Below are 57,671 nucleotides of genomic sequence, written 5' to 3' on the forward strand. Positions count from 1 at the left end.
TGGCAGTGGCGTAATGCGCCTTGTCTCTCTTTACGTTGTGAAGGTCGTTACCAGGAAGTCGACAATACGGCGACCTGGCGTTGGGAGAACATGGACATCGCGCGCGTACAGGGCGCAGAACACACGGGGCTGCTTAGCCGTGAAGATCGCGAAGCCACCGAAAAATCGTTCTACCGCGGCAACCAACCGTGGAATATCAACCTGTTGTCGGCAACACCGACGCTGGAGATGGGTATTGACGTTGGCGATCTTTCCACCGTTTTACTCTGTTCTGTCCCACCTGCTCAGGCCAACTACTTGCAGCGTATTGGTCGCGCCGGTCGTAAAGATGGTAACGCGTTAAACATTACCGTGGCAGAAGGGAACCCGCACGATCAGTTTTTCTTTGAAGAACCGCTGGAGATGATGCAGGGCCAGGTGCAGGCTCCTGGCGTCTTCCTCAATGCAACGGCTATTCTCGAACGCCAGCTGGCAGCTTTTTGTATGGATAACTGGGTGAAAACCGGTGTACCAGAATCCGCTATCTGTAAAAACGTCAAACAGATGCTGGATGAGCTGGAGTTCGGGCGTAAATCGGGTTTTCCGTATAACTTACTGCGATATATCGAACAGCATCATGCGGAGATTGCTGCACAATTTACGGCGATCTTCCCCGATCTTGCCGCAGAAACTCGCCAACAGCTGTTGTCTTATCTTCAGGGCGCGCCAGGGCAACGTTCGCTGGTGCAGCGTATCGAAGAAGCGTTAAAACTGCTGGTGGAAGATCGCAAATCTTTGCGCTCACGCATCGATAAACTCAAGCGCAGCATCGATAAACTGGAGAACGCGCCGCGCGATCAAAACTTTGACAGCGATATGCGCGAACTGACTTCAGAACGGCAGGCGCTGATGGCGCTGGTCAATCAAATCAACAATAAGCAAACGCTGAATTTCCTCACGGATGAAGGTCTGCTGCCTAACTACGCCTTCCCGGAAGCCGGTATTACGTTACGTTCTGTGCTCTGGCGGCGTAAAGAAGGCGGGGAAGCGCGTGAATATCAAAACACCACTTTCGAATATGAACGCCCGGCATCAACGGCGCTGGCTGAGCTGGCTCCGCTGAATAATTTCTATGCCGGTGGGCATAAAGTTGAAATTGAGCAGATAGACCTGAAGGTCTCTGAGCCGGAGAACTGGCGTATCTGTAGCCACTGTAACTACAGCGAAAATATCGACCAGACGGGCGACCAGCATAAATATTGCCCGAAATGTGGCACACCGGGGTGGGCCGATGCCGGACAAAAAACCACGCTGCTGAAACTTCGCCAGGTTTATGCCCGCGCCAGCGCACGTGATAGCCAGATCAGCGACGATAGCGACAGCCGTGAACCTGCTTTCTTCCAGCGTCAGCTATTGGTTAGTTTCGAAAAAGAAGATGTATCGGCGGCATACGCGATTGAGGAAGGCGAAGTTCCGTTTGGTTTTGAATTTTTAAGCAAAGTCACCCTGCGGGATATCAACTTCGGCAAAATGGCGGATGATGCCAATGAGTTGATGATTGCCGGAGAAGCGAAGAAGCGAACCGGGTTTAAAGTTTGCCTCGGGTGCGGCATGGTGCAGCGTCCTCGCGATCATGAACCACGTCATGATTTGAGCTGCAAATATCGCACGGAACCGGAAAAGGCGAAGTTCGAAGATTATCTCTATCTCTATCGCCAGCTGGAGTCAGAAGCGTTGCGTATTCTGCTCCCGGTAAGCAGTTACAGTAATGACCGTGTCGTGGAGGCTTCTCTTGGGGCGGCGATCCAGCTCGGCCTTAAACATTACTTCAAGGGGAATGTCGATCACCTGAAAGGCGTTGTGTACCGCGAGCCGGAAAATGAAGGCGAATCCTGGAGGCAGTATCTGGTGATTTACGATACCGTCCCGGGGGGAACTGGTTCTCTTAAAGAGCTGATGCGCACTCCCGACAATTTGCTGAAATTACTTGAACTGGCCTATCAGGCAATAGTGGAATGCAGTTGCAACAATGATACGCATAAAGATGGTTGTTATCGTTGCGTTTACGCTTACCGTGACCGTGGGCGCATGAAGTATGTCTCCCGCGATCAGGCGCGTCTCTTGCTGGCGAAAATTTTGCAGGCAAGAGATTCGATACGGGTAATTGATTCCATCAAAAACATTTCCCTCGAAGCCATGATGGGCAGTGAGCTGGAAAAACGGTTTATTAGCTGCCTGCAAGAAAATAAAAACCTGATTGTCAGTCGCAGTTACGCGCATCAGGGCGCTGGGTGGATTATTAACACCCGCAGCGAACCGATGATGAGCTGGCATCTTAAAGCTCAGGTGGATTTAGGCGCTAAAGAGGCGGTGGGGATCCCTTGTCGCCCGGATTACGTGCTATATCCGCTTATGCAGTCTGATGTCATTAAACCGGTGGCTATTTTCCTTGATGGCTTTGCGTTCCACAAAAATAGCGTCGCAGAGGATGTGCAAAAACGCCAGGCGATTCGGGATAGCGGTAATTTCTGGGTGTGGACAGTCACGTGGGCCGATCTCAAAGAGCCTGGGCTTAAACATGTTCAGGATGTCCTGGGACTTGGGCATAACCCGGATATGAAACAGCCTAAGTTTTATAACCTGTTTCACGATACCAACTTTGCGGCCCTTGAAGCGTCGTTCCGGGAACGCAACAGTTTTGCACTGCTGCTGGATTATCTCGCCGATCCGGGCGGAAGAACGCAGTTATGGCAGAGAATGGCTGCTGCACATGCCTGGGTGTGGTTGGATGTGAAGAAGTCACAGGACGCGGGAACGAAACAAAAGTATGCCTATGAAATGCAGGAAAACGCGCCAGCCTGGCGGCTAGCAGAGCTTTTGCCAGACGAACCGTTTGTCTTTGGTGGTTTACTCGATAGCTGTAACTCATCGCAGCAATTTATTGAGCTGGCTTCGGTGTTACCACAACAAGCCATTAAACCGACGACCAGCGTCGCACAAATGCGCAGCTGGCTGCGTTTGCATATCTGTTTTGACGATCGCTATACGCAGGATGACGGTTATGAAGCGGGACTCAATGGCTTCTGGCGACTGGTAAACCTGTTACAGTTCCTGCCGGATATGACCTTTACCAGCCGTAAAGCCGTGCATTTACCGCAGGAAAGCGTTGACACTAAAGTTTCGGCAACGCCAGAGGCAGTACCAGAGACTGATGAGAGTTGGGCTGAGATTATTGAGTTTGGCTTATTAAGCGCTGAAGAGATCGCGTTGCTTCAGTCTCATTCTCTCTCTGCGCCGACTCTCGGCTACGAATTGCAAAATGATGAAGGTGAAATTATTGCGGAAGCCGATCTCGCCTGGCCATCACAAAAATGGGCATTGATTATTGATAATCAAGAATTTATTCCATTATTCACAACTAGGGGTTGGCACGTTGCATTCGGGCCAATTGACGAAAATACATTGCAACATCTGTCCGGAGGTGACAAATGACGGTGCAAACGCCCAAGGTGGCACTTTCTGATGGTTTTCTGGGCGCATTCGCGCGGATCCCAAAAGCACAGCAAAAAAAGGTGCAGGAATTCATCTCCAAATTCCGTCAGGACCCGACCAGTAATGGACTTAACTATGAAAAGATCCACGATGCGCGCAGTAAAAATGTTCATTCGGTGCGAATCGATCAAACTTATCGCGGCATTGTTCTGAAACCTGAACAGGGTGCCCTGTATATGCTGATGTGGGTGGATAAACACGACGAAGCATACGACTGGGCGCGGCGGCATGATTGTTCGATTCACCCGGTTACCGGCGCGATTCAGGTCATTGATATTAGCTATATCAAACCGGCAGCGGAAGCGGTGGTAGATAAACCGAAACTCTTTGCGGCTTACAGCGCGGAACAGATTCTGGCCCTGGGCGTGCCGCCTGTCTTTATTGATCAGGTGATGGCGCTTACCGATGAAGCCGGGCTTAATCAACTTGAAAGCATAATGCCAGCAGAAGCCTGGGAACCTCTGCACTGGCTGGCAGAAGGGCTGGATTACCAGGAAGTGCTGGAAGAGTTTAACGATCATCGTGATGAGCCTGTTGATACCAACGACTTTATGGAGGCGATTGAACGAAGTAAACGTCGCTTCCATGTCGTTGAAAATGAACAGGAGCTGTTGCAGATGCTTAATGCGCCTTTAGAAAAATGGCGTGTATTTCTGCATCCGAGCCAGCGAAAACTGGTGGAGTCGCCCGCTAATGGTCCGGTACGAGTACTGGGCGGTGCAGGTACAGGGAAAACGGTTGTTGCGATGCACCGTGCGCGGTGGTTATCTCAGCGTCTGGCAGATAAACCCGGTAAGAAGGTACTTTTCACGACCTTTACGCGTAACCTGGCGGCAGATATTCGCGCTAATCTCCAGCGGTTGTGTACGCGAGAAGAGATGGCGCGTATTGACGTCGTTAACATTGATGCCTGGATGAGCGACCAACTAAAACGCCACGGTTATGATTTCCGCGTGGTATACGACAGCGATGAAGGGCGACGCAAATGCTGGAACTATGCCTTGCAGCAGGCACCTGCCGAACTGGGGCTACCTGACAATTTCTATGCTGAAGAGTGGCAACGCGTTGTCCAGCCAAATGCGGTTTACACCCGGGAGGAATACCTCAAAGTCAGCCGGGTTGGACGTGGTACAGCGTTATCCCGTATTCAACGGGCGAAAATCTGGCCAGTCTTTGAAGAATTCAGAGCACAAATGGCGCGTGCCAAACTGCGCGAAATGGGCGATGCCATGCATGAGGCTATTGTTCTGTTTAAAGAAAAACAGGTTCAACTACCTTATAGCAGTATTGTGGTCGATGAAGCTCAAGATATCGGTGCCCCGGCATTTACTCTTATTCGCAGCCTGGTTCCCGAGTCGCCCAACGATCTGTTTATTGTCGGGGATGGGCATCAGCGTATTTATCGCAATAAGGTCGTTCTTGGTCAGTGTGGTATTAACGTCCGTGGTCGTCGCAGTAAAAAATTGAAGATTAACTATCGGACCACAGAAGAGACGCGTCAATTTGCTGTTGGGCTGTTAACTGGTGTGAAGGTTGATAACCTCGATGGCGAAGCGGATACCAGTAATGATTATTTGTCATTACTGCACGGGGAAAAGCCCATGATTACGCATGCGGCGGATTTCAAAGAAGAGGCTGCGACGCTCGTCAAGCAAATTCAGGCATTGTTGGCGAATCAGGTTCGTTCTCAGGATATCTGCATTACTGCGCGTACTAAACATGCTTGCGACCGCTACGCATCAGCACTCAATGACGCCGGAATTGAGACATTTAATTTAGGCAATGATAGCGGTGACAGCGATGCACGCCCAGGCGTGCGGGTTGCAACGATGCACCGTATTAAAGGGCTTGAGTTCCAGTATGTGTTCCTGGTGGGGATTAACGAAGGTGTGGTGCCGGAAATAAAAGCATTAGCATCCGATGATCCCGTTGAACAGCGTGATGCATTATTTAATGAGCGCGCGTTACTGCATGTGGCTGCAACCCGTGCCGTAAAAGGGCTGTTTGTTTCATCATCTGGTGTCCCTAGTCCGCTATTAGTGGCTGACTGATAATATGTCCGAAACAGACCAGGAGCCGAAACGCTCCTGGTCTATATAACCGTTCTGGCAACTGGCGATATTTATATTTTTTAGCTCCCAACAGCCAGACAATATTAGCTTAGAAATTATATTCGCTTATGCGGTTTGCATATTGCACAGTACAACCTGTTTTCTCTATATCTAACGTAACATCAGGATGTGGATGGTTTTTGGATGGGGTGACACACTGGACAAATATAGCTGGCACGAAAAGGCTGGCATTTTCTGCTGACCAATAGTCTCTGGAACCATGATGAGGAACTTGTATGACGCTTATTGATTTCTTGCGTCTGGGGCCAAAATGGTCAAGCATATCGCAAGCGACATCCTTGGTCAGGTTAATATCACCGGTAAGAAGAGTAGCGTGTTGAGCCATCGAATCAATAATAGAGTTAATTGTTCGTCCAACATACATACATAACGAAATATTATTTTTTGCTTTAGCTGTGTGACCAAAATGTTTTTGATAACAGGCTTTAAGTTTTTTTCTCCAATCAGGTGGAAGAGAACTAATGTCATTTGTAAGTCCTAAGGAATCAATAAGAAGCTCAATCTCCGCTTTTACATCTTTTAACGGGACTTCTGATTTTAATGCGCAAATTTCACCTGATTGAACACGGACCAGCCCTAATCCTTTAAAAGATTTCACAACGTTATAGAACATAAATTCGTAAGCGCTGTCTGTACTGTATAATGGAACTGCGTGGTCTATTGTTCTGATAACCGGACCAGTTTGATTTCCTGAACTTTTAAATTTTAAAAAAGCCCCTTCCTTCCCAAAGAGATCAATCTGCTGTATTGCCTCTCTTTCATTATTTTGAAAGTTAAGATTGTTAAAGTCTGCATTGAGTGGATAACGCGGAGGGCTGTTTGGCTCCTCATGATTATCATCTGGAGGGGCATCTCCCTGCACCAGAGTTAATTGCTCCACACTGCCATTTAGATTATTCATCTGTAGCCACCTGAGTGGGTTCAACTGAAAAAGTGCAACACTGGGAGAGACGCCTTTTTTTCCTAATACTGCGATTTCACGTACACTTTGTGTCCATTCCGTATAAGGGAGAACGAGTTTTTTAACCCGATAAAGCCTTAAAAGCTCTTCTAACCCATTTACGTGGTCATCATCAAAATGAGAAATGACTAACATATCAATCACCCTTGAGCCGGGAGTATTTTTAAACCATTTGGGTAAGCTATGGATCTTATTTATGATTGTCGTTCTGCTGGTGGAACCACAATCATACACTATATTGAATGTGCTGTTACCAGACATGTTTTTTATCTGTCCGGTATAAAGAGTACCTTTACCTACTGCATGGAAACATTGCTTTATACTGTGTGCCATTGGAGTTAATCCCTTTGAAATAACATATCTGATATGACGTCTACACGTTGAATATTAATCGATGAATCTGCAATATTCTTTATGATAAAATAAATGTCTGGCAAGTTAAACATGTAATGATTGAATCTCGTCAGACATTTTATCTGTAGTAAATTGCCATTAATTATTCAGTTCCATTCACAAGCCATATTATTAGAGTAGTCACCGTTGTTATGGTAATAAATCACATTTCTTTTTCGTAATAGTTCAATATTTATTTTTAAATAGGCGACCAGAGGATAGTCTCTGCAGGGGGATTGTGTTTTGGGCAGCTTCAGGACGCTGGTCAGGTAGACGCCGTGGTGGAGTAGGGCTTCACCACTACTTGCGTATAACCCCGCCTGGGTTAACCCGCTGGGCGGCTGTCGTTAAATAATCAGACTCTGGTATGTAAAAATCTTCTTGCGGTGTTTCGGTCACGAGCTAACCAATCGAGACCGCGTGGTGTAGAACAGCACGAGCGCAATCGCCACTACAATTGCCGAGAAACCAATAACGTTTTTAACTCTCCAGGTTAATCCATTGTTATGTTGGACGACACGTTATGTAAATTGGTCAACCATTATTGCGATGAATGTCACATCCCCCGAACGCTAACCGCCGATCCCCTCTTGTTCTCATTTGCAATAACCGGCAAGAGAGTAGATTTCTTGTGATGTGGTTAACCAATTTTAGATTTCAGGTTGACATGTATTACCAAAAGGTAGAACTTATACGCCATCTCATCCGATGCAACGCCACGGCTGCGGTCTGGTCGTTCATTCGGATACCTAAACAACTCCGGGGTTCCGCGTCTCTTCGCTGTTGAACCCACTATGTGAAAGAGGAATAAACATGGAACAGACCTGGCGCTGGTACGGCCCTAACGATCCGGTTTCTTTAGCTGATGTCCGTCAGGCGGGCGCAACTGGCGTGGTTACCGCGCTGCACCATATCCCGAACGGCGAAGTATGGTCCGTTGAAGAGATCCTCAAACGCAAGGCTATCGTTGAAGACGCAGGCTTGGTGTGGTCTGTCGTGGAAAGCGTGCCAATTCACGAAGATATCAAAACCCACACTGGCAACTATGAGCAGTGGATCGCTAACTATCAGCAGACCCTGCGCAACCTGGCGCAGTGCGGTATCCGCACCGTGTGCTATAACTTCATGCCGGTGCTCGACTGGACCCGTACTGACCTCGAATACGTGCTGCCAGACGGCTCCAAAGCTCTGCGCTTCGACCAGATCGAGTTCGCTGCATTCGAAATGCACATCCTGAAGCGTCCAGGCGCGGAAGCGGATTACACCGAAGAAGAAATTGCTCAGGCCGCTGAACGCTTCGCCACCATGAGCGACGAAGACAAAGCGCGTCTGACCCGTAACATCATCGCAGGTCTGCCGGGCGCGGAAGAGGGTTATACCCTCGACCAGTTCCGTAAGCACCTGGAGCTGTACAAAGATATCGACAAAGCGAAGCTGCGCGAAAACTTTGCCGTCTTCCTGAAGGCGATCATTCCAGTTGCCGAAGAAGTTGGCGTGCGTATGGCTGTTCACCCGGACGATCCGCCGCGCCCGATCCTCGGCCTGCCGCGTATCGTTTCCACCATTGAAGATATGCAGTGGATGGTTGATACCGTAAACAGCATGGCGAACGGTTTCACCATGTGCACCGGTTCCTACGGCGTGCGTGCAGACAACGATCTGGTTGATATGATCAAGCAGTTCGGTCCGCGTATTTACTTCACCCATCTGCGCTCCACCATGCGTGAAGATAACCCGAAAACCTTCCACGAAGCGGCGCACCTGAACGGTGACGTTGATATGTACGAAGTGGTGAAAGCGATTGTTGAAGAAGAACACCGTCGTAAAGCGGAAGGCAAAGAAGACCTGATCCCGATGCGTCCGGACCACGGTCACCAGATGCTGGACGACCTGAAGAAGAAAACCAACCCAGGTTACTCCGCAATTGGTCGTCTGAAAGGCCTGGCCGAAGTTCGCGGCGTCGAAATGGCGATCCAGCGCGCTTTCTTTAGCCGTTAATATCCACCGGCATGGCTGCGCGCCGTGCCGGTTCCTTCTTCCTTGCCGTCACTCTCTGAAGACGGATTCTGGAGTTTACGATGACTACTATTGTTGACAGCAATCTGCCGGTTGCCCGCCCGTCATGGGATCATTCTCGTCTGGAATCACGCATTGTGCATCTCGGTTGCGGAGCGTTTCACCGCGCGCACCAGGCGCTGTATACCCATCATCTGCTGGAAAGCACCGACAGCGACTGGGGCATCTGCGAAGTTAACCTGATGCCAGGCAACGACCGCGTGCTGATCGAAAACCTGAAAAAACAGCAACTGCTGTACACCGTAGCGGAAAAAGGCGCAGAAAGCACCGAGCTGAAAATTATCGGTTCGATGAAAGAAGCGCTGCATCCGGAAATCGACGGCTGCGAAGGTATTCTCAACGCGATGGCGCGTCCGCAGACGGCGATTGTCTCCCTGACGGTCACGGAAAAAGGCTACTGCGCCGATGCGGCAAGCGGTCAGCTGGATCTCAATAACCCGCTGATCAAGCACGATCTGGAAAACCCGACTGCGCCGAAGTCCGCGATTGGTTACATCGTAGAAGCCCTGCGTCTGCGTCGTGAAAAAGGGCTGAAAGCGTTTACCGTAATGTCCTGCGACAACGTACGTGAAAACGGTCATGTGGCGAAAGTTGCCGTTCTCGGTCTGGCTCAGGCACGTGATCCGCAGCTGGCGGCATGGATTGAAGAGAACGTCACCTTCCCGTGCACCATGGTTGACCGCATCGTTCCGGCGGCGACGCCAGAAACCTTACAGGAAATTGCTGACCAGCTGGGCGTTTATGACCCGTGCGCCATTGCCTGCGAACCGTTCCGTCAGTGGGTGATTGAAGATAACTTCGTTAATGGTCGCCCGGACTGGGATAAAGTCGGCGCACAGTTCGTTGCAGACGTTGTGCCGTTCGAAATGATGAAGCTGCGTATGCTGAACGGCAGCCACTCTTTCCTGGCGTACCTCGGTTACCTCGGCGGCTATGAAACCATTGCTGACACCATGACTAACCCGGATTATCGCAAAGCGGCCTTTGCCCTGATGATGCAGGAACAAGCGCCAACGCTGTCAATGCCGGAAGGGACTGACCTGAACGCTTATGCGACGCTGCTGATCGAGCGTTTCAGCAACCCGTCTCTGCGTCACCGTACCTGGCAGATTGCGATGGACGGCAGCCAGAAGTTACCGCAGCGTCTGCTGGACCCGGTGCGTTTGCACCTGCAAAACGGCGGTAGCTGGCGTCATCTGGCGCTGGGCGTAGCGGGCTGGATGCGTTACACCCAGGGCGTGGATGAGCAAGGTAACGCTATCGACGTGGTAGACCCGATGCTGGCTGAGTTCCAGAAGATTAACGCGCAGTATCAGGGCGCAGAACGCGTGAAAGCGCTACTGGGCCTGAGCGGTATCTTTGCCGATGATCTGCCACAAAATGCAGACTTTGTTGGTGCGGTGACTGCGGCTTATCAGCAACTGTGCGAGCGCGGCGCGCGTGAGTGTGTGGCTGCACTGTAACTGACTGATTACCCTACAGACTTACTGGTCAATCAAATGAAAATTTGGTTGACCTGTTTTCGTTTATACTGCCCCGCTGTACGTGCCAACCTTTTATGCAAATGATATAGTTTGTGATTGACGGTCAACGTAAAATTGCCCGATGTAGGCCGGATAAGGCGTTCACGCCGCATCCGGCAAAAATTTGATTAATCGCACCTAACGGACACAACACCATGAAACCTGCCACCTCTGTGCAAAGACCTTACCAGGAAGTCGGAGCGATGATCCGCGATCTGATCATCAAGACGCCGTACAGCCCTGGCGAACGGCTGCCGCCGGAGCGTGAAATTGCAGAGATGCTTGATGTCACACGGACCGTGGTGCGTGAAGCGTTGATAATGCTGGAGATCAAAGGGCTGGTAGAAGTACGACGTGGTGCCGGTATTTATGTTCTCGACAGTTTACCCAGCCATCATGCAGAGAGCGCAGAGGCCAACGTCTGCAATGACGCCGGTCCTTTTGAACTGTTACAGGCGCGTCAGTTGCTGGAAAGTAACATCGCCGAGTTTGCCGCTTTGCAGGCCACCCGCGAAGACATCGTTAAAATGCGTCAGGCATTGCAACTGGAAGAGCGTGAACTGGCCTCCAGTGCGCCGGGCAGTAGCGAAAGCGGCGACATGCAGTTCCACCTTGCTATTGCTGAAGCCACGCATAACAGCATGCTGGTAGAGTTGTTCCGTCAGTCCTGGGAGTGGCGCGAAAATAACCCGATGTGGATCCAGTTACATAGCCATCTCGATGACAGCTTATACCGCAAAGAGTGGTTGGACGATCACAAACAGATCCTGGCTGCGTTAATCAAGAAAGATGCCCGCGCGGCAAAACTGGCGATGTGGCAGCATCTGGAGAATGTGAAACAGCGCTTGCTGGAGTTCTCTAACGTTGATGACATCTATTTCGATGGTTATCTGTTTGACTCGTGGCCGTTGGATAAAGTAGACGCCTGATCCCTCATTTCTGGTGCAAAGTTGAACCGCTTTGCACTATGTATATTCCCTGAATCATTAATTATGTTCTGCAGAATATATTATGCGTAATTTAATCATTACGTACGATATATTGTTTTGGAATAATTATATATCAGTTTAACACTGAGAAATTATTCGGAATAATCAGAATATGTTAACGTATTTCCGTTATGTTTAATGACTTTTGTCAAATGACCCCTTTTTAAATAAAAAGTCAGTGGATATTTTTTTCAGTCCAGTGTTTTATCTTTGGCGGATCTTATAAATCCCTTATGAAAGTGTCAGGGACGCAATGAGAACAAAGGAATGATTATGGAATATGAGCATCAACCCAGTGGTGTCCAGCAGCCAGGGCAGGATACAGATGCCACTAAACGTCAGGAGTGCGCAAAATGATGCGCCAATCAGTTCAGACGCTATTACCTGAAAATACAGGGAACAATACGTTATCGCTGCGTGATTCCGTATGCCGGGATCTCTTTCAACTTTTTAGTTCTCCCCATTCACCGCTACCAATATTACTTGTTTCAGGCATGCCTGAGTGGCAAGGGCATAAGCAGAGCGACAAGCTTCTCCAGAGTTGGTATTGCCGCCAGTTACGTTCCGCGCTTTTATTTCATGAACCACGTATAGCGGCATTGCAGGTCAATCTGAAAGAAGTCTATTGCCACGAGTTGGGTATTAGTCTGGAGATGATGCTGTACCACGATGATGAGCCGCTAACGCTTGACCTGGTCTGGCAGAAGGGGCGCTGGCATCGCACGATGCCGCAGTAAATGATGGGAAACGCGATACGCGCAAGACGTATCGCGTTAGGCCCCACTTAGTGGGAAGTTCTGATTGCTGCTTTCATGGCCGGAAGCCGGGATGGACTGGCACTGAGCTTATCAATCCCCATGGTGAGTAGTCGTGCTGTTTGCTGGTTATCTCCAGCCATTTCGCCGCACATACTGACCGGAATTTCATTATTACGTCCGGCCTGACACACCATAGCAATAGCGTTAATCACCGCGTCATTACGCTAATCGACCAGTTCCGCGACGGTACTATTTCCTCTGTCTGCCGCCATAATATATTGCGTCAGATCGTTGGTGCCGATGGAAAAGAAATCGACTTCACTGGGCTAATTTGTCTGCAATCATGACTGCGGCAGGAACCTCAATCATAATTCCTGGCGCCGGAAGATTTTCTGCAGAAAACTTTCAGCCAGGTTCAATCTCCAGCTCGCGCAGTTCACGCCAGAAGCGTTCGGCTACTGGATTCATGCGGGTATTCATTCGGTATGCGTAGGCCTGAATCGGGATAACTAATTCGTCCTGATTCAGCACAACGAGCTGCCTGCTGCGAATTTCTTGTTGGATGGCGTACTCCGGCAGCCAGGCAATCCCACAGCCGTCGAGGGCAACCTGCTTTAATAACTCGCTCATTGAAGACACGAAAAAGGTGCTGAAACTTAACTCGCAGTGGCGCGTCAGGGTGCGGTTAATCAATCGCCCCATGTAGGAGTTACGACTGTAGTTAAGTAGAGGAAAGTGCGGCTGCGCGAGGCTAAAAAGCGCTTCTCCGTGTTCGTTAACGGCACAGACGGGGAACAGACGTGATTCAAACAACCGAATGTGGTCGAACGGCGCTTCCAGTAAGTCTTCGTCGTGAAAAGAAAAAATACAATCACTTTGCCCTTCGCGCAGTTTATCGACCGCTTCATCGACATCAATAGCTTCAATCGCCCAGGTAAAGAGCGGCGGCATCTTGCTGATAATGGACGGTAACAGTCCGAGGGAAAGAGAGTGTGCAGCGGCTATTTTAATTTTGCGTTGCGCGTAATCGCTGCCACCACGGAGTTCTGCAAGGTTGCTCTCTAACTGTTGCAACAGATGACGGATCTGCGAATGGAATATTTTCCCTTGTTCCGAGAGTTGTAGCGGCGTTACCTGGCGATTAAATAACTCAACGCCAATCGCCTGTTCCAGCGCGCGTATCCGGCGGCTGAATGCCGGTTGTGAGACGTTGCGACTGACTGCCGCCTGGGAAAAGTTACGGCATTTTTCCAGGGTCAGAAAATCATAAAGCCATTTGGTTTCAATATTATGCAAAACCGCACCACTGTCATCCATTACGTTTTACTCTGTCAGCCGCCCTTGCGGGCATTCTACGTCCATTCGGGCGGCTGACAACTGCTTATGCAGTTTCAAACGTCCCTTTCACACACGCTTTGCCGTCTTTGACCATCAGTTTGCCGCGAGCGTATACCTGCTCAATACGCAACTGTGGTGTCATCACTAACAGATCCGCGTCGTTGCCCGGCAGAATTTCGCCTTTACCGGTCAGGTTAAGGAAACCAGCGACGCTGCTGGTGAGTGGGCGCAGGGCATCGCTAAGGCTGAAACTATAGTTTTTGACCAGCACTTGAACGGTTTCCAGCAACGTCTCAAAACCCGCAACGCCGATATGCGTTAAATTCCCTTCGTCGTCAAAGAACGGCTGACTGCCGTTGCCGTCGGAGCTAAGGGTAACGCGAGCCAGCGGAATACCCGCCTGAACGGCGCGGGCAATACCTTCGGCAGGGGCGACCGGTTCGTCAATGCTGCTGGTGATATCGATGGTGCCGCCTTTGCGCGCGAATTCCAGCGCCTGCTCAAACAATGGAACATTACGGTTAACGTGGGTCGGCAGCAACTTGCTGATGGGTACGTCGCAGTTCTCAAGAAGGTCATAGATGGGCTGTAACGCCTTTTTGCTGTCGCCCATGTGGAACACGGTGACGCCAGGTTTACCGCCGAGCAAACCTCCAACGCGGGATTCCGCCGCCATATTGGCCAGATGATAAACATCCGGTGCGGCCGAGCGGTGATCTGAGATGGCACATTTCACGCCAATCACGCGATCGATAATCGCCACATCTTTTTCCACCGAGCCTGTAATGGTACGGGAAGGCACATGATAAGCACCGGTCAGCATCCAGGCGCTGATGCCTTCTTCATTGAGCGCACGAGTCTTGGCGAGTAAGGATTCCGGGTGACGAGAGATAGAGTCGGTGCCGAGCAGACCAACCACTGACGTGACGCCCGCTTCTGTCAGACGACTTAATGCCACTTCCGGCGTACGTGTGGTAGGGCCAGCTTCGCCGCCACCGCCAATTAAATGGACGTGTTGATCAATAAAACCTGGGCAGAGGATCTGCCCGCTGAGATCGACAACCGTGCAGTCCGGAACGATGTCAGAAGGGATGTTGCTGGCAACGGCAATAATCTTGCCGTTAGCGACGAGGACATCGCAAATTCCCCTATCTTCAGGTGCATACAAATGTGCTCCCTGCAGCAGGGTAAAACCGGCTGCGGAATAATCAATCATGGTAACTCCTTGTTAAACAATAATCTGCATAACCCAGATCGACAGCAATGCGTTAATTACGCAGACCGTAATGATATGCGGGTAATATTTGGCATTCACTTCGGCTGTTCCCAGGCAGCGACCGACATTTTGCACCGGGTTGCCCATTAAATACATCGCGGGTAGTAATACCGTGACATCGTGGCCGGTTAATGCGCCAGCGGTCGCCAGGCTGGCGGCAACGCCGACCGCGCCACCCATACTCATCAATGCGGCTAAAAGGACAGTTGCCGCTTCGCCGGGCAATCCCCACAACGCCATCACCGGTTCACAGATATGCCCCACCCAGTCGAGCAGACCAGTAATTTTCAGTGCCTGAATGATGACAAATGCCATCACCACGTTCGGCAGCAGGTTAGTGGTGGCGATAGTAAAGCCACGGCGTGCGCCATCGATAAACATATCCATGACATTTTTGCGGACCTGAGTTGTCATGCTTGCGCTCCTTGCGTTGGGTTGCGACGTTCTTCGAAGTTAAGCCAGACACGTAAAATGTTGGCACCGACAAATTTAAACACCAGGATGACAGCTAAAGGTACGATTACGGACGTCCCCAGAAAGGCAAACACGGCGACGCCAGAAGAGAAATAGTTGGTGATGATGGCGCTACCGCTGGTTTGATAAGCGGCGAAAATCACTTTATCACGTTCGGTAATTTCACCTTCCTGTGCCAGCTCTTTGGTCATACCGGCGGCGGCATCAGTGTTTTGCAGGTTGGCGATTAGCGCCAGTGAACAGATGCCTGGAATGCCCAACAACGGTTTTAGCACGGGCGTCATTAACTGCTGCGCGGCGCGTAATCCACCAAGACCATCGGTAATTGAAATAATCCCCAGAGAGAGAATGACTGACGGTGCCAGCTCCAGCGCAAAGAGAAAGCCATCTTTAGCCCCTGTGCCACCTGCGCCGCGAAACGAGGTTGTAGCTCCATTCGCACCAGGCAGTTGCCCAAACGATCCGTTCAGAACGGAAAAGTCAAAAACCCGCCACCAGCTGTCTGTCCCGGAAAAAACTCCGGAAAAAAAGATAATCGTGAGAAAAAAGGCCAGATACCCTTTAACGCCCACTTTTTCTGTCGCCAGCTCCCCAGCTACAGCATCCCCTTGTTGTGTCATAACAATCCCCATTGTTTTTTTGTGTATGTGTGTTGCGACTACCAGGAAAATTCCTGGAGCTGAAAAACCTTATCAGTCATGTGGGTATGGGGAAAATGCAAGTATGTTTCTGGCTATGCGTTTTTTGCATAGTGGAAAAATTACGCTGCGCGGAGAACCTTCCTGTAAGGATTGTGTTGCAGAAAATTAGTAAACACGGTGACAATAACGACTGGTGAGTAAAGGCGGCGAATACAAGGACGAATGCAAAATGGCAAAATACAACGAAAAAGAGCTGGCGGAAACGAGCAAGTTTTTAAGTTTTGTCCTCCGACATAAACCGGAGGCGATTGGCATCGTGCTGGACCGTGAGGGATGGGCGGATATCGATAAGCTCATACTCTGTGCACAAAAAGCGGGCAAGCGGTTAACCCGCGCATTACTGGATAGCGTGGTCGCCACCAGCGATAAAAAGCGCTTTAGTTATTCCAGTGATGGTAAGTGTATTCGCGCTGTTCAGGGGCATTCGACTTCGCAGGTCGCCATTGCCTTCACCGAAAAAACACCGCCACAATTTCTCTACCACGGTACGGCAAGCCGTTTTCTTGAGGCGATAAAAAAACAGGGGCTGATTGCAGGGGAGCGTCATCATGTGCATCTCTCTGCTGATGAAGCTACGGCCCGCAAAGTCGGAGAAAGGCACGGTTCGCCGGTTATCTTAACCGTCAAAGCACAGGAAATGGCGAAACGAGGGCTCCCTTTCTGGCAAGCGGAAAACGGGGTCTGGCTGACATCAACGGTTGCGGTTGAATTTCTTGAGTGGTAAGGGAGACTTCCCTTATGAAGCGACCACTTGCAGCTTGAATAATTGCACTGTGCTTATTAGCGCGGCAATAAACAACGCCGCCGCGCCGCAGAGAGTGGCGCTGGCAAGTGCCGATGTTCCATTGCCGAGCATGCTGGTTAGCGCTGGGCCAAGAATTTGCCCAATGCCATAAATGAGCGTCACAAAGCCTAAAAGATTGAGATTTCCCGGTACGCTCAGTTGACGGGCGATGGTCATCACCAGAGAGGTCGTGCCCATAAAGGTGCCGCCAAAACCAATACTACTGATGATAAGCAAGAGAGGCGAGTCGCTGGCGAGAGTAAGCAGCACACAGATAGCCTGCACCAGCAAATTCGCCGTCAGGCAGGGCAAAGCCCCCCAACGTTTTGCCGCCCATAGCCAGCCAAAGCAGCCTGGTACAATTGAGATGCCGACTAACGTCCAGAGATGGGCGGTTAACAATGGTGAGCCTGCATCTTTCGCCATGAGCGGCAGGTAAGTCGCGACGATGATATAACCAAATCCCGCCAGGCCGTACAGAATAGCCAGTAACCACCAGCTCATTATCTGTTGCTCCGTTTTTGCCAATGGAGCTGGCGCGATGGTGTGTTTTTTCGAGGGCATTAAAAGTGCCAGTGCAATCAGCATCATGCCAGAAAGCGCCCCGGCGCCTTGCCATAACGTTTGCGAGGAGAGGGCAAAATGTAGACCTGCCAGAACATATTCATTGCCCAGCGCGATGCCAATGCCAACGCCAGAAAACAGAGCTGCCAGCACAAAAGGGTGGCGCGTGTGCTGCATAATCAGCGTCGAACCAAAAATCAGCATTCCGGCGCTGGCGACACCCGCCAGGAAGCGAATCAATAACACCAGAATAAATGGCGGCAACCATGCCATTGCGAGGATCAACAATCCGCTCGCCAGGGCAGAAGCCAACAGAAATGGGCGCAGACGCGACGGCTGGTGAAATGTGCCAAACGAAAATAGCAGACTGCCAGCCAGATACCCCGCATAGTTGCCGCTGGCAATCCACGAGAGCTGACTAAATGAAAACGCCCCTTCCGCCATCATGACGGGCAACATAGGCGTATAAAGGAAGCGACCTAATCCCATACCTAAGGTCAGAACCAGCATCCCGAAAAGCGCGGTGCTGAAAGAAAAGCGTTCTACGGGATGCGAGGACGAGGGCATGTTTAACCTTGTTTGTATTTTTTTGTTGTTAACAAGTTAATAACAAAAAGGTGAAATATGCCAGCCTGTTAATGCGATGATTTAGGGGTAAAGCGATAAAAACGATTTGGTTCGCTAACGATATAAATATTACCCGAGGCATCCATCGCAACCCCTTCGGCCTGTTTGATGTTATGCGACAAACCTCGACTGCCTTTGGTTAGTGACATTTCACCGATAACCTCGCCGGCCAGCGTTACTTCCTGGAGTGCGCGAGATTCATGAGACAGCACCAGAAGCGTATTTTTTTGTTGGTTAAATTCTGCGCCGGACACATCATCTAAAGTAAATTGCCGTTGTAGTGCTTTATCTTTGCTGATGTGCAATTCATTGCTACTCAACAGCCCGTTAACTTTGTAGACCTCAATCGGATTTTTCTCTTTAAAAAACCAGAAAGTGTGATCCTGGCGAGAATAGGCCAACCCTTCAAAACCGCAATTGGTTGGGGATTCCTGCAGCGGGATTTTTATTTTTTTGAGGATTTTTACTTCCGAGTTTGGGGTCAGTGAAATCACATAAATGGCGTAATCGCGTTCATCGCTAATGACAAACTGATTATCGCCAATGTGTTCGATCGTCTCGAGATCCTTAACAAAATCCAGAGGAATAGTGCGGATCAAATCGCCATGGGTGGTCATTTCAACAATGGCGGCAGGTTTGTTGATAGTGCTAAACAGGGTATTGCTCTGTGCCGACCAGGTCAGCGAAGAAATATTATTCGTTACGCCTGCAATTTCTTTGCCGTCAATGGTGGCGTGGTAATTCTGAAATGATGCTGCATGATTGCTTTTACGGGCGCAAGATTGCACGAAGAAAGTACACACTGCGACAATGGCAAAAAGAATCACAATAACGAAGATGCGTTTACTTAACGAAATACTTTTTGTCACGGTAATCCCTTTAAGGCAAATCAATAAGATATCGAGAAGTATACGTAGCGATCTTAATGAATCCTTAACGCGGAGAAACCCCGTAATGTGCAATGCAGCGCCAGCCACCATCCTGCTGGCAATAAACTGATTCCGTATGACCGGGGATTATCCATTGTGTTTCTTCGCCAGGAAGACAGGTCAGCCAGATGCATAACCCACAGCAGCCGCGTAACTCACGGGGAATATCGGCGACGCGAAAGGTCATACCCGCTGCCTGTAACGCCTTACGCATTTGTACAACGCCGACCGTTGAGTGAAATAAGAACAGATACTCTTTCATGTGCGTTTTCTCTGCCGCTGACCGATCACCGCCGCACCAATTGCACCAGCGAATTGCGCATCAGGGTGAGTTTGTACCGGCATTCCCAGATGGCTTTCCAGCATGTGGGTAAAACTCTGACAGTGACTCACGCCGCCAGTGAACAGAATCGGCGCTTCACAAGAGAGGCGGCCAATGAAATTGGCGCTGCGTCGCGCCATAGCATTAATCACACCAGCGAGAATCGATTCCGCTGGTACACCTGCAGAACGCAGACTGATTACTTCCGATTCGGCAAACACAGTACACATGCTGCTGATGGCGTGCGGTGGTACATTTTCGGTAATGCTGTCGAGTTCCTCGACGCTGGCGCCTAATGTGCGGGAAATGACTTCCAGAAAACGCCCGGTGCCTGCCGCGCATTTGTCATTCATCAGGAAGTCGCACAGGTTACCGTCGGCATCAAGCTGAATGACTTTGCTGTCCTGACCGCCGATGTCGATCACCGCACGTGTTGCTGGCGCAAGAAAGCGGGCGCCCAGCCCGTGGCAGGAGATTTCCGTTACCTGTTTATCGGCAAAATCCACCAGTTGCCGCCCGTAACCGGTCAGCGTCAGAAACGGCACTGTCTCTAACCCTTCACGCAGAGTTTCCCAGGCTTGTGTAATTGCCGTTGCAGGGCGGAATGGCGTAGGAACAAGGAAACGGCGCGTAATCACGCCGTCTGCCAGTAAGATCCCTTTGGTGGCGGTAGAACCGGAATCAATACCAATCGAATATGTCACCACCGCTCCTTACAGCATCTCAATAAAGGCTGCGACGCGGGTACTGAGTTGCCCGATATCCGATGTGGAATAGTCTGTTTCAATAGCGATGTAAGGAACGTTATGCTGCTGACGAACATGGCGTTTAATCGCCAGCGATTCCACCGCGTAGGTATGGCACGCCTGTAAAATTACATCGACCACGCCATCGACCTGATACTCCTCCACCATCTGACTGAGCATTTTCAGGCGCTGATCGTTTGGCGAAATACAGGAGCAGCCAATCGCCAGATATTTATCAGCAAGAGCGTCATACACATTGCCCGTTTCCGCCACGCATTGTTCGGTAGCTTTCGCGCCGGTGCAGTTTTCATAACCGACTACCCAACCGCCGTTCTCTTCAATCGCGCGCACCACTTTCTCTGCCGCACCACCAATCGGGCAACCGGTAATTAAAATGCGTGGACGCGGGGCCAGTCGCTGGCCTTCTTCCCACTGCTGACGAACGCGGGCAGTCATCATGTCCAGTTCAGTGATCAACGCGTCTTTATCGAACCGGAAAGTTGCGCCATAAACGACTTTCAGTATGTCGCCGCCACTAAGTGCCGGAGGGTTTAACTGCCCCAGATGATAAAAATTGGCCAGCGCGCGACGTTCACGGTTTTTCAGAGCAATGGCATCGCGCAACGCATCTTCGGTAATTTCGTGCCCGAAACGTTCTTCCACCGCTTTTTGTAAGCGCAGCATCTCGGCTTTCCATAACGCACGTGAGGCATCATCTTGCACACTGTTTGGTAATTGCATGACATGAACGGGCTTAAACTCCGCCATGTATTCGTACATTTTCTTTTTGCCATCGCAGGTGGTTTCTCCGACCACCAGATCAGAAAAATAGAAGTAGGGGCATTTGTCGGTTTTGCCGAAGCCATAGCTGCTTTTGATCAGCGGGCAAAGATTGCGTGGCAGATCTTTCTCCGCTTCTTCGATGGTTTCATCAGAAGTGGAACAGAGCGAGACAACAACCGCGCCGGCAGCCATCGGGATCTCTTGCGGCATAAACGTACAATAGGTACCAACCAGCGGAATGCCGCGCTCTTTGAGATCCATGACGGTGAGAAAGCCTTTCTGGCGAGCTTCGGAGAACTGATCGAAAATGGCGGGTAAATCGGTGACAAGTGACATGATTTTCCTTCCCCGTAACACGGGAGATAATGAAAAGAGGCCACATTATTACCATTCTTTTAGTGTGGTTTATTTGATCTCCCTCGCGGTTAATCACTTAGTTTTTCATGGATTTCTAAAAATGACCGAGGGGGAACAAGGCCGGAATTTGCGATAAAAGATACAATATCAGCCCAATACAACCGCCGACCAGCGTACCGTTAACGCGGATAAACTGGAGATCTTTGCCGATATTTAACTCGATTTGCCGCGACATATCCCGCGCATCCCAGCTTTTTACCGTATCGCTAATGTGGCGGGTCAGGAATGCTGAAAACTCTGGCGCGACGCGGTGCGCGGCCTGTTCCAGATGACCATTTAACGAGGCGCGCAGGGCATCATCGGCAATTAACGTCTCGCCAAACCACTGTCCCGCCCGCGCGATGCGTTCCTTCACCCGAGAATCGTCGCTGTTGATATCCGCTTTCAACCACTCCCGCAAATCTCCCCACAACTCACCAAGATAGCGGTTAAAAGCTTCATCTTCTTTCAGATAACTTTTCACGGCATCGGCCCGCGCCGCCATTTCCGGATCGTTTTTCAACTTGTCGATCAGGGCAAAAGTGGCGCGATCAAACGCATGGCGGATCTGATGCGCGCGATCGCGACTGATATCATCAAGCAAAGAATTCACCGCGTCAGAAACCAACTCCGCGCTATGTTCGCCCAGCCATTCAGTGGGCAAAATTTTGGCTTTCAGTGGATGCTCGCTCTCCAGCCAGCGAACAATTTGCTGGGCGATAAACTTGCGCGATTTATCGCGCTGGAGAAGGGCGATCAACTGTGCGATCAGCGTATCCAGCAGCACCTGATGACGATCGTTTTTGGTCATACTCTCCAGCATCAACGCACTGGTGCCGGAAAGATCCACTTTATCTATCGCCTTATGCACTGCGCGCTTAAGCAGGCGCTGAATACGCGCATCATCAGTTAATTCGAGAAAACCGCTCATGATCTGCAACAGATGCTGACCCACGCGGCGGGCGTTTTCTGGCTGACTAAACCAGTTGCCAATCAACAACGCCGGTTCGTGACGTCGAATCAATGCCACCAGCGACTGAGTATCGAGAAATTTTTCCTGCACGAACTGACCGAGATTTTCGCCAATCCGGTCTTTATTACGCGGGATAATCGCTGTATGACGAGAAATAATCGGTATCGGCACGCGGCGAAACAGAGCCACCACCGCAAACCAATCCGCCAACGCACCGACCATCGCCGCTTCGGCAATCGCCTTCACGCCACTCACCCAAAAATTGGGCGGCAAAAACAGCGTAACGACAAAGGTAGCGGCGGCGATAAGTAGCAAAGAGAGCGCCAACATTTTGGCGCGTCTGAGTTCAATGAGTTTATTCATAATGTTAAGAATAGAGCCTGGCGGTAAGAAAACGCAAAAAGCGAGATATCTTCCATAAAAATGTATCGCTTGCAGAGGAATAAAAATAGCCTGGAAAGCGCCTCGGGGAACGGGAAATTGCCGGGTGAGAATGGCTTTGTTAGTCGCTAAAGTCGGGCCATCTTTTTCAACAGGTGATGGATCGCCATGACAAACTTCACGACCAGCACGCCGCATGATTCATTATTTAAAACCTTTCTCACGCACCCTGACACTGCGCGGGATTTTATGGAGATCCACTTACCCAAAGATTTACGTGAACTGTGCGATCTCGACACCTTAAAACTGGAATCCGCCAGCTTTGTCGATGAAAAATTGCGGGCGCTACATTCCGATATTCTGTGGTCGGTAAAGACCCGCGAAGGTGATGGCTATATTTATGTGGTGATTGAACATCAGAGCCGTGAGGATATTCATATGGCCTTTCGCCTGATGCGCTATTCCATGGCGGTGATGCAGCGCCATATAGAGCATGATAAACGCCAACCGCTACCGCTGGTCATCCCGATGCTGTTTTATCACGGTAGCCGTAGTCCTTATCCCTGGTCCCTGTGCTGGTTGGACGAATTTGCCGACCCGACTACTGCACGGAAGCTTTATAACGCCGCGTTCCCGCTAGTGGATATCACTGTCGTGCCGGACGACGAGATTGTGCAGCATCGCAGAGTCGCCCTGTTGGAGTTGATCCAAAAGCATATTCGCCAGCGCGATCTGATGGGGCTTATCGACCAACTGGTAGTATTACTGGTTACAGAGTGTGCTAATGACAGCCAGATAACTGCGCTGTTAAATTACATTTTACTGACTGGCGATGAAGCGCGTTTTAAGAAGTTTATCAGTGAACTTACCAGGCGAATGCCACACCACAGGGAGCGAATAATGACAATTGCAGAGCGAATTCATAATGATGGATATATAAAAGGGGAACAGCGCATTCTTCGATTGTTTTTGCAGAATGGGGTAGATCCTGAATGGATACAAAAGATTACCGGACTTTCGGCAGAGCAAATACAGGCATTAGAGCAGCCCTTGCCTGACCGTGAGCACGATTCATGGCTCGAGTACTAATCAGAGACTGATGACAAACGCAAAGCTGCCTGATGCGCTACGCTTATCAGGTCTACATAACCCATTAAATATATTGAACTTTTAATATTTTGTAGACCTGGTAAGGCGTTCACATGGCATCCGGCATGAACGAAGCGCACTTTACTAAGCCATGCCGGAACGTGGCTATGATCCTGCAAAGATAAAACGAGTCACAGGCGATTCGTGAGAGGAAATCAGGGGCCTCGCCACTAATTCGAATTCATTCCATTGCCTGATACACGGCCTCGCCAATTTGCTTCAGCGCTTCGCGATAAGTTTCGCTGAGTGGCAAAGCACAGTTGATGCGCAGGCAGTTACGGTATTTGCCGGAAGCTGAGAAAATCGAGCCTGCCGCCACCTGGATTTTCATGCGGTATAGCTGCCGCGCGACGCAGACCATATCGACCTGTTCAGGCAATTCGATCCACAGTAAAAATCCGCCTTTCGGGCGCGTAATACAGATTTCGCAGGGAAAATATTCCCGTATCCAGCAGGTATAAAGCGCCAAATTGCGCTGATAGATCTGCCGCATCCGCCGGATATGGCGATGATAGTGACCTTCCAGCACAAACGTTGCCGCCGCCATTTGCGTGGACGGTACATTAAAGCTGCTGGTGGCGTATTTCATATGCAGCAGTTTATCGTGATAACGCCCCGGTGCGACCCAACCCACGCGCAGGCCGGGCGCAATGCTTTTACTGAACGAACTGCACAGCAGCACTCGCCCGTCGATATCCCAGGAATGAATGGTCCGCGGGCGCGGATACTCCGTTGCCAACTCGCCGTAGACATCATCTTCAAAAATCACAATATCATGACGCTGGGCGAGAGAGAGAACGGCCCGTTTGCGCGCGTCCGGCATAATAAATCCCAGCGGATTATTACAGTTTGGCACCAGAATGATGCCTTTAATCGGCCACTGTTCCAGCGCCAGTTCCAGCGCTTCAACGCTGATGCCTGTTTCTGGATCGGTTGGGATTTCAATCACTTTCACGCCCATGCCGCGCAGCATCTGCATCGAACCGTAATAACAGGGAGATTCGACCGCGACAATATCGCCCGGTTTACACACCGCCATTAACGCCAGCGACATCGAGTTATGGCAGCCGCTGGTGATGATGATGTCATCGGCGGTGACCACCGAGCCGCTGTCGAGCATCAGGCGGGCAATCTGCTCTCGCAACACTCGCTGACCGGCTAACAAGTCATAACCGAGAACGGTTTGCAGATTATGCTGCACCACCCGGCTTAGCTCACGCCAGAGTGGTTTCAGGCTGGGCGTTTCGACATCCGGCGTGCTTTTGCTTAACGGAACAATGGAACTGTCGCTATGCGCCTCCAGCATATCCAGTACCTGATCCCACTGGGTAATTTCCACCGGGCGCTGCACCGGACGCGTCATCGGCGGCACTGGCGGCTGGGCTTTACGTTGTGCGACAAAATACCCCGAACGCGGCTGCGGAGTGATGAGCTTCATCGTCTCCAGCGTCTGATACGCCTGCTGCACGGTGCTGATGCTGACGCCGTGCTCCTGACTTAAGCTACGCACCGACGGCAATTTCTCCCCGTGACGATACAGCCCTTGCTCAATCCGCTCGGCAAGCAGAGTTGCCAGATGTTGATAACGCGTCATGCTGTATTCCTTATTTGGACCATACAGAAAGAAAAACCGGTACAGATGAGGCTAAAAAACCGGATGCAGATGCTGTTTTAACCTGTCTGTATGTTAAATAAAAGTAATATTTGCATCTGTATTGTGAACTGCCAGAAGGCGGATGATGAAGCCTCTGAAAGATGAGGAGGCAGTCGATGGAATTTCATGAAAACAAAGCTAAAGCGCCGTTTATTGGTTTCGTACAACTCTGGCAGGCGGTGAGGAGCTGGTGGCTGAAAAAGCAGACCTGGCGGGTGTTACAGCAAATGAGTGATGAGCGGTTGAGGGATATTGGGTTACGCAGGGAGGATGTGGAGTGAGGGGGCAGTTCGTCGCGGATAAACCGGATTTCGCTATAACCTTCACAAGGAAGTGGTTATTATTGCGTCATTATTGCTTCACGGAAGGACGCCAGGATGAAAGCCACAGAAGCTCGCCTACTCGATTTTTTAAAACGTTCGCAGCAGTTTGTTATTCCCATTTATCAACGGACTTATTCATGGACAGAACAACAATGTCGGCAACTTTGGGACGACATCATTCGTGCAGGAAAGCGTGACGATATATCAGCGCATTTTATCGGTTCGGTTGTTTATATAGAGCAGGGATTGTATCAGGTTTCTGGTATTTCTCCGTTGCTGGTCATTGATGGTCAGCAGCGGCTGACGACCGCAATGTTGCTGATTGAGGCTTTATCGCGCCATCTTGGCGAAGACGAAGTTTTTGATGGCTTTTCGGCAATGAAATTGCGTAATTATTATTTGCTCAATCCTTATGAGTCCGGCGAGAAAGGTTTTAAATTACTGCTGACCGAGACTGATAAAGACAGTTTACTGGCGTTAATAAAACAAAGACCAATGCCAGAAAACTATTCCCATCGAATAATGGAAAACTTTACTTTCTTTGATGAACAAATTGCCAAACTCGGTGATGACTTGATCCCCTTATGTCGTGGGTTAGCAAAGTTATTAATTGTCGATGTGGCGCTTAATCGTGGTCAGGATAATCCGCAACTGATTTTTGAAAGTATGAACTCCACCGGTAAGGCGTTAAGTCAGGCCGATCTGGTGCGCAATTTTATTCTGATGGGCCTCGAACCAGAGCATCAAACCCGGTTGTATGAAGATCACTGGCGTCCAATGGAAGTCGCTTTTGGTCAGCAAGGTTACAGCGAATATTTTGACAGTTTTATGCGTCATTATCTGACGGTAAAAACGGGGGAGATCCCTCGGACAGATGAAGTCTATGAGGCATTTAAACTCCATGCCCGCAGCCAGCGTGTTGCTGAAAAAGGCGTAGATCGGCTGGTTGAAGATATTCATATCTACGCGGAGTATTACTGTGCAATGGCATTGGGAAAAGAAAGTGACAAATCGCTTGCTACGGCTTTTCAGGATTTGCGCGAGTTAAAGGTCGATGTGGCGTATCCTTTCTTACTGGCGCTTTATCATGATTATAAAAATGGCGTTTTGTCTCACGAAGATTTCCTGAGCATAATTCGTTTAATTGAATCTTATGTTTTCCGCCGTGCAGTATGTGCGATTCCGACAAATTCTCTTAACAAGACGTTTGCTACTTTTTATAAGGTCATTAATAAAGAAAAATATCTGGAAAGTATTCAGGTACATTTTTTGAATCTACCTTCATATCGTCGTTTCCCCAACGATGATGAATTTAAACGGGAATTAAAAGTTCGCGATCTCTATAACTTCCGTAGTCGCAGCTACTGGTTACGACGACTGGAAAACGATAAACGCAGAGAGCGCGTGGAAGAGTTTACGATTGAACATATTATGCCGCAGAACGAAAATTTGTCGGCTAAATGGCGCGAAGAGCTGGGAAGCGACTGGCAACGCATTCATAAAGAACTGTTGCATACGTTGGGGAATCTCACTTTAACGCGCTATAACTCCCGTTACAGTGACAGACCTTTCGCAGAAAAACGCGATATTGAAGACGGCTTTAAGCATAGCCCGCTCTATTTGAATATCGGTCTTGGACAGTGCGAAAAATGGGATGAAGCTGCCATTCACGCCCGAGCCGATCGTCTGGCCGATCTCGCGGTTCAGGTCTGGCAAGCGCTTTCTCTTCCTGAAGAGGTTTTAGCTGTTTATCGGGGACAGCCTGAGAACAAAACCAGTTACAGCCTGAGTGATTATCCTTTTCTTGCTGATGGTTCGCATAGCCGGGTGTTATTCGATCATCTTCGCGATGAAATTATGCGCCTGGACGCAGGGATCACGCAGGAAGTATTGAAGCTATATATTGCGTTTAAAGCGGAAACGAATTTTGTTGATGTTGTGCCGCAAAAAAGCCGACTGCGATTGTCGCTTAATATGCAGTTTCATGAACTGGTCGATCCGAAAGGTATTGCCAAAGATGTGACAAATGTTGGGCGCTGGGGTAATGGTGATGTGGAAATTGGTTTCAGTGACCTCGCACAACTTCCTTACATTATGGGATTAATTCGTCAGGCATTTGAAAAACAGATGGAGAGCGCCTTGGTATAACGCGGCGAATAATACCCGGTAGCACTGGCGCTACCGGGTCAATGTATCAGGCGACTTTCTGTTTACCCGCAATCACCCCAATAAATTCCCGCACCTGCTTTTGTTTACGCGCCGACAGTTTGCACACCTGGCGTAGTGACTGCATCAGTTCGCTCTCTTCGGCGGCGGCGGGTTGGGCGGTGAGGACAATACAGCCTTCCATCACTTTGACATCTACCGCCGTGCCAGTGGCAAAACCGGCGGCTTCCAGCCACTGACCTTTCAGGGTGATGGCGGGAATACGGCTGTAATCCGGGTAGCGGCTCGCATAACTCACGGTTAATTGACGGTTATTTGCCGGGGAGACTTCTGCTTCGAACGGTTGTGCAATAGAATGCGTGTCAGTCATGATTACTATTCCTTAGAAATAGGGATTGTGATTAGCGGTGCGGGTGTGTTGGCGCACATCCGCACCGCGCTAAATACCTGGATATATCATCAGTAAATACAGGGGAAGTCCAGCTAAAAATAGAAAATAATAAAAGCGTTATTGGAAAGATTTGGAAGAAAAATTAACATTAATTCACAATGGCCGGATAACAAAGTGTATCCAGCCTTCATAATTAATTTAAAGCACTCATATGATGTTCTTTAAAATTCTCTGCCTGTGCCAGCACACCCATATAAACATCATCATTCGCTACTGGCGGGAACTTATGCTTGTGTAGAAGCAGAATAAGTTCAACTTTCAGTTTCGCTTTAATATCATCGCGTTTACTCCAGTCAGGATATTTCGATGTGTTGTCAACCACGCTTTTCATCTCTTTTTCCAGTAATTATTTGTAATAACTGAATCTTCGTTGCCGGAAGTTTGATCTTGTTAATTCCAGCGGCTAAAACGCTGGAATTTAACAGCAAAATGGTACGCTTTTATCACCGCAAAGAGGCGAGGGAGATGATGGTGTTTTTGGTGGCGGCTATCATGCGTGACTAATATCTTAGATATGCATTCATAACGCCCGGTACAGCGTTACCGGGCGTTATGGAGATAATTTATCATTTTTACATATATTGTGGGCTTTGCTTATAGGTTCTTAGTAGATGCTCATTTAACGCACCTTCACCGTGCAAGGTTACCAAGAGATTGCAACGTGCTCGGGTAAAACCTACATAGAGTCTCTTTATATCCTCACTCAAATCATCACTATTATCCCGTGTTCTCGCTGCATCAATAATGACAACTGAGTGAAACTCAAGTCCTTTGCTGCTGGGTAATGGCATAACAGAAATACGCTCTTGTTCTGGCGTCCAGGACTTTTTATCTGCAGAGCTTACAATAAGATTAAAGGGGATATTTTTCGATTCAAGTACAGAACTTAGAGAGTTAGAAAGGATGTGAGTTGAAGGACTAAGTATAGCAATTTCAGACCACGGAATCCCTTGTTCATTTTGCTCTGTAATCCATTTGACTGCTCTTGCTATTTCTTCGTCCTGTGTGTCGAAATGTTCAAGCTTGGGATAATCGCCATTCATTCCTCCCGCAGCAGGTTTATGATAGGTTAAAGAACTATCGATATGGCTATTAAGATAATTAAATGCAATGCAACTGGCAAAGTGTAGAATTTGTTGTGTGTTTCTATAATTTATATTAAGAATAGTTGTGCGTCCTGTCGCTTTAATATCCACGCTGGACAGTGTAAAGTCTAATGCTTTCTTTTTTTGATAAATTGACTGAGCATCATCATAAAGGAATAGCAAATTCTCGTCCTGAGAGTCAGTCATTTTTGCCAGGATTTTTAACCATTCGGGCTTAAAATCATGTCCTTCATCAATTAATACAGCGCTGTATTGTTCTGGTTTTATTTTTCCTGTGTTGAAACCATCAGTCAACGCTTGCTCCATATTTTCAAAAATATTATCCCCTTCTGGAATGGTGATCTTGTTTTCTTTAATTTGTTGGAAACACCAAGCATGAAAATTATTAACCTTTATTTTCTCTTCAAAGGGATGATTGATGAACATCGACCGAAGTTTTTTGGCTAAAGTAATATTGTAGCAAATGACAAGTATTGGCTTTTCGCTGTCATTTTTTTTCGCTAATTCCTGACAGCGATGATAGAGGATCAATGTCTTACCTGAACCTGCAACACCATGAATTATTCGGTGGCCGTCTCTCATACTTCTGGCAAGTTGTTCCTGTTGAGTATCCAGGATAGAAATGATGGTTGGTGCATCGACACTAAATTCATCACAGTTTTTACTTCTCTTTTCCCTTTCTATTCTGACATCGGGGTATAAGTGCCATCTAATCCTGTTCAACTGTTCTTGTGTAGCATGACATTTGAAGTCATATTTAATCAACGAATGTATTTTGGATGAAACATCCCCTTTTGACATGAATTCATTTAGTTCGTCTTTGCAGATGATAAGATCTGATGGGAAGATCCCGAGCAGCTCTTCTTGAGTAAATTTATTATTTAATGCTTCTCGTGTAATATTACTAAAGTAGACGCCATATCCATAGGGGAAAAGAAGATTGCCATTGTAACGATCTTCCTGTTGGCACAATAGGGGGTCTTTTTTTAACTGGTTTACAGCTTCGAAAGCATATCGCCTAACTTGTTCTATCGGATTCTTTAAAGATTGAATGCCATTTTGTGTCTCATACAAAACATTAGACTTGTTGGCTTTTTTTATTTTTGTAATAAACCAATCTTTTACCTCGAGAAAAATAATGCCTTTTTCTGGCGAAAGTATCATAAAATCTGGGTGAAGATGCTTATCACCCGTGGGAATGTCATACCAACAGCAGCACTCTTCGCCTAGTCCTCTTTCCAGAATTCTTGCCAGCCTTTTCTCTCCGGCAGTAATTTTATCGTTGCAGCTACTGATTGTTGGGATTATTGTTGCCATGTTAATCTCTTGTATTCGTGTTGATTATAATTCAATTGTTATTAATTTATTTGCTGATTGTCTGGATTGGTAATAATTTTCTTTTTGGGACTGTATCAGAATGTTTGCATATTTGGAAATTAATACATCTATCACGCCCCAATAGGACGACTAGTCATATGGAAGTATGAGAGGTGGCAATGTAATTACATCTGTGTTCAGGAAATTATGGCAGAATTATATTTTTAATTTGAATGGGCATTGGAAAGAAAATAAAATAATGAAGCGAACGGAAAATGAAAGGATTTTATCCTCGTCCGCTTCGTATGAGTAGGTTAAGGTGATTACTTCCTCAACCCCGCAAACGCCGCCCGAATCTCTTCCTCCGGCAACTGAATCCCGATAAACACCATTGTGCTATGCGGTTTTTCATCGCCCCACGGGCGGTCCCAGTCGGCGCTGTAGAGGCGCTGGACGCCCTGGAACAGCAGGCGGTTAGGTTCGCCGTCAATCCACAGCATCCCTTTGTAACGCAGCAGTTTATCTGCCGATTCCAGAAGCAGGTTTTCCATCACCCGGGAAACTTCGCTGATATCTACCGGGTAATCCAGTTCCACCACAATCGACGAAATATCGTTTTGTTTATCCGCGATAAAGTGGAAACGCGGTTTGGTGCTGACGACGTTCTCTTCCAGCATAAAACCGTTGGTGTTGAACAGCAGGCCCAGGTCGATGTCGCCGTGGGTGACGGTGTAGACCGGTGCACGGGCGTTGATGCGCGCCAGGCGTTCACGCAGTTTTTCTGCTTCGCCTGCGACGTCGGTTTTGGTCAGCAGAATACGGTCGGCGTAGCCAACCTGGGACTGGGCGATGGTGAACTGGTTCATCTGCTCGTCGGCATGTACCGCATCCACCAGCGCAATCACACCGTCCAGCAGGTAACGCTGGCATAAAATCTCATGGGAGAAAAAGGTCTGAATAATCGGGCCGGGATCGGCCACGCCGGTGCATTCAATGACCAGACGGTCAAACTGAATATTGCCCTTGTCGAGATTATCCAGCAGGTCGAGTAGTGCGTCTTCCAGCTCGTTGGAGCGCGAACAGCAGATGCAGCCGTTGGTCAGCGTTTTGATCTGCGTGGCGCGGTCGCCAATTAGTTGATCATCAACGGAGACTTCGCCGAATTCGTTTTCAATCACGGCAATCTTGTAGCCGTGTTGTTCGTTAAGAATATGGCGCAGCAGGGTGGTTTTTCCCGCGCCTAAAAAACCGGTGAGTAGGGTAACTGCAATCGGGTTCATGCTCTCTCCATTAACAACAGCGCATACCGCCTTTACCATCGCCGCCGTAGCGCGCGTTCTGGCGTTCGCGGAAGAATTCTTCATAGCTCATGTACGGCTTGTCGGGATGGTTGGTCTTCATATGCTCGACGTAGTTGTCGTAGTCTGGAATGCCAATCAACATCTTTGCCGCCTGGCCGAGATATTTTTTTGCCTGTCCTAAGTTACCAAACATAGTTCACTCTGATAAGAACAAAGCCCCGCCGAAGCGGGGCTAAACACGGTTAGTGGTGCGAAGAGATCTTCACGCCGCCTTCCGGGATTGGAACGTACGGTGTTTCTTTGTCAGTACGTTTGTCGCTGTTACGCACCGCAAGCCAGGTTTTGAAACCGTAGAAGATGATGCTGTACACCACAATCAGGAACAGAATACTCAGGCCTGCGTTGGTGTAGTTGTTCACAACGATGTGGTTCATGTTGGCAATCTGCTGCGCCGTCAGGTCAGTACCGTTAGCAATCTTCTCTTTGTACTGGCTTGCCATGTAGAAGAAGCCTTCCATCTGCGGGTTGGTGCTGAACAGTTTCAGACCCAGCGCCCAGGTGGTGCAGATAAGCAGCCATACAGCCGGAACAACAGTTACCCAGATGTATTGGGTGCGCTTCATCTTAATCAGCACAACGGTGCCCAGTACCAGCGCTACGGCTGCCAGCATCTGGTTGGAGATACCGAACAGCGGCCATAGGCTCTTAACGCCGCCCAGCGGATCGACCACGCCCTGATACAGCAGGTAGCCCCACAGACCCACACAGCCCGCAGTACCGATGATACCGGCAACCAGAGAGTCGGTTTTTTTCAGGAACGGGATGAAGTTACCCAGCAGGTCTTGCAACATAAAGCGGCCAGAACGGGTACCCGCATCCAGCGCGGTCAGGATGAACAGTGCTTCGAACAGAATACCGAAGTGATACCAGAAGCCCATGTCAGCCATCGGCAGCACTTTGTGGAACACGTGAGCGATACCTACCGCCAGCGTCGGCGCACCACCTGCACGGTTCAGGACAGAAGGCTCACCAATGTCTTTCGCGGTTTGCAGGATCTGCTCTGGCGAAATCACGAAGCCCCAGGAGCTGACGGTCGCTGCCGCGTGTGCGGTAACGTCTTTCAGCTGCGCCATGATGATCGGCGCGTTCTCGCCACCCATTTCATGCAGGTTAGGCATGGTGATGCCAAGGCCCGCAGGCGGGGTATTCATCGCGAAGTAAAGACCCGGTTCGATGATGGACGCAGCAACCAGCGCCATAATCGCCACGAAGGACTCCATCAGCATTGCGCCGTAGCCAATGAAACGCGCGTCGGTTTCGTTAGCCAGCAGTTTCGGCGTTGTACCGGAAGAGATCAGCGCGTGGAAGCCAGATACCGCACCACAGGCGATGGTGATGAACAGGAACGGGAACAGAGCGCCTTTCCACAGCGGGCCAGTACCGTCAATGTACTGGGTCATCGCAGGCATTTTCAGTTCCGGGTTCAGCACCACGATACCCAGCGCCAGGCCGACGATAACGCCGATTTTCAGGAAGGTTGCCAGATAGTCGCGCGGTGCGAGGATCAGCCACACCGGCAGCAGCGCGGAAACAAACGCATAGCCAATCAGCGCGAAGGTAATGGTGGTGTCTTTAAAGGTCAGTGCCGGACCCCAGTACGGATCGTGAGCAATCACGCCACCGAAGTAGATAGAGGCAACCAGCAGCACGATACCAATGACAGAGACTTCACCCACACGCCCCGGACGGATAAAGCGCATGTAGATACCCATAAACAGCGCAATTGGTACGGTTGAGCAAACGGTGAAGACACCCCACGGACTTTCGGCCAGGGCTTTAACCACAATCAGCGCCAGAACGGCGAGGATGATGATCATGATTAAGAAACAGCCAAACAGCGCGATAGTCCCCGGTACTGGTCCCATCTCTTCTTTGATCATCTCACCGAGAGATGCGCCGTTACGGCGAGAGGAGATAAACAGCACCATAAAGTCCTGAACCGCACCGGCCAGCACTACCCCCGCCAGCAGCCACAGTGTGCCAGGCAGGTAGCCCATCTGCGCGGCGAGAACCGGACCAACCAGCGGACCAGCACCGGCGATAGCGGCGAAGTGGTGACCAAACAACACGTAACGGTTGGTCGGAACGTAGTTCAGACCGTCGTTGTTAATAACCGCAGGCGTCGCGCGCGTGGGGTCGAGTTTCATCACCTTCTGGGCGATATACAAACTGTAGTAGCGATACGCCACCAGATACACCGACACAGAGGCGACCACGATCCACAGGGCGCTGACGTGCTCCCCCCGACGTAATGCAACTACCGCGAGGCAGAATGCACCGATGATTCCGAGAATCACCCAGGGTATGTGCTTGAATAGTTTTTTCGTATCCATAGTAAAACCTGGCATTTTACTCGTCGTCTTTTGGCTTACAGGTGCGGCAGCTGCGTTCGTTCACCCCTGTCACTTACTGTTGTAAGCTCCCGGGGATTCACTCACTTGCTGCCTTCCTGCAAACCAAAATCCATAGAGTAATTTGTTAATCATAGGCCGAAGCCGTTCTAGGTTTGCGTTGCGTTTGAGGAGGTAAATTGACCGCTATCCTGCAGTGATGTTGCCAGAGATACGCGCGCGTAAAGTAAGGTAAATAACTGAGTGGTTATATTAGGGATGTAAGCGGTCAGGAATGGCGGTGAGCGGTTGGGCAAGAATTATTCATCGGGTTAATATGTGATTGAGATCACGAAATTTTTTTGCCTGGATAGGTTTCCCGTTTGCGCCTCAATAATTGCCAGGTGCGCTACGTTTATCTGGCCTGGATAGATTCTGCAATGTATTGAATTTGTAAGATTTACCAGACCAGATAAGCCCTTAACGCCAAATTATTATCAGGGATTTAATGTGGCGAAGGTGGCTGTTGCGCCAGGGCAATTAACGTTTCGCTGCGAGAGGGGGAAAGGGGTTCTCGCGGTTCCGGTAATGGCCAGCCGTACAACCATCGTGCGGTAGCGGCGCAGGTTCTCCCCTGACAGGCTCCCATCCCGCAGCGGGTTGTTAATTTTGCCTGCTGCCAGCTTTGTGCTTGCTCTGCATCGCCACAGCGAATGTCTTCGCAACGGCAAAGCAGCGTTTCCGGTGTCGCAACGCGCTTGAGACTGTCGGGCAGGGCAAAGGTTTTATGAAGTGCAAGGGCGAAGCGCTGCCACCCGGCGCGTTTTTGTTGCAGAAACTTTGTTTCATGGGCGCGATCAGCCGCACAAAGACCGGCTATCTCACCTTCTATCAACGCCAGTTCGCTACCACCAAATCCAGTACATTCTCCGGCTGCATAGATGTTTTTCACCGAGGTTCGCTGCAGTTCATCCACCTGCACGGCATCGTTGCTTATGGCACAACTGAAGAACAATCCAGGTTCAAGATTAGGCACCAGACCATAGCCAATAGCCAATTTGTCGCATGGCAGTGTGATTTTCCTACCTTTGTGTCGAAGGGTGACAGCACGTAATGTGGCGTCGCCGTGAGCAGCGATAACCTGGCTTGCACTGAGATAACGACGAGGAAATAGTGTGGCCAGTTGGCGCAGCTTAGCCGGCCAACGCCATAGCCCGAGGCCAAAGCGCAATAGCGTTGCGCGAGGGGCTTGTTCCACAATCGCCACCACTTCGCCTCCGGCACGGCGAACGGTGTCAGCAACGGCCAGTAATAGTGGCCCGCTTCCGGCAATAACCACTTTTTGATTTGCCATGGGCAGCCCCTGTTTCACTTGTGCCTGTAGCCCACCTGCGCCACTGACACCGGGAAGCGTCCAGCCTGGAAACGGTAATGCAAGTTCACGTGCGCCGCAGCAGAGAATCAGCTTATTCCAGCTTACTGTGCCGTAGTCTTCTGCGGTTTCGAACAATAGACAGTTTTCGCTGCGGCGGGCGATTAACCTGGCCCCGTTGAGTACACGAATCCGCGATTCGTGGGCAACGGCAGCACGGTAATGGCGGGCCAGTGGAGGAAGCTGACTTTGTGGGCCATCGCGCCAGATTTGACCGCCAGGAAGCGGATTATCATCAAGGATGATGACCTGCTTATCGCACTTTGCTGCGGCCAGAGCAGCTGATAGTCCCGCTGGGCCTGCGCCGAGAATTAAAATGTCACACTGTAAGGTCTGCATATCCGCTCCTTTCAATCTGCATATCTGGCTGGCAAAGGGTCTGACAACCGGGTACCCGACGACCATTAACGCTCACCCGACACTCCTGGCAAACGCCCATGCCGCAGAAGGGTGTACGTGGTTGCCCGCTCACTGAAAGGCGCGTAATGGGGTTATCAGTTAAGGCCAGCGCCGCCGCCACGCTAATCCCTGTCGGGACAAACCAGGGCTGTCCGGCAATAAAAATTCGAATGGTGCCACTCATGCGCTGGCCTCCAGGGAGATAAGTCTGGCGGGTAGCCAGGGGGCAGTAGATACGAGGCTGCGTTCACCCAGCAACTGTGCGGCCAACAGCGACGCGCTGGCGGGGGCAGTGGTCACGCCAAGTCCTTCATGGCCAAGAGCCAGCCAGACGCCAGCACGGGAAGGATGCGGGCCGAGAAGGGGATTGCCATCCTGCGAGGCGGCGCGAAAACCGCTCCAGCAACGAATAATATTGAGCGTAGCCAGAGAAGGCAGAAAGTGTTGCGCTCTGGATAGCATTGCGGCCAGGAGTGGAAGGTCCAGCTCGCGATCCTGGTTATCGAACTGACGTGAAGAGCCAATCAGCAGTTGGCCGGTGGGGCGAGGCTGCACATTAAAGGCCACAGATGTGCCGCCGCTGTGAGCACTGGCGCCGTAACCAAGTTCAACCAGTTGGTGATTGACCAGTGGACCATAGCGATCAGTAATCGCCAGTTGGCCTTTCTTCGCGCGCAGCCATGGCTCCGCCAGTAATGTATTGGCCCCCAGACCACAGGCGACGACGATCGCCTCGGCGCGTACTTGGCGACCGCTCTGTAATGTCACTGTTGGTTCTTCCAGACGAATGGCGGGATCAACCAGATGTGTCAGCTTATCGCCCGCATTGGCAATAAACCAACGGGCAACGTTTGGGGCATAGACGATGCCATCGCCCGGCACCCATAACCCGCCGGATAGCCCCGGGCGTAGCATAACTTCTCGCTCGGCCAATTGTGCGATGCTTTGCATTTCGCTGTTTACTTTCTGCGATGCCAGACGTCGCTGCTTCTCTCGGGCAATTTCCAGTTCTTCTGGTGTTTCCGCCAGCCACAATGTGCCACAGCCGCGCCAGGCACAGCTTTCCGGTAACTGAGGCGTCAACGTGCGCCACAGTTCCAGCGACCAGGCAGAGAGCGTCAGTTCTGCGGGATCATCATCCATACAGACCAGATGCCCCATTCCTGCAGCTGTAGCTCCGGCTCGGCCGTCGTCAATTAACGTGACTCTCACCCCACGTTTTGCCAGTTGCCATGCGCAGGCGGCCCCGATGATGCCTGCGCCGATGACAATGACCTCCGTGCTGTTCACAGGCTAATCCCCCAGCAGAAGGGATCGTCCGGATTAAGGAGCAGGCGATTGTCGCCGCATACCCAGGCTTCTCCACGAATGGTGGGGATAATCTTCTCGCCATGGCGGGTATAGTGAGCCGTAAACTGGCTACCAATAATACTGGCCTGGCGCCAGATATCGCCGGGGGCGAGTTTTCCGTCCTCTGCCAGACAGGCCAACTTGGCGCTGGTGCCTGTGCCACAGGGAGAACGATCCCACGCTTTGCCTGGGCAAAGGACGAAGCTACGGCTATCCGCCTGATCGTCATCGGCAAAAAGTTCGATATGATCGATAATGCCACCATTTTCACCGACGATCCCCGCATTATCGAGTCCTTCCCGTACCGCCCAGGCGTATTCAGTTAACTGCGGGATTTGTTCCGGCACAATATCAAATGGATGATCATTAATAAGAAAAAACCAGTTGCCACCCCAGGCGATATCACCTGTAACTGTACCCACCGCCGTTTCCACACTTACCTGTTTTTGCCAGCGCCAGGCCGGAACGTTTTCAACTGACACACTGCCATCGTCATGCAATGTGGCGTTTACATCTCCAACAGGGGTTTCAATGCGGTGAACGCCTGGTTTAATACGACCTAACCAGGCCAGTGAAGCAACAAGCCCGATAGTGCCGTGCCCACACATATTCAGGTATCCGGCATTATTGAAAAAGATGACACCCGCCGTGGCATGAGGGGAAACCGGCTCACACAGTAGCGCGCCGACCAGCACGTCGTTGCCGCGTGGCTCAAGAATTATGGCTTTGCGCCAACTGTAAAATTCCCGGGCAAAACGTTCGCGCCGTTCGGCCATGCTGCCGCTACCGAGATCGGGAAAGCCATCAATAATCAACCGGGTCGGCTCGCCTCCGGTATGGGAGTCGATAGCCCTGAGTTCAGTGATTTGGTGAGGAACATGCATGCTCTGGCTCCATGTGGTTAACGAAATGTTTCTAAATGCTGGCGTAATTGCAACTTTATCGCTTGAAGGGTTTCTGCAAGGGAAATGACGAAATCAGCACAGTGAATTATTTCGCGACACCAGGAGTTGTCATATTTTTTTAATATTAATCATCTTGTTAGTGATGTGTTAGACCAAGAACAAGCGTTCGTCAGTAGTGAGAGCAACGGAAAGTGGAAATACACGGAAGGATCGCAAAATGCGCTTTCAGTACTTGTCATGTTAACTAAAGGTTAATAAACATTCATCCTCAATCGCTATGAGGAACAGCTATGTCCAGCATATGTCATCAGACTATTGAGTTTTCCCCTTGTGAAGAAACTGCGCTGGCCGTTGATGAACTTAGTCAGATTTGCGAGGGGCTGGCGCGGCAGCGTCCACAAAATATTCAGGCATTGTTAAATGCACTGGCGCTGATTGCGCCACTTCTTAACGCCATTCCTAATGTGGTGTTTTTTATTAAGGATGTGCAGGCTCGTTATCTGTTAGTCAATATGACGTTAGCACGACGCTGCGGGTTTAAAAATGTGACATCGCTACTGGGGAAGACATCGGCAGATGTTTTCCCTTCTGCATTGGGACGAGGATATACCGAACAGGATCTGCGTGTGCTACGCGAAGGGGTTGCGTTACGTGATCAGCTGGAGATGCATCTCTATAACGGTCGCGAACGCGGCTGGTGTCTGACGCAGAAACTGGCACTGCGCGATATGCAGGGGCGTGTGATCGGAATGGCGGGGATCTCACATGATCTCCAGGAAGCACATGCGCGTCATCCAGCCTGGCAACGCCTGGCGATCATCGATGAGCACATTCGCAATCACTACTACCGTGCGATCTCTATGGAAGAGTTGACTGAAATGAGCGGAATGTCTGTGGCGCAAATTGAACGCTACTGTAAGCGGATTTTTCACCTGACGCCTCGTCAGATGATCCACAAAGTTCGACTGGAAAAGGCCACCGAGTTACTTGCCGGAACTACGCCGATTACCGATATCGCTTTGCAGTGCGGTTATACCGACCACAGTGCGTTCAGCCGTCAATTTAAGGCGATGACAGGCTCAACTCCGCGTGATTTTCGGATGACGTTGGTGGGGTAATACGACAAATCACAACTGGGCATTGTGCTAATTTCGTCATCCTGGGGAAAGAAAATCGACAAGCCGCTAGCGCAAGGAGAGGTCAATCTGTTAATGAAAATTCACTTTTAATTCACATTAACGCAACAGGTTGACAATAAGGAAACCAAAGATGAGCAATAAAGCGATTAACTGGAGTGGCGTTTTTCCGGCGGTTAGCACTCAGTTCCGTAGTGATTACTCACTTGATTTGGATGCCACCCATGCGGTGATGAAAAACCTGGTTAAAGATGGGGTTTCTGGCCTGGTAGTGTGCGGCAGCGTAGGAGAAAACACGTCACTTACCACTCAGGAAAAACTGCAAATCATCGAAGTTGCGAAAGATGCTGCTGGCGGAAAAATTCCGGTGATTGCCGGGGTTGCTGAGTTCACCACCGCCTTTGCCCGGACGATGGCAAAAGAGGCCGAGAAGGTCGGTGTTGATGGCGTTATGGTGATGCCTGCTTTGGTTTACTCGTCTAAGCCTCATGAAACTGCAGCGCACTTCCGCAGTGTGGCAATGGCGACCGACCTGCCGATCATGGTCTATAACAACCCACCGATTTATAAAAACGATGTCACCCCTGATATCCTGGAAACACTCGCTGATTGCGAAAATATTGTCTGCTTTAAAGATTCCTCTGGTGATACTCGTCGCTTTATCGATCTTCGCAATGCGGTAGGAGATCGCTTTGTGCTGTTTGCAGGGCTGGATGATGTCGTGGTTGAGAGCATTGCGGTGGGCGCTGAAGGCTGGATTTCCGGGATGTCAAACGCCTTCCCACGCGAAGGTGAGACGTTGTTCCGTTTAGCAAAACAACAGCGTTTTGACGAGGCTATGGCGCTCTATCGCTGGTTTATGCCGCTGCTGCATCTCGATGCGCGTCCTGACCTGGTGCAGTGTATCAAGCTGTGCGAAGCCCTGTTGGGGCGTGGCAGTGAGGTTACTCGCCCGCCGCGTCTGGCGCTGGAAGGTGAAACGCGTGCCCAGGTTGTGGCGATAGTTGAGAAAGCGCTGGCGACTCGCCCTGCGCTGCCGGACGTGGGCCTTTGAGGTGGGGAGAGACTATGACTGAAACTTTCCCTTTCACCGGGCAACAGTTCATCGCCGGGCAACGTGTTGCCAGCGGTGAACCGTCGCTGGTCAGCCTGCGAGCGCAGGATGGCGAACCTACCGGGCAACGTTTTTACCCGGCCTCCGTGGAGGAGGCCGCGCTGGCGGCTATTGCGGCGCAACAGGCTTTTGTGCGCTATTCACAGACCAGTGCCGGGCAACGTGCCGATTTTTTAGAAACCATCGCCGATGAACTTGATGCGGCAGGCGACGAACTGTTCGCTACGGCACATCAGGAGACAGCGTTACCCCTGGCGCGTTTACAGGGAGAGCGGGCAAGAACCAGCGGGCAGATGCGCATGTTTGCCGGGTTATTACGTCGGGGCGATCTGTTTGAGGTAAGAATTGATACTGCGTTGCCGGAGCGTCAGCCTTTGCCTCGACCGGATTTGCGCCAGTATAAAACGGCTCTCGGGCCGGTGGCGGTATTTGGTGCCAGCAACTTTCCACTCGCTTTTTCTACCGCCGGTGGTGATACAGCAGCGGCACTGGCTGCAGGATGCCCGGTAGTCGTAAAAGCGCATCCTGGGCATATGGCAACGGCAGAAATTATCGCATCAGCGATCGCTCGTGCCGTGACTAAATGCGCCATGCCCGCAGGCGTATTCAATATGATTTTCGGTACTGATATCGGTGCTGAACTGGTGAAACATCCCGCAATTCAGGCGGTGGGTTTTACCGGCTCATTACGTGGTGGCATGGCACTCTTTCGTTTGGCCCAACAGCGTCCACAGCCGATACCGGTTTTTGCCGAAATGTCGGCTCTCAATCCCTTTTTCATTCTGCCGCAGGCGCTATCAGTACGTGCCGATACGCTGGCCCGCGATTTAGTCGCGTCGTTCACGCTGGGATGTGGGCAGTTCTGCACTAAACCAGGCTTGGTTGTGTTGCTGAAGGGGGAGAAAAACGCGGACTTTTTGCAGCAACTGGTTGAGAAAGTGAATGCCGCCTCACCGCAACTCATGCTTAACGCCTCCACGCTTGAACACTATCGCCACAGCGTAGAGAAACTGGCAGGACATCCGACAATTCAGTGTTTGGCGGGGGACGATAATCATCAGACCGGACGTGCAGAAGCTCGTCTCTATCAGGCTCAGGTGGCAAGCGTACTTGAAAAAGATCCTCTGTTGCAGGAGGAAGTGTTCGGGCCGCTCGCTATTGTGGTTGAAGCCGCTGATGAAGGGGAGTTGTTGCAGGTGATTAACGCTCTGCAAGGGCAACTTACTGCCACACTTCAGGCGGATGAGGATGACCGGCAACTGGCTGGTCGTTTATTGCCGTTGTTGGCTGATAAAGCCGGACGCGTATTGTTCAATGGCTATCCCACCGGCGTCGAGGTTTGCGATGCCATGGTACACGGTGGTCCGTTCCCGGCAACCACCGACGCGCGCGGCACGTCCGTAGGCACGCTGTCCATTACTCGTTTTCTGCGCCCGGTATGCCTGCAAAATGCACCCGCTGCGCTATTACCGCCTGCGTTGCAGGACAGTAATCCATTAAACCTGCTGCGCCTGGTTAACGGCCAGTGGACCCGGGAAGCCATTTCCTCCTTGTTGACTCATTGAAGGGCATCACTATGACAATTCCTTCTACCCAAAGCACGCAAACCGTCGTTGTTGAGTCGGGGAAGTTTAAAAAGCAGTTAACGCTCACCGACTTGACCTTTATTGGTCTGGGGGCGATTTTTGGTTCTGGCTGGCTGTTTGCTGCCAGCCATGTCGCATCGATCGCTGGCCCAGCCGGGATTGCTTCCTGGGTTATTGGCGGTTTTGCGGTGTTGCTACTGGGGATTATTTACTGCGAACTGGGGGCGGCGCTTCCCCGCGCGGGCGGTATTATTCGTTACCCGGTATTTTCGCACGGCGAATTGATGGGCTATCTGCTGGGTTTTATTACCCTGATTGCCTTCTCCAGCCTGATCTCCATTGAGATTGTAGCCGCACGGCAATATGCTGCCGCCTGGTTTCCGGCGCTGACGCAGACGGGGAGCAGTGACCCGACGCTGTTAGGCTGGGTGGTGCAGTTCTTACTGTTGTGCTTCTTTTTTGCCCTGAACTACTACAGTGTCAAAACGTTCGCCCGCTCGAACAATTTTATTAGTGTGCTGAAGTTTCTGGTGCCGTTGCTGGTGGTAATAACGTTATTTGCCTTCTTCAAACCGGAGAATCTGCATATACAGGGTATGGCTCCATTTGGTATGTCAGGAGTGGAAGCGGCAATTAGCGCGGGTGGGATTATCTTCGCTTACCTTGGGCTGACACCGATTATCTCCGTTGCCAGCGAGGCGCAAAATCCGCAACGTACCATCCCATTTGCGCTGATCCTCTCGGTAATTCTCTCGACCATCATCTACGTTCTGCTGCAGATAGCCTTTTTGGGCAGCATTCCAACTGAATCGCTAAGTGGTGGTTGGGCGGAGATCAGTAAGAACTATTCGCTGCCGTATCGTGATATCGCCATTACCCTTGGGATGGGCTGGCTGGCATTTATGGTGGTATGTGATGCTATTGTGTCTCCCAGCGGCACTGGCAATATTTACATGAATGCGACACCGCGCGTGATCTATGGCTGGGCGAAGGCGGGAACATTCTTTAAAACCTTTACTCATATCGATAAGGAGTCAGGTATTCCACGTCCGGCACTGTGGCTGACGTTTGGTTTATCTATCTTCTGGACGCTGCCGTTCCCGTCGTGGGAGCAATTGATTAGCGTGGTTTCTGCGGCTCTGGTACTGAGCTACGCCATCGCGCCAGTTACAGCTGCCGGGCTGCGTCGTAATGCACCAGATATGCCGCGCCCGTTCCGCGTTCGTGGTTTTGCGGTGCTCGGCCCACTCTCTTTTATGATTTCCGCGCTGATTGTTTTTTGGTCTGGTTGGGGAACGCTTTCCTGGCTGCTGGGGCTACAAATCGTAATGTTTGTGGTTTACGTGGTTTGTAAGTCGAAAGTGCCTGTTCAGCATGTCAGCCTGGCGCAGCAAATTAAATCTTCATTGTGGCTTATTGCCTTCTATGCCCTGATTATGCTGTTTTCCTGGTTGGGTAGTTTTGGCGGTAGCGGCATTATAGGTCACCCGTGGGATACTATCGTCGTCGCGCTGATGTCGTTGGGAATTTATTACTGGGGCGCATACACCTGTCTTCCTCGGGCGAACTTTAACGGGGATGAAGAAGAATAAAGGAGTAGAAAATGGATAGAGTAATCCTCTCATTATCAGAGGCTTACGCACTAGCCTATCATGCGCTCATCAGTAACGGATTTAGTGAGCAACATGCGGTGGTGATTGCGAAAAACGTTACCACCGGGGAGCGCGACGGCTGTGCCTCGCACGGTTTATGGCGACTGCTGGGGATTGTTGACACGCTGCGAAAAGGGAAAGTCTCTGCCGATGCTCTGCCGACAGTGGAATCTCAGGCGCCGGCAATCGTTAAGGCCGATGCCAAAGGTGGCTATTCGCTGTTGGCTTATCAGCAGGCACTACCGTTACTGATCGAGAAAACGCGTCAGTGCGGGATTGCAGCACTGGCGATTAATCATTGTGTTCACTACTCCGCCTTATTTGCGGATGTTGAACCGCTGACTGAAGTCGGACTGGTGGCGCTGGCGACCACGCCAAGCCATGCCTGGGTTGCGCCGAAAGGGGGGCGCAAACCTCTTTTTGGTACTAACCCAATCGCGTTTGGTTGGCCGCGCGACAAACAGCCGCCATTTATTTTTGATATGGCGACCAGTGCGGCGGCACGCGGTGAGATTCAGTTACATCAGCGAGCCGGGAAATCACTTCCTGAAGGTTGGGGGATAGACAGCAATGGCAATGCCACCACCGATCCACAAGCTGTGCTGAACGGTGCAATGTTAACCTTCGGCGGTCATAAAGGTTCGGCACTGGCTGCGATGGTGGAGCTAATCGCGGGGCCACTGATTGGCGATATGACCAGTGCTGAGTCTCTTGCGTGGGATAACGGCGCAGGTGGTTTGCCGTATGGTGGCGAGTTGATCCTGGCACTCGATCCGCAGCGTTTTCTTGGTGAGGATGCCGGGAGGCATCTGGCAAGGGCGGAAACGCTGTTTAGTCAGATGCAGGATCAGGGCGCGCGCCTGCCGGGAGAACGTCGCTACCACGCACGATTGCGCAGTGAGCAACAGGGTGTAGAGATCAGCCAGTCACTCTATGACGATATTCGATCCTTAAGTAGCTGATAGATACTAAATCACTTAATGGCGGGAAGGAGCCCGCCATCTGCGCTATCAAAACAGCGTATCCAGCTCTGCCAGTACGTTGTAGTCGTCATCAGTCAATAACAACGTTTTCCATTTGTCGAAGGTCAGGCACGGATGCGATGTGCCAAACACCAGAATATCTCCCACTTGCACGTCGCTGTTGGCAGCCAGTTGCAACATGCAGTGCTGATCCATAATGCCTGTACTGCGAATCGACTGTGGATCAAATGTCAGTGATTTGCCGTTGCGATAGTGGGCGACTGGTTGCGGCAGTCCGGCGTCGAAGGCGCAATCACGCTTACCAAAATTAACTACCGCCCGATCGGCTTCTGGCACCGATTGCACCATGGCGACCAGTTCCAGTGCAGATGTGAGATCGCCAGCCAGATCGCAAGCCACTGGATCACGAGCGATCAATTGCTGTTGTGCGGTGTCGTAGATCCCGGTGTCGTGAGTGATATAACAGCCAGGGCGAATAACAATGCGGCAGTTATCAGGTTTTTCTGCCGCCAGCCAGATGTTGCATACCACGTCATACCAGACAGTGCCTGCTCCGGTGAGAATAAACTCGCCATCAACCAGACTCGCCATATCACAGGCCAGTTGTGCGGCATCCCGCAGCAGAGCTTCTACCTGCGGTTGTGGATCGTCACCGTGTAAAACGCCTTCATATAACTCAAGCCCCCGCAGGCGTAATCCCGGTAATTGGGCCGCTTGCTTAGCCAGTGCCAGTGCGGTATCCGTTGAGCGGCAACCACAGCGTCCGCCGGGAACACCCAGTTCAATCATCACGTTCAGCGTCTGTTGCTGGCTGGCAAAAAAGGCAGATAAAGCGCGGGCGTTCTCAATGCTGTCAATGCAGCAGATAAAATCGACCGTCGGGTAATGCCGTTGCAACTGGGCGATTAGCTGCATATTCGCCTTGCCGACCAACTGGTTAACCATCAGCACACGCTGGATACCGCTCGCCATTGCTGCACCAGCCTGCCATGCGCTACCCACTCCTATTGCCCAGGCGCCTGCGGCTTGCTGCGCCTGAAAAATCCAGGGCGTCATGGTGGTTTTGCCGTGCGGTGCCAGTGAAACGCCACGCGCGTCTGCATAACGCTGCATCCACGCAATGTTGTTCTCCAGGGCCAGCTTTTTAATGATCGCGGCAGGTAAACAAACATCTTCGGCAAGGATATTTGCGGGCATTTGCATCAGGGCAGATTTATGGGGAACCAGAGGCTCGGAATGGTATTTCATAACATTCACCTTTTGAAGATTTCACCGTGTCGGATTTTGGTATCATTAATAACTGCTTGAAATATATCCATTTAGTTTATTTATCTTATGGTTTATGAATAAAAGTATCATAAACTCATATGAGTTTTGCGTAGTTTTCCACTGTTTTTCATTCTTGTAAATGGTTAACTTGTCACCATTGCAGAAATGGAGTGACGAACATGCAGGTTGACTGGTTATTCAAAAATGTGACGGTTATTGACGGTAGCGGCGGCCCTGAATTTTGCGGTGACGTGGCAATAACAGGCGATCGGATTGTCGATATTGCCCCTGCGCTTAACGTTACGGCGCAGCAGGTTATTGACGGTGAAGGACGGGTGCTGGCACCAGGGTTTATCGACGTTCATACCCATGACGATATCAACGTTATCCGTATCCCGGAGTATCTGCCAAAAATTAGCCAGGGGATCACAACCGTGATTGTTGGCAACTGCGGGATCAGTGCCGCGGCAGCGAAAATGAAAGGCGAAGTCCCTGACCCGATGAATCTGTTGGGGGAAGCGGAGCACTTTATTTATCCCTCCGTTGAAAGCTATGCCCAGGCAGTGAAAGCAGCCAGGCCGTCACTGAACGTTGGCACGCTGATTGGTCATACGGCGCTGCGTAATAACCATATGGACGACCTGTTTCGCCCGGCGACGGCGGATGAAATTGCCGCTATGCGTGCCGACTTACGTCTGGCGTTGAGTCAGGGGGCGCTGGGGTTAAGTTCCGGGCTGGCCTATGCCACGGCATTTCAGGCGACTACCGAAGAAGTCATGGCGCTGGCAGAAGAACTGGCAGGCGAGAGGGGCGTTTATACCACCCATCTGCGTTCTGAATTTGAACCGATTCTCGATGCCCTGGATGAAGCGTTTCGCATTGGGCGTCATGGCAAAGTGCCTGTCGTGGTTTCCCACCATAAGTGCGCCGGGGCGAAAAACTGGGGGCGGACAAAAGAAACATTGGCCTTTTTTGACCAAATGCGTCAACACCAGGAAATTGGCTGCGATGTCTACCCTTACTCAGCCAGTTCTTCAACGCTGGATCTCAAACAAGTCACCGACGAATTCGATATTGTGATCACCTGGTCACAAACGCATCCGCAGCAGGCGGGGAAAACACTGGCACAAATCGCCATCGACTGGCAGATGAGTATGCTGGAGGCCGCGAAGTTGCTGATGCCTGCCGGGGCTATCTATTACAACATGGACGAGCGCGACGTCCGCCGAGTGTTGAGTTATCCGGTCAGCATGATTGGCTCTGACGGCCTGCCCAATGATCCCATGCCGCATCCGCGTTTATGGGGCGCTTTCCCTCGCGTGCTGGGTCACTATTGTCGTGATGAAGGCTTATTCCCGTTGACCACGGCTATCCACAAAATGACCGGGCTTTCTGCCAGCCGTTTTCGTCTGCCCCAGCGTGGGCTGGTGAAAGTCGGCTATTTTGCGGACCTGGTATTGTTCGATCCACAAACCATTCGTGATGTTGCCAGCTTTTCTGATCCCAAACGCCCGGCAGATGGCATTGAGGCGGTGATGGTGAACGGCGTTATGAGCTATGGTCGCGATAAACACATTACAGGCCGTGCGGGACGTTTCCTGCGCCGCCAGACCTCACATTAAGGAGTGAATATGAGCATTAAACGTTACGGTACGGAAGGTGGAACAGGCACTGGCGGGCAGCATTTGCCTTTTGCCAGGGCGGTTGAGGCGGGCGGCTGGCTGTACGTCTCCGGGCAAACGCCCATGAAAAACGGTGAAGTGGTAGAAGGCGGTATCGTTGAACAGTCACGACTGGCGATCCAAAACTGTGTCGACATCATGACTGAAGCCGGTTATAGCCTGGCGGATGTGGTTCACGTGAAAGTGATCCTGACCGACGCCCGCTATTTCCAGTCATTTAATAAAGTATTCAGAGAATTTTTTGGCGAGAATCCGCCTGCACGTATTTGTTGTGTGGCTGATCTGGTTGTCGATTGTAAAGTCGAAGTCGATGTGACCTGTTATAACGCGACCCGCTAATAAATTTAAGAATAAAAAACAGACCGCAATTGAGTGCTGAATACATTCAGCACTCCGGGAACTCTTACATTAATTTCTCTCTACTGGCAGGATGTGAATTATGAACAGTCATATCTTTTTAGTCGGCTTTATTATTTATGCCATCGCCATGATTTGGCTTGGTTGGTTTGTTTCTCGTAATCAGAAAAGCGGAGAAGATTTTCTGCTGGGCGGGCGTTCGCTGCCGCTGTTTCTGACGCTAGGTTCAACCGTTGCCACGATGGTTGGCACGGGCTCCAGTATGGGCGCGGTAGGCTTTGGCTATAGCAATGGCTGGGCCGGAATGCTTTATGGCGTCGGTGGAGCTGTAGGTATATTGCTGGTGGCGTGGCTGTTTGCACCGGTACGTAAATTACGTTTTATGACCATGAGTGAAGAACTCTCTTATTATACTGGCGGTAGTCATTTAATTAAAAATATTGTCGGTCTGATGATATTTATTGCCTCTATTGGCTGGCTGGGAGCGCATATATTAGGTGGCAGTATGTATCTTGCCTGGGCGACGGGTATTGATCTTACTGTGGCAAAATTAATTATCGCCTTAGCCTTTGCGATATACGTTATTATCGGCGGTTATTCGGCGGTAGTGTGGACAGATACCATTCAGGCATTAATTCTGTTCTTTGGCTTTATATTAATGGCTATTCTTGCCGTTGTTCACGTTGGCGGCTGGAGTGCGATTGAACAGGCGATGGACCCAAAAGCGATGAGCCTGTTTGCGATTGATAAAATGGGCGTGCTGCCTGCGCTTTCGCTGGCGCTGGTTATTGGTGTAGGTGTGCTGGCCACACCGTCTTATCGTCAGCGTATTTACTCAGGTAAAGATGTCCCTTCTGTACGCCGTTCGTTTGTCATTACTGGCGTGCTGTATCTGTTCTTCTCGATTCTGCCTGCCATTATCGGCATGGCGGCGTTCACCATGAACCCGAATCTGGAAAACAGCAACTACGCCTTCTTGTTCGCGACCAGTTTCTTACCTGCCATTCTTGGGCTGGTGGTACTTATTGCCGGGCTTTCAGCCACCATGTCTTCCGCCAGCTCTGATGCCATCGCGGCGGTGGCGATTATGATGCGCGACGTCTACACCATGATTACCGGCAGAATGCCGCCGGAGAACAAAGCCATCACTTACTCACGCTGGATGTTGACCTTTGTTATTGGCCTGGCGCTGGTCTTTGCTCTGACCTCTAACGACATCATCAGCTACATTACCAAAATGATCTCGATGCTGATGTCCGGGCTGTTTATCTGCTCGATTCTCGGTCGCTTCTGGCTGCGTTTTAACTGGCAGGGGGCGCTGGCGGCGTTAGTGAGCGGTATGGTGATGTCAATTGTGGTGCTGATGAACGCCGACTGGCTGGCGTACTGGGGTAACCCGTGTATTCCGTCAGTGCTGGGCAGCCTGGTCGCTGGCGTACTGGTGACGCTGGTAACGCCAGCAAGCGAGGTCAGCCGGGAAGAAGCTCTGGCCATCATCACTAATGAGCGTGAAAACCAGAGTGTTGTGATCACCAAACCTGAAGAGGCATAACCGATAGTGCTAATCGCCAAGTGGCTGGCGGTTAGCGCCACCCCGGTGGCTGTCTAATGCCAGTTTTATCCGCCGCAGGCGATCTTTCGCCTGCGCTTTATTTGCCATAGCCAGCTCTGTTGCCAGCACATCGATCATCGCGAGCATTGCGTAACGGGAAGGCGTGGGCTTAAAAATGTAATCACTTTCCTGAACCAGTAACGGCAATACCAGATCCACCTGTTCTGCCAGTGGTGTTTGTGCAGGCGTAATGGCGATAACACGAGCGCCATAATGACGGGCGATTGCGGCGCTTTCGATGATTTCTGGCGTATAGCCACCGAGTGAAAGAACTATCACCACATCCTGCGGCATAACCGCTGAACACATCATTCTCATCATTAGTGAATCGTTCTGACTGACCACTGGCAATCCCAGGCGGAACAGACGGTACTGGATCTCCTGCGAGCAGATGGTCGAACCACCGCCAGTTCCCAATGCAAGAATTTGCCGCGCCTGGCTTAACCAACTGACTGCCTGGCTGATGGCATTCATATCCAGCGAACGACGATGCGTTTCCAGCACGCTGATAATTGATTCGTAGATTCCCTGAACACCGTCAAGATCCGGTACATCGAGAATAAACCGCTGCCCGATGGCCAGTGACTGTGCCAGTTTGACTTTCAGCTCACGAACATCTTTGCAACCCAATGCTCGGGCAAAACGCGTAACCGACGCCTGGCTGGTTTGTGTTAACCGCGCCAGCTCGGCGATAGGCAGTTCCACGGCTGCGGAGACGTCATCAAGGATAAATTGTGCGATACGCTTTTCAGTGGCGGTTAACGCCATAAACCGTTCGGTAATGCAGGAGATGATATCGATGCTATAAGCCATGGGAGTATCACTGATTCAATAAAAACTGGTACTTTGTACCATAAAGAGTCGCGCCAGAGTGTGACCCTCATAAAAAATGTAAGTAAGCAGCGACAAAAAACAGCTCAACACCGCTTCAGATCATAAAGTTTTCTACCACCAGGCCGACAACCTGAGTATCAGGTCTGGAGGAAAGAGAAACCATGTTAAAACGTATTAAGATCGTGACCAGCTTATTGCTGGTTTTGGCCGTTTTTGGCCTTTTACAACTGACATCAGGCGGCTTGTTCTTTAATGCTTTAAAAAATGACAAAGAAAATTTCTCCGTTTTACAAACCATTCGTCAGCAGCAATCCACGCTGAATAGCAGCTGGGTCGCGTTGTTGCAGACACGTAACACTCTCAACCGCGCGGGTATCCGCTACATGATGGATCAGAACAATATTGGCAGCGGTTCAACCGTCACCGAGTTGATGCAGAGTGCCAGTATTTCGCTGAAGCAAGCGGAAAAAAACTGGGCGGACTACGAAGCGTTGCCGCGTGACCCGCGTCAGAGTGAAGCGGCAGCCACTGAGATCAAACGTAATTACGATATTTATCACAATGCGCTGGCGGAGCTGATCCAGCTGTTAGGCGCAGGCAAAATCAATGAGTTTTTTGATCAGCCGACTCAGGGATATCAGGACGGTTTCGAGAAGCAGTATATGGCTTATATGGAGCAAAACGATCGTCTCTACGATATTGCCGTCAGCGATAATAATGCTTCCTACAGCCAGGCGATGTGGGTGCTGGCAGGCGTGTTGATCGTCGTGTTAGCCGTCATTGTGTCCGTCTGGTTTGGTATCAAAGCCTCTCTGGTAGCACCAATGAATCGCCTGATCGAAAGCATTTGTCATATTGCTGACGGGGATTTGGTAAAACCCATTGAGGTGGATGGTTCTAACGAAGTAGGACAACTGGCACAGAGTTTGCGTCATATGCAAAGTGAACTGATGCGTACTGTCGGAGATGTACGTAACGGTGCTAATGCCATTTATAGCGGTGTCAGCGAAATTGCCACGGGGAATAACGATCTCTCATCACGTACTGAGCAACAAGCGGCTTCACTGGAAGAGACTGCGGCCAGTATGGAGCAACTGACTGCAACGGTGAAACAGAACGCCGAGAACGCACGTCAGGCCAGTCATCTGGCGTTAAGTGCTTCTGAAACCGCGCAACGTGGCGGCAAGGTCGTGGATAACGTGGTACAGACGATGCGCGATATCTCCACCAGTTCGCAGAAGATTGCCGATATTATCAGCGTTATCGATGGTATTGCCTTCCAGACCAACATTCTGGCTTTGAACGCGGCGGTTGAAGCGGCGCGCGCGGGTGAGCAAGGGCGTGGTTTTGCGGTAGTTGCGGGGGAAGTGCGTAACCTGGCGCAGCGTAGCGCCCAGGCGGCCCGTGAAATTAAAAGCCTGATTGAAGACTCAGTAAGTAAAGTGGATGTCGGATCTACGCAGGTCGAAAGTGCCGGGGAAACCATGACCGAGATTGTCAGCGCCGTAACACGCGTTACTGACATTATGGGAGAAATCGCTTCAGCCTCTGATGAGCAAAGCCGTGGTATTGATCAGGTTGGTTTAGCTGTTGTTGAAATGGATAGAGTAACGCAACAGAACGCTGCGTTAGTGGAAGAGTCTGCTGCCGCTGCCGCCGCGCTGGAAGAGCAGGCCAGCCGTTTGACCGAAGCCGTGGCGGTGTTCCGTATACAACAAACGCAGCAGCGCCAGCATGAAGCTTTGCCAGTGGTAAAAACCGTCACGCCAGTTGCGTCGCGCAAAGTGGCAGTGGTGGATAACGGAGATAACTGGGAAACGTTTTAATTGCCATGAAAAATGCCCGATAAGCGATGGCTTATCGGGCAAGGGAAAATTACTCTTTATGTGGATCGCTAATTGGCTGATGTACCATGAAGATGTACGCCATCGCACCTGCCGCGGTGACACAACCGCAGATAATCAATGCCAGGCGAAACGAATTGGTGGTATCAACAATAAAACCAGTAACGACTGGCGCGAAAGAGGCGCAAATGAAGCTGGCAAAGTTCTGGATACTACCCACCGTCGCAGCCATGCGAGAAGCTACTGCTACGTGGACCAGCCCCCAGCCGGATGTTCCGGCAAAGTGCAGGAAGAACAGCGCCATGCCAATCAGCAGAACCGCTGTCATGGGCGTTGTCGCTTGTGGTACTACCAGAGTAAAGGCGGCTGAACAGAACATCCCGGTAACAATACATATCTTACGATTCTTAATCGGATCCATCCCCCTTTTGACCAGCCAGTCGGTCGCATATCCGTTGAGCAGCATCCCTGTTCCCCCAAACATAAAAGGTATTGCCGCCATCAAACCGGTGCTTTTTAAATCCAGGTGATAGACTGTTTGCAGGTAACCTGGCAACCAGGCAATGTACAGCCACCCTGCATAGTTCATACCACTGAAACCGAGCATCATTCCCCACATTGTGCGGTTACGAAACAGGCTGCGCCATTCGGCAAAATTGAGTGGATCGCGGCGGGTATTGACGCTACCGCTGTTAAGATAGGTTTGTTCAACGGCGGTCAGTGCTATCTGCTCACGGTTGCGATAGAGCATAAACCAGGCGATGGCGAGAAAAATGCCCAGTGTGCCAATGGAAATAAACATTCCACGCCAGCCGATGGCCAGCATCATCGCTGCCAGAATCGGTGGGCTTAAGGCAATGCCAAGGACGGAGGCCGCGTTGAAAAAGCCCATCGGACGCCCACGCTCTTTGATGTTGAACCAGTCGTTAATGACTTTGACACCACACGGATTCATCGGTGCTTCACCGAGTCCCATGCCAATACGTACCAGCACGAACTGTGTGAAGTTGTGTACCAGGCCAGACATTGACTGGAACAGCGACCAAACGATCATCCCTAGCCCAAGTATCAGTCGGGGGCCTTTACGGTCCAGCAGCACACCGCTGGGCAACTGCCCAATCCCGTAAGAGAGCGAAAACACGGAGAGCAACGCACCGATTTCGGTGGCGTTTAACCCCAGTTCTTGACGAATAGTTAAATTCGCAACTGACAGCGAGCTGCGATCAAGAAAGTTTATTACCGCTGCAACAAATAACAATAACATGGCGATGGTTCTGATGCGTTTAATTCGGGGGCTGCATTGAGCTAATTTCTCTGGCTGCTCGGGTATATTTTCCGATAACGAACTAAACGAAGAGCGTGGTGCGATGGTAATATTTCCTTTTTTCACGCCGGACTCCTGTATTCATATTTAATTATTGCGCAATAATATATTGCGCAAGGTTGATGTTAATGGCAGATGAAAGGTATAAACTTTCACTACCGCTCACAAAAATATTTATAGTCGACTGATTGTGAGAATAAGTAAGCGGGAATTTTTCTGTGTTTATATTTTGATAAAACCGTGCGCAAGATAATGGATTGCTGTTTTTAATCTGTACTTAATGAGAGAACCGTTTGTTCTTATTGATGGAGCGAATCATCGATTGTTTGGCTGAATTTAAATGACTACGTAGTGTGATGATGGCATCCAGGTTACTACGGCATATCAAAGCGCATAGAATGGTCATATGTTCATCTATAGCAATAATCTTGCGCTGCTTGAGATCGCTTTCATCCCATTGCAGATGAAAATGAAAGATAACTGAGATTATTTCAAACGAGTGGTCAAAAAAGATATTATCGGTCGCTGAAAGAAGTAGGGCGTGAAAATCTCTGTCCAGTTGTGAGAACATGCGAAAGCTGCTGCCGATGTTGTCTCGTAGCATCCGGTGACGTTCGAGCATGGTTTTTGCCTCCAACCAGCGTGGATCATTATCAGGCAGGTTGAGAAAATGCTTAATTGAGTGCGTTTCAAGCATTTCACGCAGTTCAAAAAGCTGTTCGGCGTAGGACTGGTCGAATGGCTTCATGCTCCACTGGCCGCGTTTTTCACTTTGAATGAAGTTATAACACCATAATTTTGAAATATATTTCCTTGCTGTCATTGAGCTAACTCCAGCCGCTCGTGCCAGTTGTAGCTCAGAAAAAGTTTCCCCAAGGAGTAACTGACGCTGATTTATCATCGTGAAAAAAAACTTCTCAAATACTTTATTTTGTTCATTCATCAAAGCGGTGGTACAGGCAAATCCGTCATTATGATCAGGTTTACGCGCGATGACGTATTCGTTTCCTGACTGGGCAATGACACCGCATTGATGTAAATGGCTAAGAATATGACGTACCGTAGTTCGACTGACACTGTACATTTCCGCCAGTGCGCTTTGCGAAGGGAGTGGGGAAGGGATATACCCACGAGCCATATCATCAATGAACTGGTTAATCACACTGTGGCGCAAATTTTTCGAACGACTCATATTTTCCTCCTTGTCGCGCCATTAAAACCCGATTTAATACATTTTTATGTGTGTGTTTTCACAAAATGGATTTTACGTTGTGCTGGTGTTTTTTATTTTTATGAATATCTAAGAAAATGAAAAAATGGAGAGCAGAATCATGTCTAAGATAAATATATTAATTTGTCAGAAACCAAAGGAGTTAGTCTGGAAACAACGTGAAATGCCTGTTCCTGGTGACAAAGAAGTATTAATAAGAATAAAGTCTGTTGGGATTTGTGGTACCGATATTCATGCCTGGGGTGGAAATCAACCATTTTTTAGTTATCCACGCGTTTTAGGCCATGAAATATGTGGGGAGATTGTTGGATTGGGAAAAAATATTGCTGATCTTAAAAATGGTCAGCAAGTTGCGGTTATCCCTTATGTTGCCTGTCAGGAATGCCCTGCGTGTAAAAGTGGTCGCACCAATTGCTGTGAGAAAATTTCGGTCATTGGTGTGCATCAGGATGGCGGATTTTGTGAGTATTTGAACGTGCCGGAGGCGAACATTTTGCCTGCTGAAGGCATTGACCCGCAGGCGGCAGCGTTGATTGAACCTTTCGCTATTAGCGCTCATGCGGTTCGTCGCGCAGCAATTGCGCCCGGTGAGCAGGTGCTGGTGGTCGGGGCGGGGCCAATTGGTCTGGGCGCGGCAGCAATCGCTAAAGCCGATGGCGCACAGGTGGTGGTGGCGGATACCAGTCCGGCGCGGCGTGAGCATGTGGCAACGCGTCTGGAGTTGCCCGTGCTGGACCCGTCAGCCGAGGATTTTGACGACCAGTTGCGGGCGCAATTTGGTGGTTCCCTGGCGCAGAAAGTGATCGACGCAACAGGTAATCAACATGCGATGAATAACACCGTGAATCTGATTCGTCATGGCGGCACGGTAGTATTTGTTGGCTTGTTTAAAGGCGAGTTGCAGTTCTCTGATCCGGAATTCCATAAAAAAGAAACCACGATGATGGGCAGTCGAAACGCCACGCTGGAAGATTTCGCGAAAGTCGGGCGGCTGATGGCGGAAGGGAAAATTACTGCCGACATGATGTTAACCCATCGCTATCCGTTCGCCACGTTGGCAGAAATCTATGAGCGTGATGTGATTAACAATCGTGAGTTGATTAAGGGCGTGATTACTTTCTGATAATGCGAGTTGCCTTGGAGCGCCCGGGGAAGAGTTGGGCACTGTTTTTTTCTTTTTCTCAATAATGTGTTGTAGGCTGGATGCGACGCTTGCGCATCTTATCCAACCTACAAATCTGTCAGTGATTACCCTTCACGCGCCACCACTTTGATTTCCACCATACCAATGCCGAGTTTACGCGGTGAATGTCCGAGAATATTCCCTTCGTTGGTTGAGACAGGTTCTGGCGGAACAATTACCAGCGTGTCGGCATCGGTTGGGTTCTCGAAATGGAGCGTGGTAGTGGTTACTTCATTGTCCAGCACGATGGTTTGTTCTTCATTGCCTACGCGTACCGGAATGGGACGGCTGGCGTTATTACCGTATGCTTTGGCGGTAATCACCAGATCAAATTTCTTCGGCAAAGGATGTTTGTACTCGATTTTCACTTCATCGCCTAGCTGCGCGTTGGACCAGCGTCCCCACGACTCCGGACGGGAAATCCCACTAAACTGTTTCACTTCTTCCGGCGCACCCGCAACGTTAAAAATGAAACTGTCGGCTTTGTAGCGAATATCGTTATCGACAATCTTCAGCGTATCGACATTGCCTTTGTAGCGTTCCATATCGATGACGGTATCTTTAAATGCGGTTTTGCCCTTCCACGTCGTTTTATCAACATGTTGAACAATTTGCTGACCACCAAGCTGCCCCTGGGACACACACCAGTCCGTGGAGAGTGCCAGCTCCGGCGCCCATAGCTGAGCCATCTTGTAGCAACGATCAACCCAGACGAAATTGTCGCGCGGAGCAAAATCGGCCAACTGGAAACGCAGTGGGGCCGAGTATTCGCTTTCTGGCAGTGGCTCCACACGTTTATCTGACACGCGTAACAGCAGCGGCAGACGGAAATGGGTACCCGAGAAGGCGATCATGTTTTTATTCTGATCGATGGTGAACTCTTTCATCTCGGTGGGGAATTTCCACAGACGAATGATATCGGGCTTCCACGCCAGCACTTTCTCTTTAATGTTGAGGAACACTTCCGACATTGATTGACCAGATAGGCTACTACGCCCAAGGCCAATAAAGTTATCGCCACCGAGAATATCCAGCACTGTAGCGCCGTTATCCATAGTGTTGCGCTTCACCGCCAGCGTCTCTTGCTGTGGCTTGTCGCCACGGATGACGAAAAACAGGTTGTTGCGATCCTGTTTATTAAGGTATTTCCACGCTGTGTTGTTCATCGCCAGGTGGTCAGAAGAAACCACAATAACGGTATCCTTAAACCACGGGGAGTTTTTGATTTTGTCGATAAACGCGGCGATGTTCTCCTGACTGCAAC

At 50.3% G+C, this 57,671-nt stretch carries 46 protein-coding genes and 3 pseudogenes (2 of these 49 cut by a window edge); 21 read left to right on the forward strand and 28 right to left on the reverse strand.

Annotation, left to right across the window (positions count from 1 at the left end; all coding sequences use genetic code 11):
* Together D9742_RS01985 and D9742_RS01990 are read left to right on the forward strand one after the other, a co-directional pair.
* Positions 1-3,471, forward strand: partial view of a DEAD/DEAH box helicase gene (locus D9742_RS01985; protein WP_130235825.1) — the 3' portion only. 2,871 nt of this gene lie to the left of the window's left edge; only the last 3,471 of its 6,342 coding nucleotides appear in the window; its start codon lies beyond the left edge, outside the window; the stop codon is at positions 3,469-3,471.
* Positions 3,468-5,582: an ATP-dependent helicase gene (locus tag D9742_RS01990; protein ID WP_047670514.1), complete on the forward strand. Its 2,115-nt coding sequence runs from the start codon at positions 3,468-3,470 to the stop codon at positions 5,580-5,582. Before D9742_RS01985 ends, D9742_RS01990 begins: the two co-directional genes overlap by 4 nt.
* A 109-nt stretch (positions 5,583-5,691) precedes the next feature.
* Here D9742_RS01990 and D9742_RS01995 read toward each other — a convergent pair whose 3' ends face one another.
* Complete coding sequence (locus D9742_RS01995; RefSeq protein WP_130235826.1) at positions 5,692-6,957, reverse strand: hypothetical protein; 1,266 nt, start codon at positions 6,955-6,957, stop codon at positions 5,692-5,694.
* An 873-nt stretch (positions 6,958-7,830) separates the two neighbouring features.
* On the opposite strand from D9742_RS01995, the gene uxuA reads away from it, so the two are divergent.
* From uxuA to iraD, 4 genes are all read left to right on the forward strand, one after another.
* Positions 7,831-9,015: a mannonate dehydratase gene (gene uxuA / locus D9742_RS02000; RefSeq protein WP_087933669.1), complete on the forward strand. Its 1,185-nt coding sequence runs from the start codon at positions 7,831-7,833 to the stop codon at positions 9,013-9,015.
* A gap of 80 nt (positions 9,016-9,095) precedes the next feature.
* The gene (locus D9742_RS02005) at positions 9,096-10,556 is read left to right on the forward strand and encodes a fructuronate reductase (protein WP_130235827.1); all 1,461 of its coding nucleotides are present in this window, start codon (positions 9,096-9,098) and stop codon (positions 10,554-10,556) included.
* A 215-nt stretch (positions 10,557-10,771) separates the two neighbouring features.
* The gene (gene uxuR, locus D9742_RS02010; RefSeq protein WP_130235828.1) at positions 10,772-11,545 is read left to right on the forward strand and encodes a Uxu operon transcriptional regulator; all 774 of its coding nucleotides are present in this window, start codon (positions 10,772-10,774) and stop codon (positions 11,543-11,545) included.
* 413 nt (positions 11,546-11,958) lie between these two features.
* Positions 11,959-12,342: an anti-adapter protein IraD gene (gene iraD, locus D9742_RS02015; RefSeq protein ID WP_130235829.1), complete on the forward strand. Its 384-nt coding sequence runs from the start codon at positions 11,959-11,961 to the stop codon at positions 12,340-12,342.
* A gap of 47 nt (positions 12,343-12,389) precedes the next feature.
* Here iraD and D9742_RS02020 read toward each other — a convergent pair.
* The 5 genes and pseudogenes from D9742_RS02020 to D9742_RS02040 all read right to left on the reverse strand — a co-directional run.
* Positions 12,390-12,762, reverse strand: a pseudogene (locus D9742_RS02020) (putative PEP-binding protein); the annotation flags it as partial.
* A 6-nt stretch (positions 12,763-12,768) separates the two neighbouring features.
* Positions 12,769-13,680, reverse strand: coding sequence for a hypochlorite stress DNA-binding transcriptional regulator HypT (hypT, locus tag D9742_RS02025; RefSeq protein WP_130235830.1), 912 nt, complete (start codon positions 13,678-13,680; stop codon positions 12,769-12,771).
* A 64-nt stretch (positions 13,681-13,744) separates the two neighbouring features.
* A complete protein-coding gene (gene iadA / locus D9742_RS02030; RefSeq protein ID WP_130235831.1) occupies positions 13,745-14,917 on the reverse strand; it encodes a beta-aspartyl-peptidase in 1,173 nt (390 codons plus the stop codon).
* A gap of 12 nt (positions 14,918-14,929) precedes the next feature.
* The gene (locus tag D9742_RS02035; RefSeq protein WP_000211969.1) at positions 14,930-15,391 is read right to left on the reverse strand and encodes a YjiG family protein; all 462 of its coding nucleotides are present in this window, start codon (positions 15,389-15,391) and stop codon (positions 14,930-14,932) included.
* Positions 15,388-16,071, reverse strand: a complete 684-nt coding sequence (locus tag D9742_RS02040) for a nucleoside recognition domain-containing protein (RefSeq protein WP_001298014.1) — start codon at positions 16,069-16,071, stop codon at positions 15,388-15,390. Before D9742_RS02040 ends, D9742_RS02035 begins: the two co-directional genes overlap by 4 nt.
* A 250-nt stretch (positions 16,072-16,321) precedes the next feature.
* On the opposite strand from D9742_RS02040, the gene kptA reads away from it, so the two are divergent.
* The gene (kptA, locus tag D9742_RS02045; RefSeq protein ID WP_130235832.1) at positions 16,322-16,876 is read left to right on the forward strand and encodes an RNA 2'-phosphotransferase; all 555 of its coding nucleotides are present in this window, start codon (positions 16,322-16,324) and stop codon (positions 16,874-16,876) included.
* Between the two features lie 12 nt (positions 16,877-16,888).
* Here the strand turns inward: kptA and D9742_RS02050 are convergent, their stop codons facing one another.
* The 6 genes from D9742_RS02050 to D9742_RS02075 form a co-directional block, all read right to left on the reverse strand.
* Complete coding sequence (locus D9742_RS02050; RefSeq protein ID WP_130235833.1) at positions 16,889-18,067, reverse strand: MFS transporter; 1,179 nt, start codon at positions 18,065-18,067, stop codon at positions 16,889-16,891.
* A 68-nt stretch (positions 18,068-18,135) separates the two neighbouring features.
* Positions 18,136-18,996: a YjiK family protein gene (locus D9742_RS02055; RefSeq protein ID WP_130235834.1), complete on the reverse strand. Its 861-nt coding sequence runs from the start codon at positions 18,994-18,996 to the stop codon at positions 18,136-18,138.
* A gap of 64 nt (positions 18,997-19,060) precedes the next feature.
* Positions 19,061-19,318, reverse strand: a complete 258-nt coding sequence (locus D9742_RS02060) for a DUF3343 domain-containing protein (RefSeq protein WP_130235835.1) — start codon at positions 19,316-19,318, stop codon at positions 19,061-19,063.
* On the reverse strand, positions 19,315-20,082 hold the full coding sequence (gene yjiL / locus D9742_RS02065; RefSeq protein WP_130235836.1) for a putative 2-hydroxyacyl-CoA dehydratase activator YjiL: 768 nt from the start codon (positions 20,080-20,082) through the stop codon (positions 19,315-19,317). The genes D9742_RS02060 and yjiL overlap by 4 nt, the downstream gene beginning before the upstream one ends.
* Before the next feature lie 9 nt (positions 20,083-20,091).
* Positions 20,092-21,243, reverse strand: a complete 1,152-nt coding sequence (locus D9742_RS02070; RefSeq protein ID WP_130235837.1) for a double-cubane-cluster-containing anaerobic reductase — start codon at positions 21,241-21,243, stop codon at positions 20,092-20,094.
* A 115-nt stretch (positions 21,244-21,358) separates the two neighbouring features.
* The gene (locus D9742_RS02075; RefSeq protein WP_130235838.1) at positions 21,359-22,639 is read right to left on the reverse strand and encodes a DUF445 domain-containing protein; all 1,281 of its coding nucleotides are present in this window, start codon (positions 22,637-22,639) and stop codon (positions 21,359-21,361) included.
* Positions 22,640-22,825: 186 nt separating this feature from the next.
* Between D9742_RS02075 and D9742_RS02080 the strand changes: the two genes are divergently transcribed.
* Positions 22,826-23,746 (forward strand): Rpn family recombination-promoting nuclease/putative transposase, encoded by a 921-nt coding sequence (locus D9742_RS02080; RefSeq protein ID WP_130235839.1) that lies wholly within the window; start codon positions 22,826-22,828, stop codon positions 23,744-23,746.
* Between the two features lie 241 nt (positions 23,747-23,987).
* Here D9742_RS02080 and D9742_RS02085 read toward each other — a convergent pair whose 3' ends face one another.
* A complete protein-coding gene (locus D9742_RS02085) occupies positions 23,988-25,400 on the reverse strand; it encodes a PLP-dependent aminotransferase family protein (RefSeq protein ID WP_130235840.1) in 1,413 nt (470 codons plus the stop codon).
* 176 nt (positions 25,401-25,576) lie between these two features.
* Here D9742_RS02085 and D9742_RS02090 point away from each other — a divergent pair, with 176 nt between their 5' ends.
* The 3 genes and pseudogenes from D9742_RS02090 to D9742_RS23320 all read left to right on the forward strand — a co-directional run bounded on the left by D9742_RS02090 (position 25,577) and on the right by D9742_RS23320 (position 27,931).
* Positions 25,577-25,741 (forward strand): DUF1127 domain-containing protein, encoded by a 165-nt coding sequence (locus tag D9742_RS02090; RefSeq protein WP_130235841.1) that lies wholly within the window; start codon positions 25,577-25,579, stop codon positions 25,739-25,741.
* A gap of 96 nt (positions 25,742-25,837) precedes the next feature.
* A pseudogene (locus D9742_RS23315) lies at positions 25,838-26,720 on the forward strand (DUF262 domain-containing protein).
* A gap of 47 nt (positions 26,721-26,767) precedes the next feature.
* Positions 26,768-27,931, forward strand: coding sequence for a DUF1524 domain-containing protein (locus D9742_RS23320; protein WP_240780503.1), 1,164 nt, complete (start codon positions 26,768-26,770; stop codon positions 27,929-27,931).
* A gap of 46 nt (positions 27,932-27,977) precedes the next feature.
* On the opposite strand, the gene symE is transcribed toward D9742_RS23320, so the two are convergent.
* From symE to D9742_RS02145, 10 genes and pseudogenes are all read right to left on the reverse strand, one after another.
* Positions 27,978-28,319 carry an endoribonuclease SymE gene (gene symE / locus D9742_RS02100; protein ID WP_097488857.1) on the reverse strand — a complete coding sequence of 114 codons (342 nt, stop codon included), beginning with the start codon at positions 28,317-28,319 and terminating at the stop codon, positions 27,978-27,980.
* 214 nt (positions 28,320-28,533) lie between these two features.
* A pseudogene (locus tag D9742_RS02105) lies at positions 28,534-28,737 on the reverse strand (type I restriction enzyme endonuclease domain-containing protein); the annotation flags it as partial.
* Positions 28,738-28,972: 235 nt separating this feature from the next.
* Positions 28,973-30,823, reverse strand: coding sequence for a nuclease-related domain-containing DEAD/DEAH box helicase (locus D9742_RS02110; RefSeq protein ID WP_047644686.1), 1,851 nt, complete (start codon positions 30,821-30,823; stop codon positions 28,973-28,975).
* Positions 30,824-31,146: 323 nt separating this feature from the next.
* Complete coding sequence (gene yjiA / locus D9742_RS02115) at positions 31,147-32,103, reverse strand: GTPase (RefSeq protein ID WP_130235843.1); 957 nt, start codon at positions 32,101-32,103, stop codon at positions 31,147-31,149.
* Positions 32,104-32,113: 10 nt separating this feature from the next.
* The gene (locus D9742_RS02120; RefSeq protein ID WP_000467859.1) at positions 32,114-32,317 is read right to left on the reverse strand and encodes a YbdD/YjiX family protein; all 204 of its coding nucleotides are present in this window, start codon (positions 32,315-32,317) and stop codon (positions 32,114-32,116) included.
* 49 nt (positions 32,318-32,366) lie between these two features.
* The gene (gene btsT / locus D9742_RS02125; protein WP_001298933.1) at positions 32,367-34,517 is read right to left on the reverse strand and encodes a pyruvate/proton symporter BtsT; all 2,151 of its coding nucleotides are present in this window, start codon (positions 34,515-34,517) and stop codon (positions 32,367-32,369) included.
* A 502-nt stretch (positions 34,518-35,019) separates the two neighbouring features.
* Positions 35,020-36,285 carry an FAD-dependent oxidoreductase gene (locus tag D9742_RS02130; RefSeq protein WP_130235844.1) on the reverse strand — a complete coding sequence of 422 codons (1,266 nt, stop codon included), beginning with the start codon at positions 36,283-36,285 and terminating at the stop codon, positions 35,020-35,022.
* Positions 36,266-36,529, reverse strand: coding sequence for a (2Fe-2S)-binding protein (locus tag D9742_RS02135; RefSeq protein ID WP_000017085.1), 264 nt, complete (start codon positions 36,527-36,529; stop codon positions 36,266-36,268). Before D9742_RS02135 ends, D9742_RS02130 begins: the two co-directional genes overlap by 20 nt.
* Positions 36,526-37,635, reverse strand: a complete 1,110-nt coding sequence (locus tag D9742_RS02140; protein ID WP_130235845.1) for an FAD-dependent oxidoreductase — start codon at positions 37,633-37,635, stop codon at positions 36,526-36,528. The genes D9742_RS02135 and D9742_RS02140 overlap by 4 nt, the downstream gene beginning before the upstream one ends.
* Positions 37,632-38,579 carry a 4-hydroxyproline epimerase gene (locus D9742_RS02145; RefSeq protein WP_130235846.1) on the reverse strand — a complete coding sequence of 316 codons (948 nt, stop codon included), beginning with the start codon at positions 38,577-38,579 and terminating at the stop codon, positions 37,632-37,634. Before D9742_RS02145 ends, D9742_RS02140 begins: the two co-directional genes overlap by 4 nt.
* Positions 38,580-38,890: 311 nt before the next feature.
* Between D9742_RS02145 and D9742_RS02150 the strand changes: the two genes are divergently transcribed.
* The 5 genes from D9742_RS02150 (at position 38,891) to D9742_RS02170 (ending at position 45,050) form a co-directional block, all read left to right on the forward strand.
* A complete protein-coding gene (locus D9742_RS02150) occupies positions 38,891-39,718 on the forward strand; it encodes an AraC family transcriptional regulator (RefSeq protein WP_130235847.1) in 828 nt (275 codons plus the stop codon).
* Between the two features lie 151 nt (positions 39,719-39,869).
* The gene (locus tag D9742_RS02155) at positions 39,870-40,790 is read left to right on the forward strand and encodes a dihydrodipicolinate synthase family protein (protein WP_130204736.1); all 921 of its coding nucleotides are present in this window, start codon (positions 39,870-39,872) and stop codon (positions 40,788-40,790) included.
* 14 nt (positions 40,791-40,804) lie between these two features.
* Positions 40,805-42,415, forward strand: coding sequence for an aldehyde dehydrogenase (NADP(+)) (locus D9742_RS02160; protein WP_130235848.1), 1,611 nt, complete (start codon positions 40,805-40,807; stop codon positions 42,413-42,415).
* An 11-nt stretch (positions 42,416-42,426) separates the two neighbouring features.
* The gene (locus D9742_RS02165) at positions 42,427-44,028 is read left to right on the forward strand and encodes an APC family permease (protein ID WP_130204740.1); all 1,602 of its coding nucleotides are present in this window, start codon (positions 42,427-42,429) and stop codon (positions 44,026-44,028) included.
* A gap of 11 nt (positions 44,029-44,039) precedes the next feature.
* Positions 44,040-45,050 (forward strand): Ldh family oxidoreductase, encoded by a 1,011-nt coding sequence (locus D9742_RS02170; RefSeq protein ID WP_130235849.1) that lies wholly within the window; start codon positions 44,040-44,042, stop codon positions 45,048-45,050.
* Positions 45,051-45,098: 48 nt separating this feature from the next.
* Here the strand turns inward: D9742_RS02170 and D9742_RS02175 are convergent, their stop codons facing one another.
* Complete coding sequence (locus D9742_RS02175; RefSeq protein ID WP_130235850.1) at positions 45,099-46,319, reverse strand: amino acid deaminase; 1,221 nt, start codon at positions 46,317-46,319, stop codon at positions 45,099-45,101.
* 200 nt (positions 46,320-46,519) lie between these two features.
* Between D9742_RS02175 and D9742_RS02180 the strand changes: the two genes are divergently transcribed.
* The 3 genes from D9742_RS02180 (at position 46,520) to D9742_RS02190 (ending at position 49,931) form a co-directional block, all read left to right on the forward strand.
* A complete protein-coding gene (locus tag D9742_RS02180; protein WP_130235851.1) occupies positions 46,520-47,962 on the forward strand; it encodes a D-aminoacylase in 1,443 nt (480 codons plus the stop codon).
* Positions 47,963-47,971: 9 nt separating this feature from the next.
* Positions 47,972-48,361: a RidA family protein gene (locus D9742_RS02185; protein WP_000023754.1), complete on the forward strand. Its 390-nt coding sequence runs from the start codon at positions 47,972-47,974 to the stop codon at positions 48,359-48,361.
* A gap of 100 nt (positions 48,362-48,461) precedes the next feature.
* Positions 48,462-49,931 (forward strand): sodium:solute symporter family protein, encoded by a 1,470-nt coding sequence (locus tag D9742_RS02190; RefSeq protein WP_130235852.1) that lies wholly within the window; start codon positions 48,462-48,464, stop codon positions 49,929-49,931.
* 9 nt (positions 49,932-49,940) lie between these two features.
* On the opposite strand, the gene D9742_RS02195 is transcribed toward D9742_RS02190, so the two are convergent.
* Complete coding sequence (locus D9742_RS02195) at positions 49,941-50,804, reverse strand: MurR/RpiR family transcriptional regulator (protein ID WP_130235853.1); 864 nt, start codon at positions 50,802-50,804, stop codon at positions 49,941-49,943.
* Between the two features lie 182 nt (positions 50,805-50,986).
* On the opposite strand from D9742_RS02195, the gene tsr reads away from it, so the two are divergent.
* The gene (gene tsr, locus D9742_RS02200) at positions 50,987-52,651 is read left to right on the forward strand and encodes a methyl-accepting chemotaxis protein (RefSeq protein ID WP_130235854.1); all 1,665 of its coding nucleotides are present in this window, start codon (positions 50,987-50,989) and stop codon (positions 52,649-52,651) included.
* A gap of 49 nt (positions 52,652-52,700) precedes the next feature.
* Here tsr and D9742_RS02205 read toward each other — a convergent pair whose 3' ends face one another.
* Both D9742_RS02205 and D9742_RS02210 read right to left on the reverse strand, forming a co-directional pair.
* Entirely contained in the window at positions 52,701-54,059 is a 1,359-nt protein-coding gene (locus D9742_RS02205; protein ID WP_130235855.1) for an MFS transporter, read from the reverse strand.
* Positions 54,060-54,270: 211 nt separating this feature from the next.
* Positions 54,271-55,185, reverse strand: a complete 915-nt coding sequence (locus tag D9742_RS02210) for a GntR family transcriptional regulator (RefSeq protein ID WP_130235856.1) — start codon at positions 55,183-55,185, stop codon at positions 54,271-54,273.
* Between the two features lie 139 nt (positions 55,186-55,324).
* Between D9742_RS02210 and lgoD the strand changes: the two genes are divergently transcribed.
* Entirely contained in the window at positions 55,325-56,347 is a 1,023-nt protein-coding gene (gene lgoD, locus D9742_RS02215) for an L-galactonate oxidoreductase (protein WP_130235857.1), read from the forward strand.
* A 125-nt stretch (positions 56,348-56,472) separates the two neighbouring features.
* Here the strand turns inward: lgoD and opgB are convergent, their stop codons facing one another.
* On the reverse strand, positions 56,473-57,671 hold the 3' portion of the coding sequence (gene opgB / locus D9742_RS02220; RefSeq protein WP_130235858.1) for a phosphatidylglycerol--membrane-oligosaccharide glycerophosphotransferase. 1,093 nt of this gene lie beyond the right edge of the window; only the last 1,199 of its 2,292 coding nucleotides appear in the window; its start codon lies off the right edge, out of view; it ends in the stop codon at positions 56,473-56,475.

The sequence above is a fragment of the Escherichia sp. E1V33 genome, from assembly GCF_004211955.1.
Taxonomy (GTDB): Bacteria; Pseudomonadota; Gammaproteobacteria; order Enterobacterales; family Enterobacteriaceae; genus Escherichia.

What these genes read in the sequence shown, in the direction of transcription:
- D9742_RS01990 (WP_047670514.1), top strand. Translation starts at nt 3,468, where the DNA reads ATGACGGTGCAAACGCCCAAGGTGGCACTTTCTGATGGTTTTCTGGGC.
- D9742_RS01995 (WP_130235826.1), bottom strand. Translation starts at nt 6,957, where the DNA reads ATGGCACACAGTATAAAGCAATGTTTCCATGCAGTAGGTAAAGGTACT.
- uxuA (WP_087933669.1), top strand. Translation starts at nt 7,831, where the DNA reads ATGGAACAGACCTGGCGCTGGTACGGCCCTAACGATCCGGTTTCTTTA.
- D9742_RS02005 (WP_130235827.1), top strand. Translation starts at nt 9,096, where the DNA reads ATGACTACTATTGTTGACAGCAATCTGCCGGTTGCCCGCCCGTCATGG.
- uxuR (WP_130235828.1), top strand. Translation starts at nt 10,772, where the DNA reads ATGAAACCTGCCACCTCTGTGCAAAGACCTTACCAGGAAGTCGGAGCG.
- iraD (WP_130235829.1), top strand. Translation starts at nt 11,959, where the DNA reads ATGATGCGCCAATCAGTTCAGACGCTATTACCTGAAAATACAGGGAAC.
- hypT (WP_130235830.1), bottom strand. Translation starts at nt 13,680, where the DNA reads ATGGATGACAGTGGTGCGGTTTTGCATAATATTGAAACCAAATGGCTT.
- iadA (WP_130235831.1), bottom strand. Translation starts at nt 14,917, where the DNA reads ATGATTGATTATTCCGCAGCCGGTTTTACCCTGCTGCAGGGAGCACAT.
- D9742_RS02035 (WP_000211969.1), bottom strand. Translation starts at nt 15,391, where the DNA reads ATGACAACTCAGGTCCGCAAAAATGTCATGGATATGTTTATCGATGGC.
- D9742_RS02040 (WP_001298014.1), bottom strand. Translation starts at nt 16,071, where the DNA reads ATGACACAACAAGGGGATGCTGTAGCTGGGGAGCTGGCGACAGAAAAA.
- kptA (WP_130235832.1), top strand. Translation starts at nt 16,322, where the DNA reads ATGGCAAAATACAACGAAAAAGAGCTGGCGGAAACGAGCAAGTTTTTA.
- D9742_RS02050 (WP_130235833.1), bottom strand. Translation starts at nt 18,067, where the DNA reads ATGCCCTCGTCCTCGCATCCCGTAGAACGCTTTTCTTTCAGCACCGCG.
- D9742_RS02060 (WP_130235835.1), bottom strand. Translation starts at nt 19,318, where the DNA reads ATGAAAGAGTATCTGTTCTTATTTCACTCAACGGTCGGCGTTGTACAA.
- D9742_RS02070 (WP_130235837.1), bottom strand. Translation starts at nt 21,243, where the DNA reads ATGTCACTTGTCACCGATTTACCCGCCATTTTCGATCAGTTCTCCGAA.
- D9742_RS02075 (WP_130235838.1), bottom strand. Translation starts at nt 22,639, where the DNA reads ATGAATAAACTCATTGAACTCAGACGCGCCAAAATGTTGGCGCTCTCT.
- D9742_RS02080 (WP_130235839.1), top strand. Translation starts at nt 22,826, where the DNA reads ATGACAAACTTCACGACCAGCACGCCGCATGATTCATTATTTAAAACC.
- D9742_RS02085 (WP_130235840.1), bottom strand. Translation starts at nt 25,400, where the DNA reads ATGACGCGTTATCAACATCTGGCAACTCTGCTTGCCGAGCGGATTGAG.
- D9742_RS02090 (WP_130235841.1), top strand. Translation starts at nt 25,577, where the DNA reads ATGGAATTTCATGAAAACAAAGCTAAAGCGCCGTTTATTGGTTTCGTA.
- D9742_RS23320 (WP_240780503.1), top strand. Translation starts at nt 26,768, where the DNA reads ATGGCATTGGGAAAAGAAAGTGACAAATCGCTTGCTACGGCTTTTCAG.
- symE (WP_097488857.1), bottom strand. Translation starts at nt 28,319, where the DNA reads ATGACTGACACGCATTCTATTGCACAACCGTTCGAAGCAGAAGTCTCC.
- D9742_RS02110 (WP_047644686.1), bottom strand. Translation starts at nt 30,823, where the DNA reads ATGGCAACAATAATCCCAACAATCAGTAGCTGCAACGATAAAATTACT.
- yjiA (WP_130235843.1), bottom strand. Translation starts at nt 32,103, where the DNA reads ATGAACCCGATTGCAGTTACCCTACTCACCGGTTTTTTAGGCGCGGGA.
- D9742_RS02120 (WP_000467859.1), bottom strand. Translation starts at nt 32,317, where the DNA reads ATGTTTGGTAACTTAGGACAGGCAAAAAAATATCTCGGCCAGGCGGCA.
- btsT (WP_001298933.1), bottom strand. Translation starts at nt 34,517, where the DNA reads ATGGATACGAAAAAACTATTCAAGCACATACCCTGGGTGATTCTCGGA.
- D9742_RS02130 (WP_130235844.1), bottom strand. Translation starts at nt 36,285, where the DNA reads ATGCAGACCTTACAGTGTGACATTTTAATTCTCGGCGCAGGCCCAGCG.
- D9742_RS02135 (WP_000017085.1), bottom strand. Translation starts at nt 36,529, where the DNA reads ATGAGTGGCACCATTCGAATTTTTATTGCCGGACAGCCCTGGTTTGTC.
- D9742_RS02145 (WP_130235846.1), bottom strand. Translation starts at nt 38,579, where the DNA reads ATGCATGTTCCTCACCAAATCACTGAACTCAGGGCTATCGACTCCCAT.
- D9742_RS02150 (WP_130235847.1), top strand. Translation starts at nt 38,891, where the DNA reads ATGTCCAGCATATGTCATCAGACTATTGAGTTTTCCCCTTGTGAAGAA.
- D9742_RS02155 (WP_130204736.1), top strand. Translation starts at nt 39,870, where the DNA reads ATGAGCAATAAAGCGATTAACTGGAGTGGCGTTTTTCCGGCGGTTAGC.
- D9742_RS02160 (WP_130235848.1), top strand. Translation starts at nt 40,805, where the DNA reads ATGACTGAAACTTTCCCTTTCACCGGGCAACAGTTCATCGCCGGGCAA.
- D9742_RS02165 (WP_130204740.1), top strand. Translation starts at nt 42,427, where the DNA reads ATGACAATTCCTTCTACCCAAAGCACGCAAACCGTCGTTGTTGAGTCG.
- D9742_RS02170 (WP_130235849.1), top strand. Translation starts at nt 44,040, where the DNA reads ATGGATAGAGTAATCCTCTCATTATCAGAGGCTTACGCACTAGCCTAT.
- D9742_RS02175 (WP_130235850.1), bottom strand. Translation starts at nt 46,319, where the DNA reads ATGAAATACCATTCCGAGCCTCTGGTTCCCCATAAATCTGCCCTGATG.
- D9742_RS02180 (WP_130235851.1), top strand. Translation starts at nt 46,520, where the DNA reads ATGCAGGTTGACTGGTTATTCAAAAATGTGACGGTTATTGACGGTAGC.
- D9742_RS02185 (WP_000023754.1), top strand. Translation starts at nt 47,972, where the DNA reads ATGAGCATTAAACGTTACGGTACGGAAGGTGGAACAGGCACTGGCGGG.
- D9742_RS02190 (WP_130235852.1), top strand. Translation starts at nt 48,462, where the DNA reads ATGAACAGTCATATCTTTTTAGTCGGCTTTATTATTTATGCCATCGCC.
- D9742_RS02195 (WP_130235853.1), bottom strand. Translation starts at nt 50,804, where the DNA reads ATGGCTTATAGCATCGATATCATCTCCTGCATTACCGAACGGTTTATG.
- tsr (WP_130235854.1), top strand. Translation starts at nt 50,987, where the DNA reads ATGTTAAAACGTATTAAGATCGTGACCAGCTTATTGCTGGTTTTGGCC.
- D9742_RS02210 (WP_130235856.1), bottom strand. Translation starts at nt 55,185, where the DNA reads ATGAGTCGTTCGAAAAATTTGCGCCACAGTGTGATTAACCAGTTCATT.
- lgoD (WP_130235857.1), top strand. Translation starts at nt 55,325, where the DNA reads ATGTCTAAGATAAATATATTAATTTGTCAGAAACCAAAGGAGTTAGTC.